Source organism: Stenotrophomonas sp. 05N37 (genome assembly GCF_056397365.1).
In genome coordinates this window covers 171,468-227,006 of the sequence record NZ_JBFTNG010000005.1, presented here as the reverse complement: position 1 = coordinate 227,006, position 55,539 = coordinate 171,468, and the positions used below count along the sequence as shown (strand labels likewise).

At 69.3% G+C, this 55,539-nt stretch carries 52 protein-coding genes and 3 pseudogenes (2 of these 55 running past the window's edge); 28 read left to right on the top strand and 27 right to left on the bottom strand.

Annotated features, from left to right (window positions below; genetic code table 11):
- Window positions 1–529: the 5' portion of a hypothetical protein gene (locus AC1DGC_RS15305; protein ID WP_478048277.1), read on the bottom strand. 14 nt of this gene lie to the left of the window's left edge; 529 of the gene's 543 nt are visible here — the first part of the coding sequence; the start codon lies at window positions 527–529; its stop codon lies beyond the left edge, outside the window.
- Window positions 530–599: 70 nt separating this feature from the next.
- Between AC1DGC_RS15305 and AC1DGC_RS15300 the strand changes: the two genes are divergently transcribed.
- Window positions 600–1,046, top strand: coding sequence for a hypothetical protein (locus tag AC1DGC_RS15300; protein WP_478048276.1), 447 nt, complete (start codon window positions 600–602; stop codon window positions 1,044–1,046).
- A gap of 192 nt (window positions 1,047–1,238) precedes the next feature.
- Here AC1DGC_RS15300 and AC1DGC_RS15295 read toward each other — a convergent pair.
- The 6 genes and pseudogenes from AC1DGC_RS15295 to AC1DGC_RS15270 form a co-directional block, all read right to left on the bottom strand.
- Window positions 1,239–1,385: pseudogene (locus AC1DGC_RS15295) on the bottom strand (gfo/Idh/MocA family oxidoreductase); the annotation flags it as partial.
- A 199-nt stretch (window positions 1,386–1,584) separates the two neighbouring features.
- Window positions 1,585–1,731 (bottom strand): annotated as a pseudogene (locus AC1DGC_RS15290) (gfo/Idh/MocA family oxidoreductase); the annotation flags it as partial.
- A 197-nt stretch (window positions 1,732–1,928) separates the two neighbouring features.
- Window positions 1,929–2,075 (bottom strand): annotated as a pseudogene (locus tag AC1DGC_RS15285) (gfo/Idh/MocA family oxidoreductase); the annotation flags it as partial.
- A 230-nt stretch (window positions 2,076–2,305) separates the two neighbouring features.
- Complete coding sequence (locus AC1DGC_RS15280) at window positions 2,306–3,661, bottom strand: Gfo/Idh/MocA family protein (protein WP_478048275.1); 1,356 nt, start codon at window positions 3,659–3,661, stop codon at window positions 2,306–2,308.
- Window positions 3,662–3,714: 53 nt separating this feature from the next.
- Entirely contained in the window at window positions 3,715–6,687 is a 2,973-nt protein-coding gene (locus AC1DGC_RS15275) for a TonB-dependent receptor domain-containing protein (RefSeq protein WP_449335740.1), read from the bottom strand.
- Window positions 6,688–6,820: 133 nt separating this feature from the next.
- Window positions 6,821–10,180: a TIM-barrel domain-containing protein gene (locus tag AC1DGC_RS15270; protein WP_478048274.1), complete on the bottom strand. Its 3,360-nt coding sequence runs from the start codon at window positions 10,178–10,180 to the stop codon at window positions 6,821–6,823.
- Window positions 10,181–10,503: 323 nt separating this feature from the next.
- Between AC1DGC_RS15270 and AC1DGC_RS15265 the strand changes: the two genes are divergently transcribed.
- Genes AC1DGC_RS15265 through AC1DGC_RS15240 form a run of 6 tightly spaced genes read left to right on the top strand, consistent with a single transcriptional unit; the run spans window position 10,504 to window position 17,737 of the window.
- Window positions 10,504–11,661, top strand: a complete 1,158-nt coding sequence (locus AC1DGC_RS15265; RefSeq protein ID WP_259208738.1) for an SIS domain-containing protein — start codon at window positions 10,504–10,506, stop codon at window positions 11,659–11,661.
- Between the two features lie 13 nt (window positions 11,662–11,674).
- Window positions 11,675–12,601, top strand: coding sequence for an ROK family protein (locus tag AC1DGC_RS15260; protein WP_478048273.1), 927 nt, complete (start codon window positions 11,675–11,677; stop codon window positions 12,599–12,601).
- Between the two features lie 26 nt (window positions 12,602–12,627).
- Complete coding sequence (locus AC1DGC_RS15255; RefSeq protein WP_478048272.1) at window positions 12,628–13,956, top strand: D-tagatose-bisphosphate aldolase, class II, non-catalytic subunit; 1,329 nt, start codon at window positions 12,628–12,630, stop codon at window positions 13,954–13,956.
- A gap of 33 nt (window positions 13,957–13,989) precedes the next feature.
- Window positions 13,990–14,766: a DeoR family transcriptional regulator gene (locus AC1DGC_RS15250; protein WP_259208732.1), complete on the top strand. Its 777-nt coding sequence runs from the start codon at window positions 13,990–13,992 to the stop codon at window positions 14,764–14,766.
- On the top strand, window positions 14,763–15,878 hold the full coding sequence (locus AC1DGC_RS15245) for an N-acetylglucosamine-6-phosphate deacetylase (protein ID WP_449335745.1): 1,116 nt from the start codon (window positions 14,763–14,765) through the stop codon (window positions 15,876–15,878). The genes AC1DGC_RS15250 and AC1DGC_RS15245 overlap by 4 nt, the downstream gene beginning before the upstream one ends.
- A gap of 53 nt (window positions 15,879–15,931) precedes the next feature.
- Complete coding sequence (locus AC1DGC_RS15240) at window positions 15,932–17,737, top strand: MFS transporter (protein WP_478048271.1); 1,806 nt, start codon at window positions 15,932–15,934, stop codon at window positions 17,735–17,737.
- 18 nt (window positions 17,738–17,755) lie between these two features.
- Here the strand turns inward: AC1DGC_RS15240 and AC1DGC_RS15235 are convergent, their stop codons facing one another.
- The 7 genes from AC1DGC_RS15235 to AC1DGC_RS15205 all read right to left on the bottom strand — a co-directional run bounded on the left by AC1DGC_RS15235 (window position 17,756) and on the right by AC1DGC_RS15205 (window position 23,068).
- Window positions 17,756–18,547 carry a hypothetical protein gene (locus tag AC1DGC_RS15235; RefSeq protein ID WP_478048270.1) on the bottom strand — a complete coding sequence of 264 codons (792 nt, stop codon included), beginning with the start codon at window positions 18,545–18,547 and terminating at the stop codon, window positions 17,756–17,758.
- A gap of 48 nt (window positions 18,548–18,595) precedes the next feature.
- A complete protein-coding gene (locus AC1DGC_RS15230) occupies window positions 18,596–19,036 on the bottom strand; it encodes a SecDF P1 head subdomain-containing protein (protein WP_478048269.1) in 441 nt (146 codons plus the stop codon).
- Between the two features lie 96 nt (window positions 19,037–19,132).
- Window positions 19,133–19,288 carry a hypothetical protein gene (locus AC1DGC_RS15225; protein ID WP_478048268.1) on the bottom strand — a complete coding sequence of 52 codons (156 nt, stop codon included), beginning with the start codon at window positions 19,286–19,288 and terminating at the stop codon, window positions 19,133–19,135.
- A 104-nt stretch (window positions 19,289–19,392) separates the two neighbouring features.
- Window positions 19,393–20,409, bottom strand: coding sequence for an SMI1/KNR4 family protein (locus AC1DGC_RS15220; protein WP_394163262.1), 1,017 nt, complete (start codon window positions 20,407–20,409; stop codon window positions 19,393–19,395).
- A gap of 44 nt (window positions 20,410–20,453) precedes the next feature.
- Window positions 20,454–21,152: a ComF family protein gene (locus AC1DGC_RS15215; RefSeq protein WP_259208721.1), complete on the bottom strand. Its 699-nt coding sequence runs from the start codon at window positions 21,150–21,152 to the stop codon at window positions 20,454–20,456.
- Window positions 21,153–21,257: 105 nt separating this feature from the next.
- Entirely contained in the window at window positions 21,258–22,529 is a 1,272-nt protein-coding gene (locus AC1DGC_RS15210) for a type II toxin-antitoxin system HipA family toxin (RefSeq protein ID WP_478048267.1), read from the bottom strand.
- Window positions 22,530–22,531: 2 nt separating this feature from the next.
- A complete protein-coding gene (locus tag AC1DGC_RS15205; protein WP_478048266.1) occupies window positions 22,532–23,068 on the bottom strand; it encodes a helix-turn-helix transcriptional regulator in 537 nt (178 codons plus the stop codon).
- Between the two features lie 246 nt (window positions 23,069–23,314).
- On the opposite strand from AC1DGC_RS15205, the gene bioB reads away from it, so the two are divergent.
- The 5 genes from bioB (at window position 23,315) to bioC (ending at window position 28,183) form a co-directional block, all read left to right on the top strand.
- Window positions 23,315–24,349 carry a biotin synthase BioB gene (gene bioB, locus AC1DGC_RS15200; protein ID WP_478048265.1) on the top strand — a complete coding sequence of 345 codons (1,035 nt, stop codon included), beginning with the start codon at window positions 23,315–23,317 and terminating at the stop codon, window positions 24,347–24,349.
- 85 nt (window positions 24,350–24,434) lie between these two features.
- Window positions 24,435–25,646 carry an 8-amino-7-oxononanoate synthase gene (gene bioF, locus AC1DGC_RS15195; RefSeq protein WP_478048264.1) on the top strand — a complete coding sequence of 404 codons (1,212 nt, stop codon included), beginning with the start codon at window positions 24,435–24,437 and terminating at the stop codon, window positions 25,644–25,646.
- Between the two features lie 16 nt (window positions 25,647–25,662).
- Window positions 25,663–26,424, top strand: coding sequence for a pimeloyl-ACP methyl ester esterase BioH (gene bioH, locus AC1DGC_RS15190; RefSeq protein WP_478048312.1), 762 nt, complete (start codon window positions 25,663–25,665; stop codon window positions 26,422–26,424).
- A 57-nt stretch (window positions 26,425–26,481) separates the two neighbouring features.
- Window positions 26,482–27,264, top strand: a complete 783-nt coding sequence (locus AC1DGC_RS15185; RefSeq protein WP_259208713.1) for an SDR family oxidoreductase — start codon at window positions 26,482–26,484, stop codon at window positions 27,262–27,264.
- 34 nt (window positions 27,265–27,298) lie between these two features.
- Entirely contained in the window at window positions 27,299–28,183 is an 885-nt protein-coding gene (gene bioC, locus AC1DGC_RS15180; RefSeq protein WP_259208711.1) for a malonyl-ACP O-methyltransferase BioC, read from the top strand.
- 311 nt (window positions 28,184–28,494) lie between these two features.
- On the opposite strand, the gene AC1DGC_RS15175 is transcribed toward bioC, so the two are convergent.
- A complete protein-coding gene (locus tag AC1DGC_RS15175) occupies window positions 28,495–29,106 on the bottom strand; it encodes a YdcF family protein (RefSeq protein WP_478048263.1) in 612 nt (203 codons plus the stop codon).
- Window positions 29,091–30,050 carry a pyridoxal-phosphate dependent enzyme gene (locus AC1DGC_RS15170; RefSeq protein ID WP_478048262.1) on the bottom strand — a complete coding sequence of 320 codons (960 nt, stop codon included), beginning with the start codon at window positions 30,048–30,050 and terminating at the stop codon, window positions 29,091–29,093. Before AC1DGC_RS15170 ends, AC1DGC_RS15175 begins: the two co-directional genes overlap by 16 nt.
- A 146-nt stretch (window positions 30,051–30,196) precedes the next feature.
- Between AC1DGC_RS15170 and AC1DGC_RS15165 the strand changes: the two genes are divergently transcribed.
- The 10 genes from AC1DGC_RS15165 to AC1DGC_RS15120 all read left to right on the top strand — a co-directional run bounded on the left by AC1DGC_RS15165 (window position 30,197) and on the right by AC1DGC_RS15120 (window position 41,837).
- Window positions 30,197–30,712 (top strand): hypothetical protein, encoded by a 516-nt coding sequence (locus AC1DGC_RS15165; RefSeq protein ID WP_478048261.1) that lies wholly within the window; start codon window positions 30,197–30,199, stop codon window positions 30,710–30,712.
- A gap of 481 nt (window positions 30,713–31,193) precedes the next feature.
- A complete protein-coding gene (mnmG, locus tag AC1DGC_RS15160) occupies window positions 31,194–33,083 on the top strand; it encodes a tRNA uridine-5-carboxymethylaminomethyl(34) synthesis enzyme MnmG (RefSeq protein ID WP_394163244.1) in 1,890 nt (629 codons plus the stop codon).
- An 87-nt stretch (window positions 33,084–33,170) separates the two neighbouring features.
- Window positions 33,171–33,989, top strand: coding sequence for a nucleotidyltransferase domain-containing protein (locus AC1DGC_RS15155; protein ID WP_478048260.1), 819 nt, complete (start codon window positions 33,171–33,173; stop codon window positions 33,987–33,989).
- A 213-nt stretch (window positions 33,990–34,202) separates the two neighbouring features.
- Complete coding sequence (locus AC1DGC_RS15150) at window positions 34,203–34,733, top strand: gamma carbonic anhydrase family protein (protein ID WP_259208700.1); 531 nt, start codon at window positions 34,203–34,205, stop codon at window positions 34,731–34,733.
- 172 nt (window positions 34,734–34,905) lie between these two features.
- Complete coding sequence (locus tag AC1DGC_RS15145; RefSeq protein ID WP_259208698.1) at window positions 34,906–35,592, top strand: RDD family protein; 687 nt, start codon at window positions 34,906–34,908, stop codon at window positions 35,590–35,592.
- A complete protein-coding gene (locus AC1DGC_RS15140) occupies window positions 35,589–36,581 on the top strand; it encodes a stage II sporulation protein M (RefSeq protein WP_478048259.1) in 993 nt (330 codons plus the stop codon). The genes AC1DGC_RS15145 and AC1DGC_RS15140 overlap by 4 nt, the downstream gene beginning before the upstream one ends.
- Entirely contained in the window at window positions 36,571–38,262 is a 1,692-nt protein-coding gene (locus tag AC1DGC_RS15135) for a DUF4129 domain-containing protein (protein ID WP_478048258.1), read from the top strand. Before AC1DGC_RS15140 ends, AC1DGC_RS15135 begins: the two co-directional genes overlap by 11 nt.
- Entirely contained in the window at window positions 38,259–39,482 is a 1,224-nt protein-coding gene (locus AC1DGC_RS15130) for a DUF4350 domain-containing protein (protein WP_478048257.1), read from the top strand. The genes AC1DGC_RS15135 and AC1DGC_RS15130 overlap by 4 nt, the downstream gene beginning before the upstream one ends.
- On the top strand, window positions 39,479–40,501 hold the full coding sequence (locus AC1DGC_RS15125) for an AAA family ATPase (protein ID WP_259208691.1): 1,023 nt from the start codon (window positions 39,479–39,481) through the stop codon (window positions 40,499–40,501). Before AC1DGC_RS15130 ends, AC1DGC_RS15125 begins: the two co-directional genes overlap by 4 nt.
- Window positions 40,502–40,538: 37 nt before the next feature.
- Complete coding sequence (locus tag AC1DGC_RS15120; RefSeq protein WP_478048256.1) at window positions 40,539–41,837, top strand: DUF58 domain-containing protein; 1,299 nt, start codon at window positions 40,539–40,541, stop codon at window positions 41,835–41,837.
- On the opposite strand, the gene AC1DGC_RS15115 is transcribed toward AC1DGC_RS15120, so the two are convergent.
- Genes AC1DGC_RS15115 through AC1DGC_RS15105 form a run of 3 tightly spaced genes read right to left on the bottom strand, consistent with a single transcriptional unit; the run spans window position 41,815 to window position 44,284 of the window.
- The gene (locus AC1DGC_RS15115; RefSeq protein ID WP_478048255.1) at window positions 41,815–42,537 is read right to left on the bottom strand and encodes a hypothetical protein; all 723 of its coding nucleotides are present in this window, start codon (window positions 42,535–42,537) and stop codon (window positions 41,815–41,817) included. The two genes, AC1DGC_RS15120 and AC1DGC_RS15115, sit on opposite strands and share 23 nt — an antisense overlap.
- 1 nt (window position 42,538) lies before the next feature.
- On the bottom strand, window positions 42,539–43,717 hold the full coding sequence (locus AC1DGC_RS15110) for a glutathionylspermidine synthase family protein (RefSeq protein WP_478048254.1): 1,179 nt from the start codon (window positions 43,715–43,717) through the stop codon (window positions 42,539–42,541).
- 3 nt (window positions 43,718–43,720) lie between these two features.
- On the bottom strand, window positions 43,721–44,284 hold the full coding sequence (locus AC1DGC_RS15105; protein ID WP_394163228.1) for a DUF1190 domain-containing protein: 564 nt from the start codon (window positions 44,282–44,284) through the stop codon (window positions 43,721–43,723).
- Between the two features lie 204 nt (window positions 44,285–44,488).
- Here AC1DGC_RS15105 and ilvD point away from each other — a divergent pair, with 204 nt between their 5' ends.
- Both ilvD and AC1DGC_RS15095 read left to right on the top strand, forming a co-directional pair.
- The gene (gene ilvD, locus AC1DGC_RS15100) at window positions 44,489–46,327 is read left to right on the top strand and encodes a dihydroxy-acid dehydratase (protein ID WP_259208682.1); all 1,839 of its coding nucleotides are present in this window, start codon (window positions 44,489–44,491) and stop codon (window positions 46,325–46,327) included.
- A 72-nt stretch (window positions 46,328–46,399) separates the two neighbouring features.
- Window positions 46,400–46,570: a hypothetical protein gene (locus tag AC1DGC_RS15095; protein WP_394163224.1), complete on the top strand. Its 171-nt coding sequence runs from the start codon at window positions 46,400–46,402 to the stop codon at window positions 46,568–46,570.
- On the opposite strand, the gene dinG is transcribed toward AC1DGC_RS15095, so the two are convergent.
- Window positions 46,551–48,611, bottom strand: a complete 2,061-nt coding sequence (gene dinG, locus AC1DGC_RS15090) for an ATP-dependent DNA helicase DinG (RefSeq protein ID WP_259208972.1) — start codon at window positions 48,609–48,611, stop codon at window positions 46,551–46,553. The genes AC1DGC_RS15095 and dinG overlap by 20 nt on opposite strands.
- A 273-nt stretch (window positions 48,612–48,884) precedes the next feature.
- On the opposite strand from dinG, the gene AC1DGC_RS15085 reads away from it, so the two are divergent.
- The gene (locus AC1DGC_RS15085; protein WP_478048253.1) at window positions 48,885–49,022 is read left to right on the top strand and encodes a hypothetical protein; all 138 of its coding nucleotides are present in this window, start codon (window positions 48,885–48,887) and stop codon (window positions 49,020–49,022) included.
- A 3-nt stretch (window positions 49,023–49,025) separates the two neighbouring features.
- Window positions 49,026–49,310, top strand: a complete 285-nt coding sequence (locus AC1DGC_RS15080; protein ID WP_478048252.1) for a hypothetical protein — start codon at window positions 49,026–49,028, stop codon at window positions 49,308–49,310.
- Window positions 49,311–49,334: 24 nt separating this feature from the next.
- Here the strand turns inward: AC1DGC_RS15080 and AC1DGC_RS15075 are convergent, their stop codons facing one another.
- Together AC1DGC_RS15075 and aroE are read right to left on the bottom strand one after the other, a co-directional pair.
- The gene (locus AC1DGC_RS15075) at window positions 49,335–49,688 is read right to left on the bottom strand and encodes a hypothetical protein (RefSeq protein WP_259208678.1); all 354 of its coding nucleotides are present in this window, start codon (window positions 49,686–49,688) and stop codon (window positions 49,335–49,337) included.
- 5 nt (window positions 49,689–49,693) lie between these two features.
- Complete coding sequence (gene aroE / locus AC1DGC_RS15070) at window positions 49,694–50,539, bottom strand: shikimate dehydrogenase (protein WP_259208676.1); 846 nt, start codon at window positions 50,537–50,539, stop codon at window positions 49,694–49,696.
- A gap of 54 nt (window positions 50,540–50,593) precedes the next feature.
- Here aroE and AC1DGC_RS15065 point away from each other — a divergent pair, with 54 nt between their 5' ends.
- Complete coding sequence (locus tag AC1DGC_RS15065) at window positions 50,594–51,472, top strand: TolB family protein (RefSeq protein ID WP_478048251.1); 879 nt, start codon at window positions 50,594–50,596, stop codon at window positions 51,470–51,472.
- A gap of 41 nt (window positions 51,473–51,513) precedes the next feature.
- On the opposite strand, the gene AC1DGC_RS15060 is transcribed toward AC1DGC_RS15065, so the two are convergent.
- The 4 genes from AC1DGC_RS15060 to AC1DGC_RS15045 all read right to left on the bottom strand — a co-directional run bounded on the left by AC1DGC_RS15060 (window position 51,514) and on the right by AC1DGC_RS15045 (window position 54,175).
- Entirely contained in the window at window positions 51,514–51,804 is a 291-nt protein-coding gene (locus AC1DGC_RS15060) for an SHOCT domain-containing protein (RefSeq protein ID WP_478048250.1), read from the bottom strand.
- A 34-nt stretch (window positions 51,805–51,838) separates the two neighbouring features.
- Window positions 51,839–52,828 (bottom strand): porphobilinogen synthase, encoded by a 990-nt coding sequence (gene hemB / locus AC1DGC_RS15055; protein ID WP_394163217.1) that lies wholly within the window; start codon window positions 52,826–52,828, stop codon window positions 51,839–51,841.
- Between the two features lie 40 nt (window positions 52,829–52,868).
- Complete coding sequence (locus tag AC1DGC_RS15050) at window positions 52,869–53,786, bottom strand: bestrophin family protein (RefSeq protein WP_259208665.1); 918 nt, start codon at window positions 53,784–53,786, stop codon at window positions 52,869–52,871.
- 140 nt (window positions 53,787–53,926) lie between these two features.
- Window positions 53,927–54,175, bottom strand: a complete 249-nt coding sequence (locus AC1DGC_RS15045) for a hypothetical protein (RefSeq protein ID WP_259208663.1) — start codon at window positions 54,173–54,175, stop codon at window positions 53,927–53,929.
- A gap of 212 nt (window positions 54,176–54,387) precedes the next feature.
- On the opposite strand from AC1DGC_RS15045, the gene AC1DGC_RS15040 reads away from it, so the two are divergent.
- Window positions 54,388–54,846 (top strand): hypothetical protein, encoded by a 459-nt coding sequence (locus AC1DGC_RS15040; protein ID WP_259208661.1) that lies wholly within the window; start codon window positions 54,388–54,390, stop codon window positions 54,844–54,846.
- A 238-nt stretch (window positions 54,847–55,084) separates the two neighbouring features.
- On the opposite strand, the gene AC1DGC_RS15035 is transcribed toward AC1DGC_RS15040, so the two are convergent.
- Window positions 55,085–55,539 carry the 3' end of a DUF885 domain-containing protein gene (locus AC1DGC_RS15035; protein WP_478048249.1) on the bottom strand. The gene runs 1,360 nt beyond the window's last position, so the window shows 455 of its 1,815 coding nt (coding positions 1,361–1,815); its start codon lies off the right edge, out of view — the gene reads right to left on this strand; the stop codon is at window positions 55,085–55,087.

Sequence of the window (55,539 nt, the reverse complement as noted above, 5' to 3'; positions counted from 1 at the left end):
GGTAGAGGCCGAACAGGCCGACCCAGGCCAATCCCAGCGCGCTCACCAGCATTGCACCGGCCACCCATCGGCCCGCGATCCGTCTCCTGTCCCACGATTCCTTGACCTGGGCGTACGAGCGCACCATCAGGTCGCCAACGGCAAGCTGGTTGACCGGCCGGTGCAGCTGCTGATCGCTGCCGCCGGCGGGCAGGTACAACACCGTGACCGTGCGCGTGCCGGCGCTGCGCAGGGCGCGATGCACGCGCTCCATGCGGTCATCGGCGTTGAGCGGGTAGCGGAAGGCAACGTCGCTGCCCTCCAGGCTGAAGTCGATCCCTTCATCATTCACGCGCACCGATTGCACGCGCCCGCTGGCCTCTGCCAAGGCGGCGCGTGGCGCCAGCCCCTCGTTACGTTGCGTTGCCACCATCGCTACCACGGCAATGCCCAAGGCGAGCAGGATGATGAAACCCAGCGGGTTCAGACGACGAATCGATTTGAATGACATGTGGCGCAGTCCGTTGCGAACGTAGGTCACGGCCATCATCGCCGATTCACTGGTCGGTTCGATACTCCCTCCGCTTGCAGGGCCACAGGGGCGGTCGCAGACTTGGGGCATGAAGCCTTCACACGCATGGCAGCAGCACGGCACGGTGTCGCTCTGGCGCTATCGCGACAACGCGCGCAATTTCCCGGGTTGGCAGCTGACCGCCGATGCAGAGGGGTGCGCGTCGCTGCTGACACTGCTGGACGCGTTGCACACCGAGGGAGCCGGGGCGAGCCGGACGCTGCGGCTGTCCGCGCCCGGCCCCGCGCAGCTGGCGGTGCCGAACAACCGCGATGCGCGCTGGGTCGCGCCGCAGAGGATGCAGCTGATCCTCGATGAAGACAGCGGTGCATGGCAGTGGCAGCCGCACGGCGACCGGCAGGTACTGCGATTGGGCGTGTCCGCCCTCGCCGGCCTGCGCCAGGGCGTGCTGGATATCGCTGCCGGGCGGGGCGATTACAGCCTGGGCCACGGCATGGATGCGCTGTGGTTCTGGTGGTGGAACGCGCAGCGGTAGCCCAGGCGCGGAGCGGCACCCCGTAGAGCCGACCGTTGGTCGGCTGCAGTGCGAGCCAGAGCCGACATTGGTCGGCTGCAGTGCCAGGCGCAGCCGACCAACGGTCGGCTCTACGAGGATCGGGGTGGCAGTCACGCCCCATGGTGGTGACCCGCCCCCGCAAGCACCGGCCGTGGGCCGGTGCGTTCGTGCTCAGTACGTCCCGTCGAACGCAAAAATCGGCTTGCGCTGCTTCCACAGCCCGGCGGTGAAGTCCGGGAATTCCAAGGTCTGGAAGCGGTTGGCGATGGATTGCTCCGACAACGGGGTGATCGCGCTCCACGTAATGGCGCCGTAGAGCCGACCGTTGGTCGGCTGCAGTGCGAGCCAGAGCCCACGGCTGGTCGGCTGCAGTGCGAGCCAGAGCCGACATTGGTCGGCTGCAGTGCCAGGCGCAGCCGACCAACGGTCGGCTCTACGAGGATTGGGGGGGGGCAGGCACGACCAAGGGTGGTGACCCGCCCCCGCAAGCAGCGGCCGTGGGCCGGTGCGTTCGTGCTCAGTACGTCCCGTCGAACGCGAAAATCGGCCTGCGCTGCTTCCACAGCCCGGCGGTGAAGTCCGGGAATTCCAAGGTCTGGACGCTGTTGGCGATGGATTGCTCCGACAACGGGGTGATCGCGCTCCAGGTAATGGCGCCGTAGAGCCGACCGTTGGTCGGCTGCAGTGCGAGCCAGAGCCGAGCGTTGGTCGGCTGCAGTCCGAGCCAGAGCCGACGGTTGGTCGGCTGCAGTGCCAGGCGCAGCCGACCAACGGTCGGCTCTACGAGGATCGGGGTGGCAGGCACGACCAAGGGTGGTGGCCTGCCCCTGCAAGCACCGGCCGTGGCCGGTGCGTTCGTCCTCAGTACGTCCCGTCGAACGCAAAAATCGGCTTGCGCTGCTTCCACAGCCCGGCGGTGAAGTCCGGGAATTCCAAGGTCTGGAAGCTGTTGGCGATGGATTGCTCCGGCAACGGGGTGATCGGGCTCCAGGTAATGGCGCCGTAGAGCCGACCGTTGGTCGGCTGCAGTGCGAGCCAGAGCCGAGCGTTGGTCGGCTGCAGTCCGAGCCAGAGCCGACGGTTGGTCGGCTGCAGTCCGAGCCAGAGCCGACGGTTGGTCGGCTGCAGTGCCAGGCGCAGCCGACCAACGGTCGGCTCTACGAGATCGGGGTGGCAGGCACGACCCATGGTGGTGACCCGCCCCTGTAAGCACCGGCCGTGGGCCGGTGCGTTCGTGCTCAGTACGTCCCGTCGAACGCGAAAATCGGCTTGCGCTGCTTCCACAGCCCGGCGGTGAAGTCCGGGAATTCCAAGGTCTGGAAGCTGTTGGCGATGGATTGCTCCGACAACGGAGTGATCGCGCTCCACGTAATGGCGTCGTAGATGTCGATCGGCATGGGCGCGCGCGCCTTCAGGGCCTCGACGAAGGCATGGATGACGAACCAGTCCATGCCGCCGTGGCCGGCGCTGGCGGCGGTGTCGGCGTGCTGCTTCCACAGCGGGTGCTCGTACTGGTCCTGATAGGCCTTGAAGTCTTCCCACTTGTGCGGCGGGCTACGCCCTTCGATGTGGATGGACTGGTTGACGTCCATCCACAGGCCCTTGGTGCCCTGCACGCGGAAGCCCATCGAATACGGGCGCGGCAGCGAGGTGTCGTGCTGCAGCAGGATGGTCTCGCCGTTCTCGCAGGCCAGCGTGGTGGTCACCACGTCGCCCAGCTTGAACGCCACCCTGGTGCTGGGGTGCGTGGTGCCTCCGCTCTTGGCCACGGTGTAGTCGTGCAGGCCACGCGCCTTGCTGGCGAACGCGTTGATGTGGGTGAAACGGTTGCCGCGGTTGATGCCGGTGTACATGGCGCAGGGGCCGATGCCGTGGCTGGGGTACAGCTCGCCGTTGCGCTTGACCGAGTGCTCGGTGCGCCAGCGCGCTTCGGACCAGCCCTTGGGGCCGAACTCCACGCCGCTGTCGTAAGGCTGGTTGGGGTCACCGGAGTTGAACTTCACCCCGCGCAGGTCGTGCTGGTAGCCGGCCTGCAGGTGCACCAGCTCGCCGAACAGCCCCTGGCGCACCATCTGCAGCGCGGCCATCACATCGCGGCGGTAGCAGACGTTTTCCAGCAGCATGTACGGGGTGCCGGTGCTCAGCTGGGTCTTGAGCACATCCCAATGGTCCTGCAGGGTGATGCCGGCGACGACTTCACAGCCGACCGCGACCTTGGCCTGCATGGCGGCGATGGCCATCGGCGCGTGGTACTCCCACGGCGTGGCAATGACCACGCCATCCAGGCCGCGCTGCTCCAGCAGGCGCTTCCAGGCATTGACGTCGCGGTCCTGGCCGTAGGTCTTCGGCGCCGGCTTGCCGGCCTTGGCCACCTTTTCCAGGGCGCGGCCCAGCATGATCGGTTCGATGTCGCACAGCGCCACCACCTCGACGTCGTCGCGGCGCACCAGTTCGGTCAGCAGCACCTGGCCGCGCATGCCGGTGCCGATCAGGCCCAGCCGTACCTTGCGCCCGCGCGCCCAGGCCGGCGTCTGCGGCAGCAGGCTGCTGGCGGCAACGGCCGCGCTGGCGGCGATGAATTCCCTACGTTTCATGGACAGTACCTCGTTTGAAGATCGCGCCAGCCGGAACCGGCGCGGGATAGGCATCAGAACTTGTAACCGACGGTCAGACTGTACCCACGACCGTAGATGGTGGCGTAATCGCTGGAATCGCCCAGGAAGCTGTTCGGATCGTAGAACGGCAGGCGGTCGAACAGGTTCTTGATGGTGAAGCCGACGTTCCAGTGCTCATCCGGGCGCCAGCCCACGCTGAGGTTGGCCGTCCACCACGAGGGGGCACCATCGCACTTGCTCTGCTCCAGCGGCAGGTAGCCGGCGGTGCAGGTCTGCGGGTTGTTGTCCTGCTCGTCGATCTGCTGCAGCGCCCACTTGGTGCCGCCTACGTAGTTGATGAAGAAGCTGGTGGTGACCTGCTTGTAGTTCCAGTCGGCATTGAGCGTGGCACGCAGGCGCGGGTTGTTGTAGTAGCCGACCAGGTCGCCGTAGTACCAGCCACTTTCCGCATCGGTGTAGGAGCGGTTGCGGTTGGCGATGGTGGCGGCCAGGCCGATGTTGAGGTTGCCCCAGTCGCCCAGCGTGAAGCGGCTGCGCGCGTCGATGTCGAAGCCGTCGATCAGGGTCTTGCCGCGGTTCTTGTACTGGCCCACCACGCTGGCCACGTTGCCCACGCTGTAGCCGGGCAGCGTGCCCGGGCAGGCGACGCCGCTGGCCGGGTCGGCGCACATCGCCGCCAGTGCGGCCAGGTTGGCGCGGTCGCTGTCGGTGATCGGCGAGCGGGTGGAGGCGATGATGTCTTCATCGCGGGTGAAGTCCGGGGCGACGATCTCGTTGCTGCGGTAGATGAACCAGTAATCGGCCGACACCGACAGCCACTGGGTGGGCTCGTAGACGAAGCCCAGCGTGGTGATCTTGGCCTTTTCCGGCTTCAGGTCCGGGTTGGGCTGGGTCATGCGCGCCACGGTGCGGCTGCAGTCGCTGTTGAGCAGGGTCTTGCCCAGGTCCACATCGCCGCCACGGCCGGATTTCAGCAGCAGATTGGCAATCGCGTTGGTCTCGTTGCAGCGCACGTCGTCGCGGTAGCCACCGAGCTGGGCGAACACGCCGCCGTTGCCGGACTCGGCCAGGCTGGGCGCGCGGAAGCCGGTGGAATAGGTGCCGCGCAGCATCAGCTGGTCGAACATCTGGTACTTCAGGCCAATCTTCGGGGCCAGGTTGGCGCTGAAGTCGGGGTACTTGTCCACGCGCAGCGCCGCGTCCAGTTCCAGTTTTTCGGTGATCGGGGCGACGGTCTCGGCGAACAGCGCATAGGTGTTGCGCTTGCCGTCGAACCACGACCCACCCTGCTGGGTGATCAGGCCGTTGGCCGCGTCCGGATTGCCGGGGGTGTAGAACGTTTCGCGGCTGGCGTTGAAGCCGAACGCCGCGCGTACTTCACCGGCGGGCAGGTTGAACAGCGGGCCTTCGATCTTGCCGTCCAGGGTGTGCAGCCGCGTCCAGGACTGGATGTCGAAGGTCGGGAAGGCTTCGCGGATCAGCGCGGCGTTGGCTTCGCTGAGCTCGCCGAACGTGTACGCCGGATGGTCGGAGATGATCACCCGCCCGGTGCCCGGGTCGATGGTGTACGGCCCGAAGGCCTTCTCGAAGCCGGCCAGGTTGACGTTGGTGGTCTGGTAGGTGACCGAGTGGCTGCCGGCGGTGGCGAAGGCGGTTTCCCAATTCCAGTCGCCCACGTCGCCGCGCAGGCCGGCCACCACGCGGTAGCTCTGGTCGGTGTTGCGCTGGCCGAAGTGGTTGGCGCCCACGTCCTGCAGCAGGTACTGCAGGCCGACCACGCCCCCCATCAGGGCGCGCAGTTCGGGCGAGGCGTGGTTGTACGCGTTGTTGGGGCCCAGGTACGGGTACAGGAACTGGTTGACCGTGGTGCCGGTGTTGCGCGAGAACCAGCTGGTCGGGTTGCCGGTGGTGGTGCCGTAGGCACGCGGGGTGCCGCCGTTGGCGGTGAGATCGATGTCGGTATACGTGGCCTCGGCGAAGGCTTCGGTGCTGTCGCCGATCAGGAAATGCGCGTTGACGTAGGCGGTGTTGCGCTCGGATTTGGCGCCGGCATCGATCTCGTTGTTCATCCACGTCTCCCAGATACAGCGCGGGCCGGCCGCTTCCGTGGTGAGCACGTTGTTGCAGCCCGGTGCGGCCTCCTGCACGCGGCGACCGGTGACCGGGTCGAAGGCGAAGTAGCTGCCGGGGTTGAACTCACCCGGCTTGCTGCCGGTGCCCAGGCGCAGGTTGGGCAGGTAGTTGGGGTTGTTGACGTAGTACTGGCTGGGGCGCTTGTCGTAGAAATCGCTCAGCGGAATCGCATCGCGCCGGTACAGGTTGACCGAGGCATAGACGTTGTAGCGGTCTTCATCCAGGTCGCCGAAACCGGCGGTGATGCTGCCCTGGTGCTCGCCGTAGGAGCTGATCCGCGAGGATTTGTCGGTGGTGAGGCTGATCTCGGCGCCCTGGTAGGAACGCTTGGTGATCACGTTGATCACGCCGGCCACCGCATCGGTGCCGTACACCGCCGAGGCGCCGTCGGTGAGCACTTCCATGCGTTCGATGGCCGCGGCCGGGATCGCGTCGATGTTGACGAACTGGGTCTGGAAGCCGGCGGGCGCGCCGTAGTACGACAGGCGGCGGCCATTGAGCAGCACCAGCGTGCCCTGTGCGCCGAGGCCGCGCAGGTTGGCCTGCGAGGCGCCGTCGGAGCCGGTGAACAGCGAACGCGAATCCTGCTGGCCCGGCCGTGCCGCGGGCAGGTTGTCGAGCACCTGCAGCAGGGTGCGCGCGCCCATGTTTTCGATGTCCTGCTTGCTGATCACCTGCACCGGCGAGGCGGTTTCCACGTCGGTGCGGCGGATGTTGGAGCCGGTCACTTCGATGCGCGACAGCTCGGTGGCCTTGGCATCGGGGGTGGCGTCCTGCGCGCTGGCACTGCCGACCACGGCAACGGCCAGGCCGAGTGCGATGGACAAGGGGGTAGCGGTGATGCGGCGATGGCGATGGCGTTCGGTCAACATCTTTGTCTCCTTGTTCGATCCGCAGCGTGGGGCTGGCGGTGGATGGGTGTTTTCGGGCAAACGTCCCCCGTGCCGCGGCCCAAAGGCCGCAGACGGGAAACGGAGAGCTGTTTTTCTGGAAGCGGTGGTGCGGTTACGGCGACACGATGCTGGCGGTATCGCCCTCCTGTCCGATCAGCGCGGCGTTGGCCCAGTTGCCGCAGACCTGCGCGGGGCGGTCGCCCTGCGCGCCGAGGGTGCGCAGGCTGAGGCGCCGCAGGCCACGCACGTCCAGTTCCGGCTTGACCACGCCCGGCGCCTTGACCAGGCCGCTGTCGTACAGCAGGCGGTCGTCGCCCCAGACCTGGAACTGCATGCCGCCCGCGGCGCGACACTGGTCGTCGATACCGAGGTCGGCGCGCAGCAGGTGCCAGTTGCCGCCCAACTGCAGGTCGATGCGGCTGCTGGCGTTGACGCCGAGGCCGCGACGGAAATGCAGGCCGTTCATGCGCAGCTCCGCCTGGCCGCCGAAGGCGTGGTCGCTGGCCACGCGGGCCTGCAACGAGGCCGGTAGCGGCAATGCGGACAGGTACAGCTGCTGCGCCGGCTTTTCAGGCGGCTGGTGTTCCAGCACGTGGAAGCTGGACAGCACGATCGGGCCGACGTCGCGCGGCTGCAGCGCATCCACCGCGCGCGCCACGCTGCCTTGGGCGGCGCTGACCATCGGGTCGGCGGCGCTGGCACCATCGCCCTCGGGGTTCTGCGTGCTGAGCACGCGGAAGCGCAGCAGGCGGCCGGCGTGGGCGGGGAAGTCGATCTGCTGCATGCCCTGCTGGAGGGAGAGGCGGCCGCGCTTGACCGGTTCGCCCCACTCGCCGTTGCTGTCGGCCAGGTAGATTTCGTAGTCGCGGATCTGGCCGTTCTTCCAGTGCGCGTCGTTGCGCGGGGCCAGTTCAATGCCGTCGATGAGCTTGCGCTCGCCGAAGCCGATCACCCACTCGTGGGCGCCGGTCTTGACCGCCTGGTTGCGCACGGTGCGGAACCAGGTGGCCGGGTCGTCATCGAAGGCTTTTTCCAGTTCGTAGCCCTGCTCCTGGGCCGGGCGGTTGACCACCAGCAGGCTGTCCGACGGCAGCGCGCGACCGAGTTCCGGTGCGGCCGGGTAGGCATCGTCGGCGGCTGCGGCAGCCACCGGCACGGCCAGGGTGACGCTGAGCGGCTGGCGGATGTCGGTGGGTGCGCTGCGCACGTGCACGGTGCCGCGGCGTTCGCCGGCGTCGAAATACCAGCCTTCGCTGGCCGCCTGCCAGGCCGCCTTGTCGGCGAGCATCGGCAGCGTGCGTTCGCCGAGCGTCACCGCGCTCGGGCGCTGGCGGCTGAGCACGCGCAGCGCATAGCGGCGCTTCGGCAGCTGGCCGGCGTACTGGCCCTGCACCGCATCAATGCGCACCTGCACCGGGCCACTGCCCTGCGCCGGTGCCTGCACGTGGATCTGCTGCGTGCTGGATTCGCCCTTCTCGTAGCGGCGGGTGGCGCCGTCGTCCTCGTACAGGGTGTAGTGCGACTCGCCCTGCGGGTAGAGATCGAAGGTCACTTCATCCAACGGCTTCTCGCCGTCGTAGAGCATGTCCGGGTACATCGGGATGATGGCGCCGGCGCGCACGAACACCGGGATCGTGGCCAGGTCCACGGCGCGGTCGAGGTCACGCCCGGTCGCGCCGGCCTGCAGCTGGCGGCCATCCCAATAGTCGATCCAGCGCCCCTGCGGCAGGTGGATGTCGCGGCGCCACCCGCGGCTGGCGGCCTGGCTGCGGTACACCGGCGCGATCAGCAGGTCGCGGCCGAGGAGGAACTGGTACTTGTGCGCTTCGGTGTAGGCCTGCGGGTCCTGCGGGTAGTCCCACATCAGCGCGCGCAGCAGCGGCGCGCCGGTGGTGGCCGCCTCGTGCGCCAGCCCGTACATGTACGGGGTCATGCGCATCTTCAGCTTGAGGTAGTCGCGATTGACGCTGCGGTAGGGCTCGTCGAACCACCAAGGGTGCTTGCGCGCGTTGGCCGACCAGCCGGACATGCCCATCAGCACCGGGGTGAAGCTCTTCCATTGCAGGTCGCGGGTGAAGGTCTCGGCGCTGCCGCCGAAGATCGCATCCACGTCGCCGCTGGCATAGGCCATGCCCGACAGCCCCGAGCCGACCAAGGTGGGAATGTGCCAGCGGATGTAATCCCAGCTGCTGCTCTGGTCGCCGGTCCAGGCCACCGCGTAGCGCTGGATGCCGGCCCAGCCCATCACCGTCCACAGGAACGGGCGCGAGTCGGCGTTGTGCAGAATGCCGTTGAACGCGGACTGGTTGGCGTCCATCGCGAACTGGTAACCCTTGCCCGTCCAGGCCACGTCCAGCTTCTGCACGCGGCTGCCGGCGGTGCCCACTTCCCAGGCGATCTTGTCCACGCCGTTCTCGGTCCAGAGCCCGGTCTTGAAGCCGTATTTCGCCAAGCCCTGCACGGTCTCGGGCAGCGCCCTGTAACCGCAGCCGTAGCCGTCGTTGGGCAGGATCCAGCCGCCGGGCATGTCATGCGCGCGGTACTGCCTGGCCACGCTGTCGACCACGTCCAAGGTGGTGCCGGTGGGGCCATCGCTCCAGCCCTCGGGCACGCTGCCGGGCTTCTTGATGTTGTCGCCGTCGTTGTAGCAGTCGGCATCACCGTAGGAGAACGCCCAGCGCGGCAGCAGGCCGGCGCGCCCGGTCAGGGCGGTGTAGCGGTCCAGCAAGGCGTGCAGGTCCGGGCCGACGAAGTAGTACGCATCGAAGCGGTCTTCGCGATGCAGCAGGGTGGCCTGGTCGGCCTGGCGCAGGTCGTAGGTGCCATCGCTCCAGGTGTTGCGCAGCATGCCCCAGCCGCGCGAGCTGAGCAGCATCGGCGCCGGGTTGGGGCGGTCGCCCTCTTCCCAGCCACCGGAGTAGGACACCTCCAGTTCGCGGCCCTTGAACGCGAAGCGGCCGTTCTGCTGGCCACCGCCGAAGAAGTGCTCGTCGCTATCGCTGGACAGCACCTGCAGGCTCTGCTGCGTGTCCAGGTCCAGCGGCTGCAGTTCGCGCCACAGCGCGACATCGGCGCCGTCCTGGCGGCGGTCCAGTGCCAGCCGCAGCGGTTGGCGCTGGATATGCAGGACCAGCGCATCGGTGCGGATGCGCACTTCCCTGGCATCTTCTTCCAGCTGGAAGGCGACCGTGGCCGCCGGCTGCGGCAGCACGATCGGCGCGGCCTTGTCGCCGGCGGGGGTGAGCGTGCCCTTGCGGCCGGCCTGCACGCGCAGCAGGTCGGCGCGCAGCAGATCCACGCGCAGACGTGCGCCGCTGTCGGTGCGGAGCTCCCAACCGGGGCGGCCATCCTGGCCGGGGGCGGCGCTGATGCTGCGCAGGTTGCCCACCGGCTCGGCGACGGCGGGCGCGGCCAGGGCCAGCGCGGACAGCAGTGCGATCGTCAGACCAGTGCGTCGAAACCGGGATTCCACCTTGCCCCCAAGCCCGCGGTTGGCGGGTATCTGAAACCAGTGCGGCCGACTCTAGGGCACGGTCTCGAAAGATGTCAATAAATTGCAAAGAAAAAGGAAGGATATTTTCTTATAAACGAAAGATGTGCTGATGTAGCACTTTCTATATGGCGGCTGAATGCGCGCTTTGGTACGCCGTGAAACCTTGCTGCACTGCGGCGACCGCGGATCAGAGCAAACGACAGAGAGCAAAAACTGTGATCGATCCAGCTTTTCTTTATCTTTCGATATTTGACATTTCGAAAGAAAACGAAGAAGGTGCGGTCGCCCAACAGGAATTGCGAATGGACGCTTCTCTGCTCCCTGATTTGCCCACGTGGCAGCGCCTCGGCGGCGCCTATACCGCCGAAGAAATCGCCCAGCAGCCGCGCATGTGGACCGCGCTGGCGCAGGGGCTGGACGCCGCCCAGGCGCGCATCGACGCCTTCCTCGGCGAGGCGCTGCGCCAGCCCGGCCAGCGGGTGATCTTCACCGGTGCCGGCAGCTCGGGGTTCATCGCCGAGATGGTGGCCGACCAGATCAATGCGCAGTGGCCGGCCGAGGTGCGCGCCATCCACACCACCAGCCTGCTGACCCACCCCGCGCTGTACCTGCAGCGCGACCGCCCGACCCTGCTGGTGTCGTTCGGCCGCAGCGGCTCCAGTCCGGAAAGCGTGGCCGCGGTGGACCTGGTGCGAGCGCAGGTGGACCACGCGCGCTTCCTGGACATCACCTGCAATGCCGACGGCGAACTGGCCCGGCGTGGCCAGGGCCGCAGCGACACCCTGTCGCTGCTGATGCCGCCGGCCAGCTGCGACCGTGCCTTCGCCATGACCAGCAGCCTGAGCAGCATGCTGCTGGCGGCGTTGAGCGTGTTCGACACCGCGCCGTGGCCGCAGCGCGTGCAGCGCCTGCACGACCTGGCCGCGCATGCCGACCGTGCCCTGCAGGCATGGGACGCGGCAGTGGGGGCGTTGGCCCAGGCCGCCTATTCGCGGGTGATCTACCTGGGCAGCGGCCCGCTGGAGGCGCTGGCCCGCGAGGCCGCGCTGAAGGTGCTCGAGCTCACCGGCGGGCGCGTGCTGGCGCTGGCCAACACGCCGCTTGGCTTCCGCCACGGGCCCAAATCCACGCTCGACAACGATACGCTGGTGGTGATGCTGCGCAGCGCACAGCCGCTGTCGCGCCGGTACGAGCAGGACCTGCTGGACGAACTGCGCGGGGACGGGATCGCCGCCCGGGTGATTTCGGTCGGCCCGGACGGTGATGACCGCGGCGACGGCGACTTCGTCAGCGCCGCCCCTGACCTGGCCGACCCGTGGCTGGCGCCGCTGTGGCTGCTGATGCCGCAGTGCTACGCGCTGCAACGCTCGGCCGCGCTCGGCATGACCCCGGACAACCCCTTCCCCGACGGCACCGTCAACCGGGTCGTGCAGGGCGTCACCATCCATCCCCATGGCTGAGCAGGGCCTTCCCATGCAGTGCTGGTACGGCATCGATATCGGTGGGACCAAGATCGAGCTCGTGGCCTACGACGCCACCCTGGTCGAGCAGCATCGCCAGCGGGTGACCACGCCCACCCAGGACTACGATGCGTTCCTGGAGGCGATCGGCGGTCTGGTGCGCGATGCCGACGCCGCGCTCGGTTCGAGCGCCCATGCGATCGGCATCGGCCTGCCCGGGGTGCGTGACCGCCGCAGCGGCCGCCAGCTCAGCGCGAACGTGCCCAGCCTGACCGGCCGTCTGGTCGGGGAGGACCTGCAGGCCCGGTTGCAACGCCCGCTGGCGTTCGGCAACGACCTGCAGTGTTTCGCCCTGAGCGAAGCCCAGGGCGGTGCCGGCGCGGGCTACCCGAGCATGTTCGGCGCCATCCTCGGCACCGGTGCCGGCGGCGGCTTCTGCGTGGACGGGCAGCTGGTGGCCGGTGCCAACGGCATTGCCGGCGAGTGGGGCCACTGGAGCATCCCGGCCACGCTGCTGCAGCGCCACGCGCTGCCGGTGCTGGGCTGCGCATGCGGCCTGCGCGGTTGCCTGGAGCGCTACGTCTCCGGCAACGGCCTGGCGCTGATCCACGAAGGCCGCGGCGGCGATGCGCTCGATGCTGGCGCGGTGGTGGCCCTGGCCCAGGCCGGCGATGCGCTCGCCGAGCAGGCGCTGGCCATCCATCGCGACTTGCTGGGCTACAGCTTCGCCAACCTGATCCTGGCCGTGGACCCGCACGTGATCGTGCTGGGCGGCGGCCTGTCCAAGCTGGAACAGCTCTACCGCGACCTGCCCGCCGCGATCGCCCCCTACCTGTTCCAGGGCGTGCGCGTGCCGCCGATCCTGCCGCCTGCCTTCGGCGACGCCGGCGGCGCACGCGGCGCGGCGCTGCTGGCCCGCCAGCACCACCCTTCCTGCTGATTCCCCGCTGTTACGGAGTGCCATCCATGTCCGCCATCCAATCGCTGATCGCCGCCCATCGCCAAGGCCAGCCCGTCGGCCTGTACAGCGTGTGCTGCAGCAACGAACAGGTGCTGCTGGCGGCGATGCAGGTGGCCCTGCGCTACGACACGCTGCTGTTGATCGAGGCCACCTCCAACCAGGTGGACCAGTTTGGCGGCTACACCGGCATGACCCCGCCGCAGTACCGCGACTACGTGCTGCAACTGGCGCGCGATGCCGGTTTCCCGGTCGAGCGGCTGGTGCTGGGGGGTGACCACCTGGGCCCCAACGCGTGGCAGAAGGGCCCGGCCGAGGTGGCGATGGCCAATGCGCGCGTGCTTATCGAGGCCTACGTGGCCGCCGGCTTCCACAAGATCCACCTGGATTGCAGCATGTCCTGCGCCGACGATCCCACCCCGCTTCCCGATGCCGTCGTGGCCGCGCGCTCGGCCGAACTGGCCCGTATCGCCGAGCGTACCGCCGCTGCCAACGGGCTGCCGCCGCCGGTGTACGTGATCGGCACCGAAGTGCCGATTCCCGGCGGCGAGGCCTCGCTGGCCGGTGGCCTGCAGGTGACCACGCCGGCGGCGGCAGCCACCACGCTGGCGATCCACCGCGAGGCATTCTCCGCGCCGGACCTGCTGCCGGCCTGGGAACGCGTGATCGCGATGGTGGTGCAGCCCGGCGTGGATTTCGACCACAGCAGCGTGCATTACTACGACCCCGCCGCCGCCGCGGACCTCTCGGCCTTCGTCGAGCAGCAGCCGCGCATCGTGTTCGAAGCACACTCCACCGATTACCAGACCGAAGCCGGCCTGCACGCGCTGGTCCGCGACCACTTCGCCATCCTCAAGGTCGGCCCTGCGGCGACCTACGCCTTCCGCGAAGCCGTGTTCGCCCTGGCCATGATCGAAGCCGCGCTGCTGCCGGCCGCGCAATGCTCGAACGTGATCGAGGTGCTGGACCGCTGCATGGTGCAAAAACCGGCCAACTGGCAAAGCTACTACCACGGCGACGCCCACGAACTGCGCCTGCTGCGCGCGTATTCGCTGAGCGACCGCAGCCGCTACTACTGGGGCGAACCGGCGGTGCAGGCGGCGCTGGACACGCTGGTGGCCAACCTGCGCACGCACGTGCCGCCGCAGATCCTGCTCAGCCAGTTCCTGCCCCACCAGCAGCGGGCAATCGAGGCCGGCCAACTCGCCGTAGAGCCGCTGGCACTGATCCAGCACAAGGTGGCCGAGCGCCTGGGCGAGTACGCCCGTGCCTGCAATCGCAACCGTGCACGTGCCGATATCGAAACTTACCGGCCCACGGAGCTTTCGGAACGGTAAGCTTTGGCTTTCCTTCCGAACGGAATCGCCCCCATGCGCAATACACGGCAGCGCCGCCAGCAGATCCTGCAACTGCTGGTGGACCACGGCAACGTGCAGGTCAGCGAACTGGTCGAACGCTTTGGCGTCTCGGCGGTGACCATCCGTGCCGACCTGACCCACATCGAGTCGCAGGGCATGGCCACCCGGACCCATGGCGGCGCCACGCTGGTGCGCACCCCGCCGCAGGAACAGGACATCCACGAGAAAGACGCGCTGAACCTGCCGATCAAGGACAGCATCGGCGCGTACGCGGCCAGCCTGGTCAAGCCCGGCGACAACATCATCATCGATTCCGGCTCGACCACGATGACCCTGGCGCGCCACCTGCGCCGGCATCGCGAGGTGACGGTGATGACCAACGGCCTGAACATCGCCTGGGAGCTGGCCAACGCGCCCGGCGTGGAGCTGCTGCTCACCGGCGGGCTGCTGCGCAAGCAGTCGCTGTCGTTGCAGGGCAGCCAGGCCGAGGCCAGCCTCAACACCTACAGCTTCGACACCCTGTTCCTGGGCGTGGACGGCCTGGACCTGCAGTTCGGCCTGACCACCCACCACGAGGCCGAAGCCAGCCTCAACCACCGCATGGTCGAGCGCGCGCGCCGGATCGTGGTGCTGACCGATGCCTCCAAGTTCGGCCGGGTCAGCCTGCACCGCATCGCCCGGCTGGAGCAGGTGCATACGGTCATCACCGACGCCAGCATCGATGCCGAGTACCTGGAAGGGCTGCAGCGGCTGGGGATCGAAGTGATCATCGCCGAGACCCCACCATGACCCCGACCCGCTCCCTGCATGGCCGCCTTCTCACCGCTACTGGTTGGGTGCGCGGCGACATCCACTTCGACCGGCGCATCACCGCCATCGACACCGCGCACGATGACCCGCGCGAAGACCATGAGGTGCCGCTGATCCTGCCGGGCTTCATCGACCTGCACGTGCATGGCGGCGCCGGGGTGGACATCATGCAGGGCGGCGATGCGGCCGCGACCGTGGCGCGCACCCATGCCCGGCATGGCACCACCGCGCTGCTGGGCACCACGATGACCGCGCACGAGGACGACATCGTGCGCGCGCTGCAGGGCCTGGCCGGCGCGATCGGCACGCGCGGCCCCGGCATGGCGCGGGTGCTGGGCGTGCACCTGGAAGGACCGTTCATCAGCATCGAGCGGCTGGGCGCGCAACCGCCGCTGGTGGTGGAAGCCACCATGGAGGACGTGCGTCGACTGCATGCCATCGCCCCGATCAAGGTGCTGACCCTCGCCCCCGAAATCGGCCAGCACCAGGCGCTGATTCCCGCGCTGAGTGCCCTCGGCATCCGCGTACAGCTCGGCCACAGCGCCGGCAGCTACGCGGACGGCGTGGCTGCGCTGCAGGCCGGTGCGGCTGGCTTCACCCACCTGTTCAACGGCATGACCGGCGTGGACCACTACCACCCCGGCATCGCCACCGCTGCCCTGGCGCACGCCGAGTACGCCGAGCTGATTCCCGACCTGCAGCACGTGCATGCCGGTGCGATCCGCACCGCGCTGCGTGCGATTCCGAAGCTCTACTGCGTCACCGATGCCACCGCCGCCACCGGCATGCCCGATGGCGAGTACGCGCTCGGCGTGCAGCGCGTGCACAAGTGCCTGGGCTGCGTGCGCCTGGCCACCGGCTCGCTGGCCGGCAGCGCGCTGACCATGGACCAGGCGCTGCGCAACCTGGTGTCGCTGGGCCTGGACGTGGCCGATGCCTCCAACCGGCTGTCGCGCTACCCCGCCGACTACCTCGGCATCGACGACCGCGGCCGCATCGCCGTGGATGCCTGGGCCGACCTGGTGGTGCTGGATACCGAGCTGCGCGTGCGCGGCGTGGTGGTGGAAGGCGACGACATCGCGCTCGATTAAGCGTTGAATCCCGCGCCGATGCGGCGCATGCAGTTGCAGACAGGACCGGCTCGATGAATCAGGTTTCCGCCGCTACGCCCATGCATGCCCACGCCGACGCCCCGCGCTGGCCGGTGCGCTATCTGTTGTTCATCGGCGGCATGGGCGGCCTGCTCTACGGCATCGACATCGGCATCATCGCCGGCGCCCTGCCCTACCTGGAGGCCACGTCCACCGCCAGCTGGCACCTCACCAGCCAGCAGCTCGGCTTCGTGGTGGCGGCAGTGCTGCTGGGCAGCGTGCTGTCCTCGTTGTTCGCCGGCATGGTCGCCGACCTGATCGGTCGGCGGGGCGCGATGCTGCTGGCCGGGGTGCTGTTCACCGCCAGCATCCCGGTGATGGCGCTGTCCAACGGCTACGCCGCGCTGCTGATGGGGCGGCTGCTGCAGGGCATCAGCGGCGGCCTGATCGGCGTGGTGGTGCCGCTGTACCTGGCCGAAGTGCTCAGCCCCGAGCGCCGGGGCCGGGGCGCGGCGATGTTCCAGCTGCTGCTCACCATCGGCCTGGTGCTGGCCGCGCTGATCGGGCTGTACCACGCGCATGCGGTGGATGCCGCCACCGAGGCGGTGCGCCACCTGCCGGCCGCCGAACAGCAGCATCTGTTGTTCGCGGTCAAGGACCATGCGTGGCGCACGATCTTCTGGAGCTGCCTGCTCCCCGGCCTGGTGTTCACCGCCGGGGTGATGTTGATCAGTGAATCGCCACGCTGGCTGGTACGGCGTGGTCGCATCGATACCGCCCGCGCCGCCCTGCAGCGCACCGTCGCCGCCAGCGAGGTGGAGCCGACCCTGCAGCGCATGCAGGCGCCCGACGACCTGCCGTCCCATGCCGGCGGCAAGCGCGACCCGCTGTTGAGCCGCCGCTACGTGTGGCCGTTCGTGCTGGCCTGCCTGGTGCTGGCCTTCACCCAGGCCACCGGCATCAACTCGGTGCTGGCCTATGCGGTCAACATCCTCAACCAGGCCGGGCTGCCCGGCTCGGTCGCCAACGGCGCGGACGTGGCGATCAAGCTGCTCAACGCGGTGATGACGGTGGTGGCACTGGTGCTGGTGGACCGCAAGGGCCGCAAGTTCCTGCTGATGCTGGGCAGCGGCGGCATTACCGTGGCGTTGCTGGCGGCCGCGCTGCTGTTCGTCAAAAGCGAGCACGGCCGCCTGGACGTGCACGCGCAACTGCAGCAGCAGGTGGCCGGCAGCACGCTGTCGTTGCCGCTGGATGCGGCGCAGTGGCAGCGGCTGGACCGCAACGCCGGCGAGGCCGCGCAGCAGCTCACGGTGTCCTACGCGTATGGCGGCTTCAGCAACGTGCGCGCGCTGCGCAGCGACAACCCCATCGACGCGACGCTGGAGATCCGCCGCGAGGACGCGGTGTCGGCCGACAGCGTGATCGGCGCGTTCTTCCGCCGATTGCACCTCAACCCCTTCCCCGATCCCGACCACGCCGCGCAGGCGCCGCTGGTGATCGAACGCGCGATAATCGGCCCGGTGCCCTCGCCCACCCATGGCTGGCTGGTGGCAGGCTGCATCCTGCTGTTCGTGGCGTTCTTCGCCGTGGGCCCGGGTGTGTGCGTGTGGCTGGCGCTGTCCGAACTGATGCCCACCCGGATCCGCTCCAACGGGATGAGCATCGCACTGCTGATCAACCAGTTCGTCTCCACCGTGATCGCGGCGATCTTCCTGCCCACCGTCGGCCACCACGGCTATGCCAGCATGTTCTTCTTCTGGGCCGGCTGCACCTTGCTGTACTTCCTGATCGCCGCGTTCTGGCTGCCGGAGACCAAGGGCAAGTCGCTGGAGCAGATCGAGGCCAACTTCCGCTGAGCCGGCGGCACGTGGCGCTCAGGGCGTCTGCACCGGTGGCGAGGCGGTCAAGGCCGGGAGCATGTAGACGCCGTCGTAACCGGGGCGTGTGGCGATGGGTGCGTAGCCCGCGGCAATCGGTGCCGCTGCGCTGGAACGCGCGCCGAACGCCAGCACGCCACAGGTCGGCGCACACACCCACGCGCTGCCACGCGGTGCGTCTACCCGCACGCTGAGCGGTTGCAGGTCCGCCAGCAGGTAGCCGGCCGGCACGTACCCGGGATCATCCTGGACGCCCTTGTGCCCACTCGCATGGCGGTTGCCCAACAGGGCAATCACGCGCGCGCCCTCACGCCGTGTCTCGCGCCGGATGTTGGCGGCCATCTCCGCATCGCGATCCGCATGGCGCAGGGTGTCCACCGCCACCGCCTGGATGGCATGGCCCTCGCTACGCAGACTGCGCAGGCGCTCGATCAGCGCCGCCATCGCCACGCTGGAGCGCCCGTCCTGCATCGTGCGGGTCCAGAACCGTCCTGCCAGCAATGCGCTGCGATCCGCCGCCGTACCGGCCGACGCCAGGTACGCATCGATCCGCGCCTGCTCGGTCGGGTCCATCTCCAGCGCCACCGTCACCGGCGTGGCGTCCGCGGCGGCGGCGCAGGCCAGCTCGCCGACCAGTGCCGGCGTTTCCACGGTGCCGTGCAGTTCGCCCACCAATACCAGTGGGCGTATCGGCATCGCCTCCGGCCAGGTGCAGCGTTCGCGTGCACCGCTGGTGCCTGCCAGCGCCAGGCCCAGCATCATCAACCCCGTCATCCATCCCTGGGTCATGCCGCACAGACTCCTGTCCTGGTGGTTGGCCCCGCATGCCGGAAGGGCTCAGGGTTGCTTGCCGGTGATTTCGGTGAAGAGGCGCGCAGCCTCGGCCTGGTCACCCACTCCTGCCACCTGCATCGCCTTGCCGAACGGCCCGCTGATGGTGGCCACCGAGAGCACCTTGTCACCGATGCTGAAGGCCACGCGGCGGCCGATGCGTGCTTCGGTGGCGGCCTGGATCCGCGGCGCGGCCGCGTCGGTCATGGTCACGTTGAGCACCGGCTCCTGCCCCTGGGCCGCCTGGGCGAGGGTGATCGATGCGATATCGGCGGTGGTGATGAAGGCCGGCTCCAGGACCGCCATCGGCCTGCCGTCCGCATCCTTGAGCACTGTGGCGCCGGCGCTGCCCTGCTCGTCCACCTCGCGCATGAGGATGCGCGACTGTGCAAGGGGGGCGGCCGAGGTGTCCGGGTTGAACAGCCGTGTTGCCGGCTCGCATCCCATCAAGCCCGCCGTGCTTGCCAACAACAGTGCTGCAAGAAGATACCTGCGCATACGCCCTCCTCCATGTCGGTGGCACCGTGCATCGCCCGGCGCCGTTCAGCGCAGGCGGCGGAGGCGGGATGCCACCGGCACCTGCAGCATTCCAAAGATGAGGTTGCCGATGCCGATCCACAAGGTGGGGACGGCAATGTCCGGCAATGTGTCGGCCACCATCATCGCGCCGGGCGCGATGGCCCGCAGGCCGCTGGGCATCCGCGCCCGCTGCAGCCCATCAGGGAAGAGACACGGGCGCGGGGCGCGGGCCGCAGGTGGGCCCATGCCAACGCCGGGCCATGGTGCGCGGGTTACGCCGTGGCTCAGGTCGGTTCGGTGGCGGCGGTATGCAGCAGCCGCTGCTCGGCCTCGGCGCTGAAACGATAGCCGCCCGCCACCGGCACGATGGCACCTTCGGCCACGCGCGCGTTCCACCAGTCCTCGACGAACCCGGGCGCGAAGCCGCCGGTCTTGAAGCCGAACGGCGCCGCGACGAGGTCGAAGGGCAGCATCAGTTCGTAGCACGGTGTTGCGTAGTCGTTCTGCTCGGCGGGCAGCTTCACGAAATGCGTGAACGAGGTGGCCGTGGCCAACTGCGAGTACAGCCAGAACATCCAGTCGTACATGCGATGCGAGTCTGCGTCGGCATGCAGGGCGAAGAAGCCCTTCTCTTCGGTGATCTTCCTGGCCAGCGCGCGCAGGTGGCGCTCGCCGTGGGGGAGCACGGTGGCCGAGGCATCCAGCGCGCGTCGAACGATCGGTGACAAGGTGCCCCGGTCCACCGTGACCAGATCGATCTCCAGCGTTTCGGCGGCGTCATCGAAGGCCTCCTCGTCCACCAACCCATGGATGAACGCAGCGAAGTCCGGCGCGACCACGGTGATCGCGTAGTCCGCCTCCTGGTCCACGTGCACGACCTGCGGTTCGCCCTGCGGCCCGCAGTGGCGATAGTCGAGCATGAGCACGTCATGTCCGGCGCTGGGGCAGTCGGCGAACACGATGCCGATGTCCGGATAGCCCCACTGCTCCTGCATGAAACGCGAGCCGAACTCGCCCCCCAGCGAGTACGGCTTCTGCCGCCCCAGCGCATACAGGCCGCAGACCTGGACGTGGTCCTCGGCCCAGCTGGTGGCCTCGTCCATCGGGTGGCAGCTGCGCCGCAGCAGGCCGCCGTTGTGGCGCCGTGCGAGGGCGACATACGCATCGGGGATGCGGTAGCCCAGCTCGGCCTGCAGTTCGGCGATCACCGCGTCGCCGGGGGGTGGCTCCTGGTAGTTCTGCTGCGCGTAGTCGCAGTCGTCCCAGAAGTCGTCGAAGTCGAAGGTGGCGAACGGATCCATCGGGTGCGGTCCTGGTGGGACAGCACGGGAGTATAGCGCCGCCGTCATGGCACCCGCGCGCACACCCACAACGCGACATCGGGCAGGCCGGCACGCTGCACGGCATGCACCACCGCATCCAGCGTGGCGCCGGTGGTCATCACATCATCGACCACGGTCAGCCGCGCCGGTGGCGGCGCAGTCACCGCGAACGCATCGCGCAGGTTGTCGCGCCTCGCGTCGGCATCCAGGCGTGACTGCGCCGCGGTCAGGCGATCACGCTGCAACCCGCGCCACAGCGGTTGCCGCAGCGCGCGCGCCAGCGGCCGGGTCAGTTCCAGCGCCTGGTCGTAGCCGCGCGAACGCAGCCGCCGCCAGTGCAGCGGCACTGGCGCCAGTGGCCCGGCGACGAACGTGGGCACGCGCTGCAGCATGAGCTGGGACAGCAGGCGTCCGGCGGCCAGGTCCTGGTGGAACTTGAAACGGATCAGCAACTGGTCCACCGGCGCGGCATACAGGAACACCGCAGCGGCGGCGGATTGGCGGGGTGGCTCGTGCAGGCAGCTGCCGCAGCGCTCGGCAGGTTCGTGGGCTGGCAGTGGCAGCGCACACAGCGGGCAGGCGTGGTCATTCCATGGCAATGCGGCATGGCAGGCCAGGCACAGGTCGCGCCCGTCGGCCCCGGGTTCGTCGCAGACCAGGCAGCGCAGCGGCAGGGCTTGTCGAGCAAGCCACGCCAGCGAATGGAACCAGTGAAAAGGCAACGTATCACCGCAGCGCGTGGAGTGCGACAAGGCTGCCGCCTCGGTCGGCGAGTGTCTGTCAGTGCGTTCCCTTCGAGAGCGTCGGCGATTTGCCTTGCAGGTGCCTCATCGGTCGGCGTCGATCACCGACGCCATCAGCTCGATTTCGGCGCGTTTGGCACCGTGCGCCTTGGCGACCGCCTGCCATTTGCGCACCGCGTGCCGCACCTGCCTTTCAATGACAGCAGCATCGGCCGGCGTCAGCTGGTAATACGCGGCCGTCGCCAGAACATGCACGGTCGTTGGCGTGGGATCGGCATCGTCCAGCGCCAGCACGTGCGTGTCGCTGGCCGTATTGGGGTTTACATCGAACGCGGGAGAAAGCGACCAGCCCGTTCGGGTACGCAGGAAGCCATGGTTGCGCAGGTGGTCATCGCGGTTGCCGACCAGCACGTTGAACAGGGCCCTGCGGAAAAGCTGGTTGAGATCGTCTGCGATGCCCCCCTGCGTGCCGACGTTTTCGATCACCTGGGCCAGATCCAGGTAGCTATGGCCTTCGCTGTGCGTCGCGTCGAGCAGTGTGAACGCCGACGCGTAGTGGCGCCGCCCATCAGGACTACGATCAAAGCGCTGGACGGCGAACGTGTGCCCGCGCGCGGACAGCGGCAGCAGCGCGGCCGGCGGCATCAGTACGCCAGCATCCGTGGCGAGGCGGTAGGTGATGTATTCCCAGAGCCCGACGTCATGACGGTCTTCGTTGCCGGGAAACTTCGCCAACCACAGCGCACCGTTCGAATCCCGATACCCTGCCTTGGGGCGGGCCCCGCCCAATGACGCCCCAGGTGCGACGAGCTGGATCAGGCAGCGTGTTTCTTCGTCGCGGGTGAGTCTGGCACCGGCCTCCACCTTTCCCGCGATGCTCTCCAATCGGCGCAGGTCGGTGACCGGCGGCGCGGCCGGACTGTCCGAAGCGATCCACGTCTGCGTGTGCGGATCACGCAGACGCAGCGCCCCCATGCGGGTGGTGTCATCCACACCCATCAGGTAGTCCCACGGCCGCAGGGAGCGGCGAGCCCCGCCATCGCGATTGGCGCGCACCGCATCGCGCCGGTCCATCAGCATCCGCCCCCAGCGATCGGGCGAGCAGTCCTGGAACGCAGCCGTTACCTCGCCGGCGCCTGTGCGGGCGAACTGGTGGCCCTCCACCAGCGGCAGGCCGGGGTCGAGTGCGAAAGGAGCGATACCCATGGCGCCACGCAGCCAGACATCGGCGTAGGCAAAGGCGACGGTGTCGCCGGTGCGACCGGCGTGCCGGCTGATCCATCCCACCTGCACCGGCGGGCAGAGTTCCGGTGCGTCGAACCAGACTTCACGGTCGATCTGCTCCCGGCCAGCCATGTTCAGCGGCTCCCGGGGGCACGGGATCGACGCCGCGTCGGCGTTGCAACCGGAGCATCGAGACGTGGCGCGCGATGGCCTGCAACCAATGCGTATCGGTCGCCGGTTGCGTCCTGCGATGGCCCGGGGGGATCGGTCGAATAGGGGGGGCGCGTGTCAGCCCCCCCTGGCTCCCGGACCTGCAGCGTGGCGGGCGCACCTTGCGGGCGCGCTGCCCTGCTGGTTGTGGCGGGCACGCGGCGCGGTGGCGGTCGCTTCAGGCTGCTTGCGGCCAGCTGCGCGCCCAGCGCGTCGTCCGCTGCAATCAGCTCGATGTCCCGCTCCAGGCCCAATGCGGAAAGCACGCGCAGGACGGTGGACAGGCTGGTGCCCGCGTCGCCGGCTTCCAGCTTGCCTATGGTGGTGCGATCCACGCCGACGCGCTCGGCAAGGTTTGCCTGGCTCATGCGACGCGCGAGCCGTGCGGTACGCAGGCGCTCGCCGAGCGCGGCAATGCGCCTGGCATCTCCTGGTCTTACCGGTGGCGTTCGCTTGGCCATGCTGAATTAAACCATCACTTTGACGTTGGATGTAATTTTTATCTCACATTGTATACGACCTCAGGACATCGCCAGGCGCACATGGTCCATAAAACCAACATTCGCTGGAGTTGTGATGGATTTATTCAACATAACGTCGCTCGAGCAGACGACCCGCTGTAAACCCTGTCTTTACTTAAAACGTTGACAGCCTTCGCCGCACTCACCAGACTGCCGCCCTTTCGCCTCTCTCCGTCAGGACACCCCATGGCTGCCGCCCTCCGCCACGACTGGCACCGCGAAGAACTGCTGGCGCTGTTCGCGCTGCCGTTCCCGGACCTGCTGCACCGCGCCGCCGGCATCCACCGCGAGCACTTCGATCCGGCGGAAGTGCAGGTCTCCACGCTGTTGTCGGTCAAGACCGGCGGTTGCCCCGAGGACTGCGCGTATTGCCCGCAGGCCCAGCGTTACAGCACCGGGGTGGCGGCGCAGAAGTTGATGGACACCGACGCGGTGGTGGCCAAGGCCCGCCAGGCCAAGGCGGCCGGCGCCTCGCGGTTCTGCATGGGCGCGGCCTGGCGCTCGCCCAAGGATCGCGACATCCCCAAGGTGGCGGCGATGATCCGCGAGGTGAAGGCGCTCGGCCTGGAAACCTGCGCCACGCTGGGCATGCTCAGCGGATCGCAGGCCGAGGCGCTGCGCGCGGCCGGGTTGGATTACTACAACCACAACCTGGATACCGCGCCGGACTACTACGACGCGATCATCCACACCCGCCAGTACCAGGACCGGCTGGACACGCTCGCCCACGTCCGCGATGCCGGGCTGAAGACCTGCTGCGGCGGGATCGTCGGCATGGGCGAGACCCGCGAGCAGCGCGCCGGCCTGCTGCTGGCCCTGGCCACCCTGCCCGCCCATCCCGACTCGGTGCCGATCAACCGGCTGGTGCAGGTGGCCGGCACCCCCCTGCATGGCACCACCGCGCTGGACCCGTTCGAGTTCGTGCGGATGATCGCGGTGGCCCGCATCGTGATGCCGCGGTCGATGGTGCGGCTGTCGGCCGGGCGCGAGGCGATGAGCGATGAGCTGCAGGCGCTGTGCTTCCTGGCCGGGGCCAACTCGATCTTCCATGGCGAAAAGCTGCTGACCACCGGCAACCCGGACACCGCGCACGACCGGGCCCTGTTCGAGCGGCTGGGGCTGCGCCCGATGGCGGTCCAGGTGGACGCGGCCGACCACGACCACCCGGGCACCGTGCACGCGGACATCACCGCCGGCCACGGCTGTGGCCGGGCGGCCTGAGGCCGGCGCCCCGGCCGCCCGGCCGGGGCAGCGCGGCGCCCGCCAACCGGGTACGCTAACTGCCCATCCATGCCAGCCGACGACCATGGCCCGCCCCGACCTGCACGACCGCATCCAGGCCCAGCGCAAGCTCCGCGACGCGCAGGGGCGTCTTCGCGTGCGCCGCACGGTGACCCGTCGCGATGGCGTGCGGCTGGAGATCGACGGCCAATGGCTCACCGGCTTCTGCAGCAACGACTACCTGGGCCTGTCGCAGCAGTTCGGCGTGGTCAGCGCGCTGCAGGACGCGGCCGCGCGCGAAGGCGCCGGCGCCACCGCCTCGCACCTGATCTGCGGCCACCATGCCCTGCATGACGCGCTGGAGCGCGAAATGGCCGACTGGCTGGGCTATCCGCGCGCGCTGCTGTTCGGCAGCGGCTTTGCCGCCAACCTGGCCGTGCAGCAGGCACTGCTCAGCGAAGAAGACGACGTGTGCGTGCAGGACCGGCTCAACCACGCCAGCCTGCTCGATGCCACCCGCCTGGCCGGCTGCCGCCTGCGCCGCTACCCGCACCTGGATACCGAAGGCGCGCTGCGCCAGTTGAAGCACGCGCCGGACGGCGCGGCGATGCTGTCTACCGATGGCGTCTTCAGCATGGACGGCGACATCGCCCCGCTGCGTTCGCTGTCGCTGGTGGCGCGCATGCAGGAAGCCCTGCTGTACGTGGACGACGCGCACGGTATCGGCGTGGTCGGCGAACACGGCCGCGGCTGCGTGGCCGATGCCGGCCTGGGCGTGGCCGACGTGCCACTGCAACTGGCCACGCTGGGCAAGGCGCTTGGTGGCAGTGGTGCGGTGGTGCTGGGCGATGACGCCCTCATCCAGCACCTGGCCGAAACCGCCCGCCCCTACATCTACACCACGGCGGTGTCGCCGGCGCAGGCCGCCGCGTCGTTGGCCGCGGTCAAGCTGGCCCGGCGCGACGACTGGCGCCGCGAAAAACTGGGCGAGCTGATTGCCGTGTTCCGTGCCGGTGCACGCCAGCACGGGCTGGAACTGATGCCCTCCGATACGCCCATCCAGCCGCTGCTGTGCGGTGCCGAATCGACCGTGATGGCGCTGTCGGCCGCGCTGGAAGCGTCCGGCTTCCTGGTCAGCGCGATCCGCCCGCCGACCGTGCCCGAAGGCAAGGCGCGCCTGCGCGTGACCCTGTCGGCACTGCATACCCCGGCCCAGGTGCGTGCGCTGACCGATGCGATCGGGCATGCCCGCGACACCGTGCTGCGCCAGCAGTCGCTGGATGCATTGAGCGCGTGAGCCGGTCGCTGTGAGCCTGCATATCGAGGTGCTCGGCCAGGGGCCGGCGCTGGTCCTGATCCATGGCTGGGCCCTGCACGGCGGGGTGTTCGCGCCGCTGGTCGACCGCCTGTCCGCGCAGTACCAGCTGCATCTGGTCGACCTGCCGGGGCACGGTCACAGCCGCGAAGACACCACCCCGCTGCGCCTGCCGCACGTGGTCAACGCCATCGCCGCCGCCACGCCGCCGGCGGTGTGGTGCGGCTGGTCACTGGGCGGCCTGTTCGCGCTGCATGCCGCCGCCATGCTGCCGCAGGTCCGCGCGCTGGCGATGATCGCCGCGACCCCGCGCTTCGTGCGCGCCGACGACTGGCGGCATGCGGTCGAGCCGGCGGTGTTCGAGCAGTTCGGGCAGGACCTGGCGCAGGACTACCGCGGCACCCTGGAGCGCTTCCTGGCGCTGGATGCGATGGGCTCCGAACATGCCCGGCAGGAACTACGCAGCCTGCGCGAGATGCTGGTGGCGCGCGGCGAGCCGGCCCCGCGCGCGCTGCAGGAAGGTCTGCGGCTGCTGGAGACCACCGATCTGCGTGGCGCCCTGCCCGGGCTGGGCAAGCCCAGCCTGTGGCTGGCCGGCCAGCGCGACCGGCTGGTGTCGGCAACGGGCATGCAGGCGGCCGCCGCGCTGGCACCGGCGGCGCGCGCGCACGTGGTTGCCCACGGTGGCCATGCCCCGTTCCTGGGCCACGCCGACGAGGTCGCCACGCAGCTGCAACACTTCGTTGCCGGCCTGTCCTGACCCCATCACCGCGCATCGCCGATCATGTACGCCCGTCTCTCACCACAGGATTGACCCATGGACCTTGGAATCGCCGGGCGCTGGGCCCTGGTCTGCGCCGCCAGCAAAGGCCTCGGCCTGGGCTGCGCGCGTGCGCTGGTGCGCGAAGGCGTCAACGTGGTCATCGCCGCGCGCGGCGAAGACGCGCTGGACCGCGCCGTACGCGAACTGCAGGCGCTGCCGGGCGCGCGCAAGGTGATCGGGGTGGTCGCCGACATCACCACCGTCGACGGCCGGCAGGCCGCGCTGGCGGCATGCCCGCAGGTCGACATCCTGGTCAACAACGCCGGCGGCCCGCCGGCCGGCGACTTCCGCCAGTTCACCCGCGACGACTGGATCGCCGCACTGGACGCCAACATGCTGGCCCCGATCGAGCTGATCCGCGCCACCGTGGACGGCATGATCGAGCGCGGCTTCGGCCGCGTGGTCAACATCACCTCCTCCTCGGTGAAGGCGCCGATCGACATCCTCGGCCTGTCCAATGGTGCGCGCTCAGGGCTGACCGGCTTCGTCGCCGGGCTGGCGCGCAAGACCGTCGCGCACAACGTCACCCTCAACAACCTGTTGCCCGGGCAGTTCGACACCGACCGCCTGCGCGGCAACTTCGCCTATCTGGCCCAGCAGCAGGGCATCGACGCCGGCCAGCTCGCCGAGCGCAAGCGCACCCACATCCCGGCCGGCCGCTTCGGCACCGCCGACGAGTTCGGCGCCGCCTGCGCGTTCCTGTGCAGCGCGCACGCCGGCTACATCACCGGGCAGAACCTGCTGATCGACGGCGGCGCCTACCCGGGTACGTTCTGATCCTTGCACCCTTGTTTTCCGCAGTGAGCCTTCCATGACGTCCAGCTTCGACCCCCGCCACGTCCGCCGCGCGTTCTCGCGCGCCGCCAGCAGCTACGATGCCGCCGCCGCGCTGCAGCGCGAGGTGGAAAAGCGCCTGCTGGAATCGCTGGACTACCTGGAAGACCGGCAGCCGCAGGTGGTGCTGGACATCGGCAGCGGCACCGGCCATGCCAGTGCGGCGATGAAGAAGCGCTGGCCCAAGGCGCAGGTGATCGCGCTCGACCTGGCCGAGCCGATGCTGCGCGAAGCGAAGAAGCAGGCCGGCTGGTGGAAGCCGTTCTCGCGTGTCTGCGCCGATGCACAGGCCCTGCCGCTGCTGGACCAGAGCGTGGATGTGATCTACAGCAACCTGTGCCTGCAGTGGGTGGACGACCTCCCGGCGGTGTTCGCCGGCTTCCGTCGCGCGCTCAAGCCTGGCGGCCTGCTGCTGTGCTCCACGTTCGGCCCGGATACGCTGATCGAACTGCGCGAGGCCTTCGCGCAGGCCGACGCGGTGCCGCATGTCAGCCGCTTCGCGCCCATCGCCCAGTTTGGCGATGCATTGATGATGTCCGGCTTCCGCGACCCGGTGCTGGACCGCGACCTGTTCACCCTCACCTACGACGACCTGACCGCACTGATGCGCGAACTGCAGGCCATCGGTGCCACCAACGCCCGCCACGACCGCCGCCATACCTTGACCGGACGCGGCCGCTTCGCCGCCGCGCGCGCGGCCTACGAGCCACTGCGGCGCGACGATGGCCGGCTGCCCAGCAGCTGGGAGGTCATCTACGCCCACGCCTGGGCGCCCGAAGCGGGCGCACCGATCCGCGAACACGGCCACGACGTCGCCAGCGTACCGGTCTCGGCGATCCCGATCCGGCGCAGGACGCCCTGAGCCAAAAGCGCGCATCGCGTAGAGCCGACCGTTGGTCGGCTACCCGGCCGCCAGGTCGGCGGCCCAGCCGACCAACGGTCGGCTCTACGTGGGCTACGCCGGGAAGAGGTCGCGATGGAAGAAAGAGATTTCCTGCACCAGTAACATCCAGCTGGTGTGGAATCGGCGATCCCGATCCGGCGCAGGACGCACTGAGCCAACCGCGCTGATCGCGTAGAGCCGACCGTTGGTCGGCTACCCGTATGCCTGGTCGGTGGCCCAGCCGACCAACGGTCGGCTGGGCCACCGACCAACGGTCGGCTCTACGCGGCCTATGCCGGGAACAGGTCGCGGTGGAAGAAATAGATTTCCTGCACCAGGAACTTCCAGCTGGTGTGGAAGCTGCGGAAGCGCGTGCTCGGCGTGGAGGACGCCAACGCGTCGATGCCCAGCTCGCGCGCCAACCGCAGCGCGCGCGCCATGTGCAGCGGATCGCTGACGATGATCACCCGGTGCAGCTTGCGCTGCTGCATCAGCCGCCGTGCCTCGATCAGGTTCTGGCGGGTGGTGCGCGAGGCGGTCTCGATCAGGATCGCGTCATCGGGGATGCCCTGCTTGAGCGCATAACGGCGCGCCACCTGCGATTCGGAAAAGCGTGCACCGCTGCCGCCGTAGCCACCGGTGAAGATCAACAGCGGCGCATAGCCCTGCTCGTACAGGTCCAGCCCGTGGCGGATGCGCTCTTCGAACACCGGTGACGGCTTGGCATCGTAGGCGGCCGCGCCCAGCACGATGATCGCGTCGGCCTTGGCCGCCTGGTCGCGTTCACCCACCCACACGATCCAGGCGGTCACGCCCAGCAGCCAGGCCGCCAGCACGATGCACAGCCGCCACATCCAGCCCAGCACGCCCACCCGTGCGCGCCGGCTCATGCGCGCGCCCACGGCAGTGCGTCCAGGTCGACGTTGCCGCCGGACAGCACCACCCCGACCCGTTGCCGGGCAAACCGCGCCGGGTCGGACAGGATGGCCGCCAGGGCGATCGCCGAGGACGGTTCCACCACCTGCTTGAGCACCTGCCAGAGCAGGCGCATCGCCGCCACGGTGGCGGCATCGGGCACGGTGACCACCTCGGCCTTGCCCAGCAGCAGCGTGAAATTGGGCGCGCCCAGCGTGGTGCGCAGGCCGTCGCAGACCGTGTCCGGGGTGAAATCGATGCGACGTTCGCCAGCGGCCAGCGAGCGTGCGGTGTCGGCGGCTCCCTCCGGCTCGGCCAGCACCAGCCGCGCCTGCGGTGCCAGCGCCTGCAGCGCCAGCCGGGTTCCCGCGGCCAGCCCGCCTCCCCCCACCGGCACCACCAGCACGTCCAGCGGGCCGTGGCTGTGCAACAGTTCCAGCGCCGCGGTGCCCTGCCCGGCGATCACCCGCGGGTCGGCATAGGGATGCACCAGGGCGGCGCCGGTCTGCGCCTGGACCTGCGCGCACATCGCTTCACGCGCCTGGATGCTGGGCGCACAGCGCCAGATGGTGGCGCCATGGCGGACGATGTTGGCCAGCTTGGCCGCCACCGCGCCCTCGGGCACCACCACGTTGCAGGCAATGCCCCGGGTGCGTGCCGCCAGCGCCAGGGCGGCGCCATGGTTGCCCGAGGAGTGGGTGACCACTCCGCGCGCGGCCTGGTCCGGGTCCAGCGACCAGACGGCGTTGCACGCGCCCCGGAACTTGAACGCGCCGCCGCGTTGCAGGTGCTCGGCCTTGAACGCCAGCGCAGCGCCCGCCAGCCCGTCGAGTACGTGCGACTGCAGCACCGGGGTCACGCTGGCATGCGGGGCGATACGTGCGGCGGCCGCCAGGAGGTCGTCGACACAGGGCAAGGGTGAATCGCTCATGACGCAAGATTAACGTATGGCCACGGTTCGCAACGCGCCGCCCGGGCGTGACACCATGGCAATCATTCATCGGATCGGGGCCGAGTTAAGGGCCGATTCAACGCGGCGGGCTGAAGCTGGCTCCATACCCTCGGGGGGACCCCATCATGAAAATGCGCCTGATCTTCGCCGGTGGCCTGCTGTTGGCCCTGTCCGGCTGCGCCACGTACGACTATGTCGGCGGCGGCGGTGGCAGCGGCTACTACCACGGCGCCCCGTCGGTGGAATACCGCTACCCCTACGGTTACCCCTATGGCTACGGCAATGGCAATGGCTACGGCAGTGGCTATTACGGTGGCGGTTACTACGGGGGTGGCTACGGCTACCCCAACTACCGCCCGTATCCCAACTATCGCCCGCCGCAGCACAACCACAACCATCGTCCGCCGCCGCGCCCGGGCAACGGCGGCAACCCGCCGGTGCGTCCGGACCGTCCGCGTCCGCCCAACAATGGCGGCTCGCCGTGGCGGAACATGGACTCGCTGGCGCGGCCACCGCAGCAGCAGCAACGCCCGCCGCAGCCGCAGGCGCGTCCGGCCCAGGCTCCGCGCCCGGCCCAGCGCTCCAACGGTTCACCCTGGCGGACTATGAACAAGTTGAACCAGCGCACAGTTGAGCCCTGATCCATCTTGATTTTCACCACCCACCCGGTTCAATCTAGGCGGGTGGTGACGGGCTCGGTCGTAAAGTGACAAAAACGACACAGCGCGTCACATCCAGTTCTATGTCGATATCCGCCGGGAAACTCTGGATCCCCCCTGTTCCGGCCCCGACGGATGTCGGCACCTACAACGCAGAAGGCCCCGCCATGGCGGGGCCTTCTGTTTTCAGGTCGCGGCGGAGCACGCAAAAAAACAGGGCCGACAGTCCCCCGACTGTCGGCCCTTCTGCTTCCCCGGGATGCGCATGGACCGGCCCCTGTTCCAATTCCGGTCCGTAGCGCCATGGGCGCCTGCCATCCTGGGTGCTATTGGGTTATCTGCAGAAAACGTGCCAACTTGAGGGCTGTTTTCGGCGATCGCCCCGTTTGGCGCTAAAATCACCACCCGCGGCCTGGTTCCAGGGCCGATCCCGGGCCACGCGCGCCCCCCGAGCCCCAAGCCAATGACCGACTCCTTCTACCGTTACGACGTCATCGTCATCGGCGGCGGCCACGCCGGCACCGAAGCCGCGCTGGCGTCCGCGCGCAGCGGCGCGCGCACCCTGCTGCTGACCCACAACGTCGAAACCATCGGCGCGATGAGCTGCAACCCGGCCATCGGCGGCATCGGCAAGGGCCACCTGGTCAAGGAGATCGACGCCCTGGGCGGGGCGATGGCGCATGCCGCCGACCGCGCCGGCATCCAGTGGCGCACCCTCAATGCCTCCAAGGGCCCGGCCGTGCGCGCCACCCGTTGCCAGGCCGACCGCAATCTCTACCGCATGGCCATCCGCCAGATCGTGGAGGCCCAGCCCAACCTGACCGTGTTCCAGGCGGCGGTGGACGACCTGCTGATCGACGGCGACACCGTGCGCGGCGCGGTGACCCAGACCGGGCTGACCTTCCACGCACCGGCAGTGGTGCTGACCGCCGGCACCTTCCTGGCCGGCAAGATCCACGTCGGCCAGACCCAGTACGCCGCCGGGCGCATGGGCGACCCGCCGGCCACCACGCTGGCCGCACGCCTGCGCGAGCGCCCGTTCGTGATCGACCGCCTGAAAACCGGCACCCCGCCGCGTATCGATGGCCGCTCGCTGAATTACAGCGTGATGGACGAGCAACCCGGCGACGATCCGCGCCCGGTGATGTCCTACCTGGGCGATGTGTCCGAGCATCCGGCCCAGGTCAGCTGCTGGATCACCCACACCAGCGAGCGTACCCACGAGATCATCCGTGCCGCGCTGCACCGCTCGCCGCTGTACAGCGGCCAGATCGAGGGCATCGGCCCGCGCTACTGCCCGTCGATCGAAGACAAGGTGGTGCGCTTCGCCGAGAAGGCCAGCCACCAGATCTTCGTCGAGCCCGAAGGTCTGGACGTGGTGGAGATCTATCCCAACGGCATCTCCACCTCGTTGCCGTTCGACGTGCAGCTGGCCCTGGTGCGCAGCATCGGCGGCTTCGAGAACGCCCACATCACCCGCCCCGGCTATGCGATCGAGTACGACTTCTTCGACCCGCGCGGGCTGGACAACACCCTGCAGACCAAGAGCGTGGCCGGCCTGTTCTTCGCCGGCCAGATCAACGGCACCACCGGCTATGAAGAAGCCGCCGCGCAGGGGCTGCTGGCCGGCCTCAACGCCGCGCGCCACGTGCGCGGGGACGCTGGCTGGTGCCCGCGGCGCGACGAGGCGTACCTGGGCGTGCTGGTCGATGACCTGATCACCCACGGCACCACCGAGCCGTACCGCATGTTCACCAGCCGCGCCGAGTACCGGCTGCAGCTGCGCGAAGACAATGCCGACGTGCGCCTGACCGGACTGGGTCGCGCGCTGGGCCTGGTCGACGAGCGCCGCTGGGCGGCCTTCCAGACCAAGCAGGAGGCGGTCGCGCGCGAATCGGCACGCCTGCGCGCGTTGTGGGCCACCCCGGGCAATGCGCTCGGCCGCGAAGTGGAAGCCACTCTGGGCGTAGCGGTGAGCCGCGAAACCAACGTGCTGGATCTGATCAAGCGCCCCGAGCTGGACTACGCCCAGCTCATGCAGGTGCCGTCGCTGGGCCCGGCCGTGGCCGACCCGAAGGTGGCCGAACAGGTGGAGATCGGGGTGAAGTACGCCGGCTACCTGGACCGCCAGCGCGAGGAAATCGAGCGTCAGCAGCGCCACGAGAACACCGCCATCGCCAGCGATTTCGACTATGCCAGCGTGCGCGGCCTGTCGGCCGAAGTGCAGCAGAAACTCGAACGCGTGCGCCCGCAGACCATCGGCCAGGCCCAGCGCATCCCCGGCATGACCCCGGCGGCGATCTCGCTGCTGCTGGTGCACCTGGAACGCGCACGCCGCATCCGCGCCGCGTGAGGCGACCCCCACCCCGCCAGCGCCGACCCTCGGTCGGCCCATAGGTTCCACCGCCCACACAGCGCTGCAGGACGCAGGAGAGCAGACATGGATATCCACCCGATCGCGCCGGACAAGCGCGCCGCCATCATGGTCGAACTGGAGCGCATCGAACGCGTACATGACGTGCGCGTGCTGATGGCCTGCGAGTCGGGCAGTCGCGGCTGGGGCTTTTCCTCGCCCGACAGCGATTACGATGCGCGCTTCATCTACGTGCATCGCCAACCGTGGTACCTCAGCGTCAACGAGGCCACCGGGCCCGGCCAGGCGCAGCGGGACGTCATCGAATTGCCGATCGACGACGAACTGGACGTGAGCGGCTGGGACCTGCGCAAGGCACTGCGGCTGGTGTCCAAATCCAACCCGACCCTGTCCGAATGGCTGCGCTCGCCGATCGTGTACCGCCAGGACGACGCGGCGGTGGCCGCGCTGCTGGATGCAGTGCAGCAGTTCCATTCGCCGTTGGGCAGCTGGTGGCATTACCTCAACATGGCCCGCACCAACTTCCGCGGCTATCTGCGCGGCGAGCGGGTGCGCACCAAGAAGTACCTGTATGTGCTTCGCCCGCTGCTGGCCTGCCGCTGGATCGAGTGCGAGCCCGATCCGCCGCCGATGGCCTTCGAGCTGCTGCTGGATCGCCTGCTGCCCCACGGCCCGGTGCGCGCGGCGATCGACCAGTTGCTGGTGGTCAAGCGGGCCAGCGCCGAGGTTGCCGATGGCCCACGGAACGGGGTGATCAGCGCGTACATCGAGGCAGAACTGGCGGCGATGGAGCATGCCGCGCCGCCGCTCGCGTCGGGCAGTGGCGACAGCGGGGCGTTGGACGCGCTGTTCCGCCAGATGCTGGCCACGCACGCCCCACGGTAGAGCCGACCGTTGGTCGGCTGCGCAACATTCCCGGTGAAGCCGACCGTTGGTCGGCTGCGCAACATTCGCCGTCGGGGACGGGCAGCCGACCAACGGTCGGCTCTACCGGGGGGCATGCACGCCATCGGCGGGCGTCGGCGCCCCCGCGTTATCATCGGGGGCCGGGACAACGCTGCATGCGGCGTCCCTGCCCCTGCGTTGCCGGAGTTCCACATGTCCCCGATCCGTCCCTTCCTCGACAAGCTTCCCGTCCTGGGCCAGCGCTGCTACATCGATCCGGCCTGCACCCTCATCGGTGACGTGGTGCTGGGCGATGACGTGTCGGTGTGGCCGGGCACGGTGATCCGCGGCGACGTCAACCACGTGCGGATCGGCGCGCGCAGCAATATCCAGGACGGCACCATCATCCATGTCAGCCACCACAGCCCGTACAACCTGGAAGGCTTCCCCACGCTGATCGGCGAGGGGGTGACGGTCGGCCACGGCACCATCATCCATGCCTGCACCATCGGCGATTACAGCCTGATCGGGATGGGCGCGTGCATCCTCGACGGTGCGCGGGTGGAGCGGCATGGCTTCGTCGGGGCCGGCGCAGTGGTCGGTCCGGGCAAGGTGGTCGGCGAAGGCGAGCTGTGGGTCGGCAACCCGGCGCGGAGGGTGCGCACCCTGACCGACAAGCAGATCGAATCACTGCATTACTCGGCCGACCACTACGTGCGGCTCAAGGACAAGTACCTGGGCTGATCGCCGTAGCCGCGGTCGCCTGCCCCGGCCCCGGCCCGCGCACCGGCGCTGGGCATCGGCGCGGCTGCACGGTAAAGTCCACAGCCGACCAGGAAGCAGTCGAGAACCGCATGCCCCCGCTGGCAGCAGACCGGAGAGGATTCCGGCCATCCCTTTCCCGCCGCGTGCGCGCATGAGCGCGACGATGCTGGACACCTACCGTGAAGTGATCACGCCCGAAGGCGTGCCGCTGCACCTGCCGGCCGCCGGCCCGGTGCCGCGTGCGCTGGCCTGGCTGATCGACTTCGTCATCCGCGTGGGCTCGCTGATGCTGCTGGGCATACCGCTCACCTTCCTCGGCGGGTTCGGGCAGGGCCTGTACCTGGCGCTGATGTTCCTGTTGATGTGGGCCTACACCATCGTGCAGGAAGCCCTGTGGGGGCGCACCGTGGGCAAGCGCGCGCTGGGCCTGCGCGTGGTCGCGCACGACGGTGCGCCGATCGGCTGGATGGCCGCGATCACCCGCAACCTGTTGCGCACGGTGGACATGCTGCCGTTCGCCTACGCACTGGGCCTGCTGTCGAGCCTGTTCGATGCGCACGGGCGCCGCCTGGGCGACCTGGTCGCCGGCACCGTGGTGATCCACGACAGCCTGCAGCCCCCCCCGGGCAGCCTGGCCATCGACACCGTGATGGCGCCGCCGCAGCCGTTGCAGCCGGCCGAGCAGGCGGCGGTGGTGGCCTTCGCCGAACGCGCACCGCGGCTGTCCTCGCCGCGCCAGCAGGAACTGGCCACGATCGTCGCCCCGCTCAGTGGCGGCGGCCAGGTCGGCGTGCTGCGCCTGTATGCCATGGCCAACTGGCTGCTGGGGCGTCGATGAGGCAGGAACAGTTCGTCGCCCGTTACCAGCACGAATGGCAGGCCCTGGAACGCTGGCTGGCGCTGCGCGGGGAAAGTGCGCGCCGCGCGCGTCGCCAGGTGGCCGACAACGCCCTCAACGACGAAGACATCCCGCAGCACTATCGCCGTCTGTGCCAGCAGCTGGCGCTGGCGCGCAAGCGCGGCTACAGCCCGCAGCTGGTGGCGCGCCTGCAGGTGCTGATGCAACAGGGCCACGGCCTGCTCTACCGCACCCCGTCGCCGCACTGGCAGCGCGCGCTGGAGTTCCTGTTCGCCGACTTCCCGCAACTGGTGCGCAGCCAGGCCCGCAGCATGTGGGCCGCCACCGCGCTGTTCGCAGTGCCGCTGCTGGGCAGCTTCCTGCTGGTGCAGTGGTACCCCGATTTCATCCACCTGTTGATGGACAACCGCGAGATCGCGGCGATGGAGAGCATGTACGACCCCTCCTCGCCGCAGCTGGGCCGTGACAGCGGCACCGACTGGATGATGTTCGGCCACTACATCATGAACAACATCAGCATCGGCCTGCGCACCTTCGCCAGCGGCCTGCTGGCCGGGGTAGGCACGGTGCTGGTGCTGCTGTTCAACGGGCTCACCATCGGTGCGGTGGCCGGCCATCTGCAGCATATCGGTCATGGCGCTCCGTTCTGGCGGTTCGTGGCCGGGCATGGTGCGTTCGAGCTGACCGCGATCGTCATCGCCGGTGGCGCGGGCCTGCAGCTGGGCATGAAGCTGCTGGCCCCCGGTCGCCGACGGCGCATCGATGCGCTGGTGGACGGCGGGGTGATCGGAGCACGGTTGTGCCTGGGCGTGGCCGCGATGCTGCTGGTGGCGGCGTTCATCGAAGCATTCTGGTCCTCGATCGCCGAGGTCCCGGCATGGGGCAAGTTCAGCGTGGCCGGGGTGCTGTGGAGCGTGGTGCTGCTGTGGCTGTGGCGCGGTGGACGCGGGAGCACGCATGCGGATTGACCAGCTCGATGTGGTGCTGCGTGCGCGCAGCGGCTGGGAAGCCGTGGAGCTGGGCACCGCGCTGGTCCGCCGGCACGCGCGCGCGATCTGGCTGCCCTGGGTGCTGCTGGGGCTGCCGGTGTTCGCCGTGGTCAATGCGCTTGCATGGTGGGCGGACGCCTTCGGGCTGGCCTGGCTGCTGATGTGGTGGCTCAAGCCGCTCTTCGAACGGCTGGCCCTGTACGTGATCTCGCGCGGGGTCTTCGGCGATGCACCCACGCCCTGGCAGGCGCTGCGCGCGCAGCGCCACTGGGGCTGGAGCGGCTTCTGGGGCTACCTGGGCTGGCGCCGGTTCAGCCCCCTGCGTGCGCTGATGCTGCCGGTGAACCTGCTGGAAGGGAGCTCGCCCGAACTGCGTGGCGCGCGCCGGCGCGCGATCGCTGGCGGTGCCTTCGGCCATGCCGTCCTGCTCACCCTGACCTGCATGATGTTCGAGCTGGTGCTGGTGGTCGGCTGCATCGCGACGATCTTCATGTTCATTCCGTTCGAGCTGCTGTCTGATTCCTGGCGAGCGGCATGGGCGATGGTCCGCACCGATACCCCGGCGTGGGCGAAGCTCGGCTTCAACCTGGCGTGCTGGCTGGCAGCGGCACTGATCGGCCCGTTCCATGTCGGCGCCGGGTTCGGCCTGTACCTCAACCGGCGCACCGAGATGGAAGCGTGGGACGTGGAAATCGCGTTCCGCCGCCTGCGCGATCGCCTGCAGCAGGCGGCACCGCTGCTGGTGCTGGCGCTGGTCCTGGGCTGGCCCGGCAGCACCCTGCACGCGCAGCAGGCGCACGGCGTGGACGAGCTGGCCGCGCAGGATGCGCATGCCGATACTGATCCCAATGCCGATGCCAATGCGGATGCCAATGCGGATGCGGATGCGGATGCGGATGCGGAGGACGAGGATGCCGAGGCCGAGGACGCGGCAGACGAACCCGCGCTGACCTACGACAACGATCCAGCCAATCGGCCGGAGAGCGTGTTCGGCACCGCCAGCGTGGATACCGCCGGCTTCCGCCAGGCCGTGCAGCGCGCCTACGAGGACCCGCTGCAGAGCCCGACGCGTACCGTGGTGCGCTGGGAACCGTCGCGGAAGGACGCGGCCGACAAGGACAAGAAGAAGGCGGGCGACGCGGACGCCGACAAGGGCAATGCCCGGCCCAAGGGGCCGGTGCTGCCGGCGCAGATCGCCGAATGGGTGTTGTGGGGCCTGGTCGGCCTGCTGTTGCTGGCATTGGTGGCGACCGCGCCACGTTGGCTGCGCTGGCTGCGTGGCACCGGCACGCGACGCCGCGCCCCGCCCACGGCGGTGGTGGAAGATGACATCCGCGTACCCGACGAGGTACCCCCGGATGCCGCCGCGCGCGCGCGCACGCTGTGGCAGCAGGGGCGCCCACGGCAGGCGCTGGCGCTGCTGTACCGGGCCAGCGTGGAGTCGATGACCGAGCGCACCCAGACCGCGTTGCCGCCAGGCGCCACCGAAGCGCAGTGCCTGCGCGCGTCGCGACGCATGCCCGACGAGGCCGACCGCACCCTGTTCGCGCGGATCGTCCGGGTCTGGCAGTACGCCGCCTATGCGGGGCGGCTGCCCGACGATGCCGAGTTCGATGCCTTGGCCAGCACGCTGCAGCAGCAGTTCCGGTGGCGCGCATGAGTACGCGCCTGCGCTGGCTGCTGGTGGTGCTGGGCGTGCTCGCCTTGGGCGTGCCGCTGACGATCGCCTTCCTGCGCACCCACGAGCGGGTGACCCGCACCGAGCAGCTGCCGCCGCAGGGCGAGGCAAGCTACAACCCGCTGTACGCGCTTGGCCAGGCGTTGCGTGCCGATGGCATCACGGTGCATGCGCGCCCACGCGTGGACCTGGCGACGATGCCGCTGCAGCCACGCGACACGCTGGTGCTGCTGCAGGACAGCGCGACGCTGCCGGCGTCCACCGCACGCGAGCTGCTGGCCTGGGTCGCACGCGGCGGTCATCTGGTGATGCGTACGCCGCCGGCCGAACAGGCCGAGGTCGAGCCGGCCGAGGTGGAGCCGGCCGAGATCTCGCGCAATGGACCCCTGCTGGACGCGTTGGGCGTGGACAGCATCGGTTACGGCACTGGCTGCCAGCCGTTCCATGTACGCGATGACCCGCAGCACGTGGAGTTCTGCGGGGGCCGCCGTTTCGCCGTGGCACCGCCGCAGGGCATGCGCCTGGAGCGCAGCTGGGGCGAGGACAGCGACGAGTACGGGCAGGTGTTCGCGCGCCTGCGTCATGGCCAGGGCAGCGTGGACGTGCTGGCCGACCTGGAGTTCATGAAGGGCCTCGGCCGCCCCGCCCCTGACGACGCCCCCAACGCCAAGCCGGGCGACTACATCGACGGCCTGCACGACAAGGCGCACCGCGACCTCACCCGCTACCTGCTGGCGCCGCGCTATGGCGAGGGCAGCATGTGGCTGGTGTACGGGTCGCGCCCACCGTCGTTGTGGAACCGGCTGTTCTACCAGGGCTGGCCGGTGTGGGTGCCGCTGCTGCTGGCCCTGCTGGGCTGGTTGTGGCACCGCACGCAGCGCATGGGCAGCCTGCTGCCTTCGCCGGCCGTGGAACGGCGCTCGCTGCTCGAACACGTGCGTGCCAGCGGCGAGCACCTGCTGCGCTATGGCAAGGCGCCCCTGTTGTACGACGCGGTGCGACGGGCCTTCCTCGGCCGCCTGCGGCGACGCGCGCCCACCGCGGCCGTGCTCGTCGGCGACGCGCAGGTGCAGGCCGTCGCCGCCCTGCTGCAATGGCCGCACGCCCGTGTCCACACCGCCCTGACCGCTCCGGCCTCGCACGACCTGCCCGGTCTGCGCGAGCGCATCCGCCTGCTGATCCAGATGAGAAACCTGCTATGACCGAGCCGACCCTGCCGCCGCTGCCCTCCTTCGAACCTGCACCGGCCCCGTCCCCGGCCGTCGCCGGTCCCAGCCTGGTCGACCGCGTGGATGCCGTGCGCGAAGCGGTCGGGCGTGCCTTCATCGGCCAGCCCGAGGTGCTCGACCAGATCCTGATCGCGCTGCTGGCCGGCGGCCACGTGCTGATCGAAGGCGTGCCCGGGCTGGGCAAGACCCTGCTGGTGCGCGCCCTCGCCCAGGCGCTGGAGCTGGACTACGGCCGCGTGCAGTTCACCCCGGACCTGATGCCCAGCGATGTCAGCGGGCATGCGGTGTACGACCCCAAGTCGGAGAGCTTCAAGATCCGCCGCGGCCCGGTGTTCACCAACCTGCTGCTGGCGGACGAAATCAACCGCGCCCCGGCCAAGACCCAGTCGGCCCTGCTGGAAGTGATGCAGGAAGGCCAGGTCACCATCGAAGGCAAGGCGTTCGCGCTGACCCCGCCGTTCCTGGCGCTGGCCACGCAGAACCCGGTGGAACAGGAAGGTACGTACCCGCTGCCCGAAGCGCAGTTGGACCGTTTCCTGCTCAAGGTGCTGATCGACTACCCGCAACTGGACGACGAGAAGCGCATGGTCGATGCGATCACCACCGGCCGCAGCGCCGCCGACTTCGACCTGTCGCAGGTGCCGCGCGTGCTGACCGCCGCCGAGGTGGTGGCGCTGCAGCAGGCCACCGCCGCGATCGCGGTCGACCCGGAAGTGATCGACTATGCGGTGCGGATCGTGGCCGCCACCCGCCGCTGGCCGGGCATCGCCCTCGGTGCCGGCCCGCGTGGCAGCATCGCGCTGGTGCGTGCCGCGCGTGCGCAGGCGGTGCTGTCCGGGCGCGACTTCGTCACCCCCGATGACATTCGCGACATCGCCAAGCCGGCACTGCGCCACCGTATCGCGCTGGCCCCGGAACTGCAGATCGAGGGACAGAGCGCCGACGACGCGCTGGACGCCCTGCTGGCCAAGGTGGAAGCACCGCGCAAATGAGCCTGCGGCGTACTGCTGACCACGCCGGGCCGCGCGCATGAGGCCGGCCCCGCTGCTGCTGGCACTGATCGTGGCCTGGGGCCTGCTCGGGCTGCCGGTGGTGTTCGAGGCGTGGCCACGCTGGACGTGGGCCGCCTGCGCTGCGGCGATCGCGCTGCTGGCGCTGGTGGACCTGCTGCGGCTGTGGCGGCAACCCTCGCCGAGCATCCAGCGCGAGCTGCCCGAAGCCCTGGCCCTGAACGTGGAACGGCCGGTGACGCTGCGCCTGGAATCCAGCCTGCGCCAGCGCGTGGAGGTGTTCGACCTGGTCCCGGGTGAGTGGTCGCTGCAGGGCCTGCCGCGGCAGCTGGCGCTCAAGCCGATGGTGGCCAGCAGCGTGCAGTACCGGCTGACCCCGACCGCTCGCGGGCGCTTCACCTTCGAGGGCGTGCACCTGCGCGTGCATGCGCCGTGGCGGCTGTGGCGGCAGCGCCGCACCCTGCCGCCGGCGTTGACCGTGCGCGTGTACCCGAACTTCGCCCCGCTCACCCGGTTTGCGTTGTTCAGTGCCGAACAGGCCTCGCGGCTGGTGGGCGCGCACCTCAAGCGCCGGCGCGGCGAAGGCACCGATTTCCACCAGATGCGCGAGTACCGCATCGGCGACAGCCTGCGCCAGATCGACTGGAAGGCCACCTCGCGCGCGCGCAAGTTGATCTCGCGCGAGTACCAGGACGAAAAGAACCAGCAGCTGCTGCTGATGATCGACACCGGGCGGCGGATGATGGCCAGCGAAGACGGCCTGTCGCACTTCGACCATGTGCTCAACGCCGCCCTGGTGGTGTCCTACCTGGCCCTGCGCCAGGGCGATGGCGTGGGCCTGTTCGCCAGCGGCGGCGACAGCCGCTGGGTGGCGCCGCAACGCGGCATGGGCGCCATCGACGGGTTGCTGCGCGCCAGCTACGACCTGCAGGCGCAGCCGGTGGCCACCGACTACCTGGCCGCCGCCACCGAACTGAGCCTGCGCCAGCGCCGGCGCTCGCTGGTGATGCTGGTCACCAACGTGCGCGATGAAGACATCGAAGACCTGCTGGCCGCGGTGCGCCTGCTGCAGCGTCAGCACCTGGTCTGCGTGGCCAGCCTGCGCGAACGGGAACTGGACGAGGCCCTGGGCAAGGAGGTGGAGACCCTGCAGGACGCCACCCAGGCCGGCGCGATCGCCCGTTACCTGCAGCAGCGCAGCGACGCGCACGACGCGTTGCGCAGCCATCGGGTGATGGTGCTGGACGTCACCGCCGATGCGTTGCCCGGTGCGCTGGTGGAGCGGTATCTGGCGGTCAAGCGGGACGGGTTGCTGTAGGGGGCGAGGCCTGCCGGCCGACGGTCGGCACCTGTCGGACGGCGTTGGCCTGGGCGATCAGGCGCGCGGTGGCTTTCTGCAGCAGCGCGCGGTTGCGCGCGAGCTTCATCCACTGCGGCAGGCGCGAGAACATCGAGCCATTGGCCACGCCGGCGCGTTTGCGCAGCGGTGCGGCGGCGTAGTCGTGCAGCGCCTGCAGGTGTGCCTGGTTGTAGGCCCACAGCAGCCCGGCCCGGGTACGCGTGACCAGCAGCAGCGGCAGGCCGAAGTACGGGTCGTTGGATTCGGCATCGCGCAGCGGCGACCCGCTCACGCTGACCTCGCTGCTGCGGCCGCACTGCGCGCAGTGGGCGGCGAGTGTCGTCAACGGCGGCGATGCCGCCGCGCGATGCGCCTGCGCGCGCACCCACTGGTGCCCGCAGTACCCGCAGGGCCGCTGCCCGCTGTAGCGCACCGGCCCCACCCACGTGCCGGGACCGCATACCGCGCACCCGCAGTTGTTTCCGTCCTGCAACGCGACGCTGCACGACAGGCAGCGGAAGCGTGCCGTCCTGGAGGACCTGACCACCCAGCCCGGCGCAGCACAGCGATGGCAGCGCACCGCGATGCGATCGGCGTACCGCCACAGGCCATGCCCATCATCCAGGTGGCGTCCGGCCACCGGCGCGGGACGCAGGCTGCGGTTGCGCTGCATCGCCATCTCAGACGTAGATGCGGGTGGGCGCCTGATCGATGATCGCGTGTGGCACGAAGCGGGCGCTGTCGCGGGTGATCCGGCTGTTGTCTTCGCGGATGCCCATGCCACACGCCTGGTCGCCCACCACCCAGCTGCCGACCAGCGGGTAGCCGCCATCGAACGCGGTGAGCGGGTGCGCGGCCTGGCGGATGGCCGGCCCGGTGTACGGGCCTTCGCTTTCCTGCCAGCTGCCGTCGGCCAGGTGCATGGCCACGTTGGCGCCCTCGCGGGAGAACAGCGGCTTGCGTACCCAACCGCGCGGCAGTTCGCTGCCATCGTCGAACTCGGCCGCCAACAGGTTCGGGTGGCCACGGTGGCGCTGCCACAGCAGGGGCACCACGCCCTTGTTGCTGAGGATCGCCTTCCACGCCGGTTCCAGCAGCTGCACGCCCGAGCCCGGCAAGGCCTGGCCGAAGGACTCGGTCATCAGGTCTTCCAGCGGGTACAGCTTGAACAGGCTGCCGATCACGGTGTCGTCCAGCGCGGTGAACCGCCCGTCCTCGGACAGGCCGATGTCTTCGATGGCGATCGCCTCGCCGCGCAGGCCGGCCTGGGCCGCGCAGTCGCGCAGGTAGGCCACCGTGCCCTGGTCTTCCTCGGAGTTGCCCACCGCACTGAAATACAGCGGCGGCGGCAACTGCGCCGACAACTGCGCGAAGCGCTCGACCAGCGCTTCATGGATCGCGTTGAACTGGTCGGCGTGTGCCGGCAGGCGGTTCTGGTTGCGCTGGTCTTCCAGCCATTGCCACTGGAAGAACGACGCCTCGAACAGCGAGGTCGGGGTGTCGTAATTGAGCTCGTAGAGCTTGGCCGGGCCGTTGCCGTCGTAGGCGAAATCCAGCCGCCCATACAGGTGCGGCTCGCGACGGCGCCAGCTGTCGGCGATCCAGTCGCGGAACTGCGGCGGGATCGCCAACTGGTCCATCAACTGCTGGCTGCCCACCACCTCCTCGACCAGGTCCATGGCCATCGCATGCAGCTCGGCGCTGGGGTCTTCGATGTCCTGCTCGATCTGGCGCAGGGTGAACGCGTAGTACGCGGTCTCATCCCAGTACGGCAGGCCATCGATGGTGTGGAAACGGAATCCCGACTCCTCTGCCCGGGCGCGCCACTGGCTGCGCTCGGCGATCCGCACGCGCTGCATCGATCAACCGCCCACGCTGCTGCGGCCGCTGCTGGAGCTGCCGAAGCCACCGCGGCTGGCGGTGACCGCACGGTTCGGGGTGGCGTTGACCGGGGCCAGCCCGGCCTTGCCCGCGCCGATCCCGCTGGCGGTGTTCAGGCCGCCGCTGCCGCCCGGGGTCGGACGCGCCCAGCCGTTGGCCTTGTCCTGGTACGCCGGGCTGGCGGCCGGCGCCTGCGCCAGGCCCGCGCCGCGGTTGCTGAGCATCTGCGACATGAAGAAGCCCATCATCATCGGCCCGATGAACGAGTGGCCGGTCGAGGTCTTCTGCTCCACGCACTGCTCGGCGCTGTAATCGGCCTGGCAGGCCTCGCGCGAGGCGTACTTGGGGGCGGCATCGGCCGACTGCTTCTGCGCCTCGGCAAAGGCGGTGCGGCAGCTGGACGGATCGCCGGTGGCCTCGGTACAGGCCTGCACCGAGGTGTACAACCCTTCCTGCACCCGGACGGCTTCTTCCTTCTGGCAGGCGGTGAACAACAGCGGCGCGGCGCTCATCAACAGCAGCGCGGTGGTCCTGGAACGTTTCATGGCGTCATGCCCCCTAATGCGGTTATCCCCTCAATCATGCCTCATCGCCGCGAACAACCAAAACCGGCACAGCCAAGAAGATGAACGGCGTTTCAGCATTCCGGACGACCGGCGGCGCCCGCTTGGTTGCAAACGCAACCGCAATTTTTCGGCAGAATCAAGGCGAAACGCGCCCCCACGGCCCGCCCGATCCTGCCAGCCACCATGCCTGAATACCGCTCCCGCACCTCCACCGCCGGCCGCAACATGGCCGGTGCCCGCGCCCTGTGGCGCGCCACCGGCATGACCGATGGCGACTTCCACAAGCCGATCATCGCCATCGCCAATTCGTTCACCCAGTTCGTGCCCGGCCACGTCCACCTCAAGGACCTCGGCCAGCTGGTGGCGCGCGAGATCGAGCAGGTGGGCGGGGTCGCCAAGGAGTTCAACACCATCGCGGTGGATGACGGCATCGCCATGGGCCACGACGGCATGCTGTATTCGCTGCCGAGCCGCGAGATCATCGCCGACTCGGTGGAGTACATGGTCAACGCGCACTGCGCCGATGCGCTGGTGTGCATCTCCAACTGCGACAAGATCACCCCCGGCATGCTGATGGCCGCGCTGCGCCTGAACATCCCGGTGGTGTTCGTCTCCGGCGGGCCGATGGAGGCCGGCAAGACACGGCTGTCCGAGCACAAGCTGGACCTGGTGGATGCGATGGTGATCGCCGCCGATGAAAGCGCCAGCGACGAGAAGGTCGCCGAATACGAACGCAGCGCCTGTCCTACCTGCGGTTCGTGCTCGGGCATGTTCACCGCCAACTCGATGAACTGCCTGACCGAAGCGCTGGGCTTGTCGCTGCCCGGCAACGGCTCGACCCTGGCCACCCATGCCGACCGCGAGCAGCTGTTCCGCCGCGCCGGGCGCGTGGTGGTGGAGCTGTGCCATCGCTGGTATGGCGGCGAGGATGCCAGTGCGCTGCCGCGCGGCATCGCCACCCACGCCGCGTTCGAGAATGCGATGACCCTGGACATCGCGATGGGCGGTTCGACCAACACCATCCTGCACCTGCTCGCCGCTGCGCAGGAGGCGGGCGTGGACTTCGACCTGCACGCCATCGACGCGTTGTCGCGGCGCGTACCGCAGTTGTGCAAGGTCGCCCCCAACACGCCCAAGTACCACATGGAAGACGTGCACCGCGCCGGCGGCGTGTTCGGCATCCTTGGCGAGCTGGCACGCGGTGGGCTGCTGCACACCGACGTGCCGACCGTGCACAGCCGCACGCTGGCCGATGCCCTGGCGCGCTGGGACGTGGCGGTGAGCAACGATGCCACGGTGCACGACTTCTTCCGCGCCGGCCCGGCCGGCATCCCCACCCAGGTCGCCTTCAGCCAGGCCACGCGCTGGCCGACGCTGGACGTGGATCGTGCGGAAGGCTGCATCCGCGCGGTCGCCCATGCCTACTCGGCCGAAGGCGGGCTGGCCGTGCTGCGCGGCAACCTCGCACCGGACGGCTGCGTGGTGAAGACCGCCGGCGTGGATGAATCCATCCATGTGTTCGAGGGCAACGCGCGCGTGTTCGAAAGCCAGGACGCGGCCGTGGCCGGCATCCTCGCCGACACGGTGGTGGCAGGTGACGTGGTGGTGATCCGCTACGAAGGCCCGCGTGGTGGCCCGGGCATGCAGGAGATGCTGTACCCCACCAGCTACCTGAAATCCAAGGGCCTGGGCAAGCAGTGCGCGCTGCTCACCGATGGCCGTTTCTCCGGCGGCACCTCGGGGCTGTCGATCGGCCACGCCTCGCCGGAAGCGGCCGCGGGCGGGATGATCGGGCTGGTCCGCGACGGCGACCGCATCCGCATCGACATTCCCGCACGCCGCATCGATCTGCTGCTGGACGACGCCACGCTGGCGGCACGCCGCGCCGAACAGGATGCACTGGGCTGGAAGCCGCGCGAGGCACGCCCGCGCAAGGTCACCGGTGCGTTGAAGGCCTATGCGCTGCTGGCCACCAGTGCCGACAAGGGCGCGGTGCGCGACCTCTCCAAGCTGGAAGGGTGACGCGGCCGCCCTGCATGCAGCCGCGTGCCACCTGCGCCAAGGTGCCGGTGGCGTACGGACACGGCGTTTGCGATGGCCGCGTTTTCCCTGCTGTTGGCGGTGGCAGTGAACGCGGCGACGGCGATGCTGGCCGTGCCAGCCGAGGCGTTCGACCAGGACCTGGACGGCAGCTGGCGCACGCTGGTTGCCCGCGCGTGGCCGGCGTCGTCGACGGTCCTGCGCGTCAGCCGATCACCCGCTTGAACGGCGGTAGCGCATCGATGATGCGCTTGCCGTAACGACGCGTCAGCAGGCGCGAGTCGAGGATGATCACCCGACCGGTGTCGGTGGAGGTGCGGATCAGGCGACCGGAGAACTGGGTCAGCGTGCGCAGCGCGTGCGGGATCGCGATCAGGTTGAAGGCGTTCAACCCACGGCTTTCGAACCACTCGCTCAACGTGGAGGTCTGCGGGTCGGTCGGCACCGCGAACGGCACCTGGGTGATCACCACCGTGGTGCAGGCCTCGCCAGGCAGGTCCAGGCCTTCGCCGAATGAATTGAGCCCGAACAGCACCGAGCCCTCGCCGGCGGCGGTACGGCGCAGGTGTTCGTCCACCATTTTCTGCTTGGCGCCCTCGCCCTGCACCAGCATCCGCTTGCGCTGTTCGGCCGGCATCAGCCCGGCCACTTTTTCCATCTTCCAGCGCGAGGTGAACAGCACGATGCTGCCCTTGTCCCAGTCCAGTTCCTTGACCAGGTACTTGGCCACTTCCCTGGGATGCCCTTCCTTGTCGTCCGGCGTGACCGGGAACGCCGGCACGATCAGCTGGGCCTGGTTGGGCAGGTCGAACGGCGAGGCCAGCGAGACCATCTCGGCCTCGGCGGGAATGCCGTTGTCGATCGCCAGCGACTGGAAATCGCCGCCGCCGGTGAGCGTGGCCGAGGTCATCACCACCGAATCCACTTCGTCCCACAGCAGCTTGCGCAGCACGTGCGCGGCCGAGACCGGCGAGCCGTGCAGGATGAAATCCCCCTCGCGCGACATCGTGACCCAGCGCGCCATCGGCGGCTGGCCTTCCTTGTCTTCGCGGCGCCAGGCCGTCCACAGGTTGTGCTGCTGCTCGATCATCTCCAGCGCCATGCCCAGGTTGCGCTGCAGGCGCTCGCGCGCGGCGTCCTCGGGCTTGCCCTTGGCCACCTGGCCCAGCGCGGCATGGGCCCAGTTGAACAGGCTGCGGGTGTCATCGGCGATGGCCTCGATGTCGGCCATCCAGATCTCCGGCAGGCGGCCGTTGGGCGCGCGCCACATCGGCTCCTGCGCGGCCGGGTCCGGGCGCCAGCTGCGGTCGATGACATCGCGGAAGGCCTTGAGCTGCTTGCTGACCTTGGCCGCCGCCTCGATGGCCTCGTTGGGCAGCAGGTTGCCCAGCTTGTCCTTGTCCACCGCGCGGTAGGACGCGGCGATCAGCACCTGCAGGCGGCCGGTGCGCTTGGCCATCTCGTCCAGGGCCAGGCTGGCCGCCCCCTGGTCGATGGCCACGCTGCCGATGTGGTGGCCTTCGTCGAGCACCAGCAGCATGTCCGAGGGCGGAGCGATCAACGGCTGGCCATTGTCGCTTTCGCCGATGGACAGCGCCGACAGCAGCAGCGCATGGTTGGTGACCACGATCTGCGCCTCGCGCACGGTGTTGCGCGAGCGCAGTACCGCGCACTGCGCCGAGTAGGCGCACTTGCGCCCGGCACAGCCGGAGGCGGGCGTGGTGATGCGCGAGCGCAGCGTGTTGCTGATGGTTTCCGGGGCGTTGTCGAGGTCGCCGTTCCAGCGCCCCTCCAGGAACGCCTTGCTCAGCGTCTGCGCCTGGTCCATCTCGATCGGCGCCAGTGGCCGGTCGAACAGCGGCTGCTCGTCGTCGAACATGCCTTCCTGGGCACCGTCGCCATGCGCTTCGGCGGCGTTGCGGGTGCACAGGTAGCGGGTGCGGCCCTTGGCCAGCGCCACGGTGGCCTCGATGCCGGTGGCCTTGAGGAAATTGGGGATGTCGCGCTCGACCAGCTGCGACTGCAATGCCACGGTGCCGGTGCTGATCACCAGCTTCTTCTTCGTGGCCAGCGCGATCGGCACGCCGGCGGTGAGGTAGCCCAGCGACTTGCCCACCCCGGTAGGCGCCTCGACCACGCCCACGCCCCCGCTGTGCGAGAGCGCACGCGAGACCACGCCGATCATCTGGCTCTGCGAACGCCGGGTACTGAAGCCGGGGGTATTGGCCTGCAGCTTGGCGTAGGCATCGCGGATGGCGGCCTTCATGTCGTCGTTCAGCGCCCGCGGGGCTTCAACTTTTTCGGTCACGCCAAGAGCTACCTGCCTGGATCACGGCGGGTATTTTCTCACGAGCGGGAGGCGGGAACCGGCGCGGATTTCCGCGCCGGTTCAGATCCGCGATAGTCCCGGTCTGCGCGGCACTGTCCACGCGCCGGACAGCGGCCGGCGTTATCATCCCGCCGGCATGGCCCATTCGGGAAGGGCGGGCGATCACGCTACCGCCCCCGCCCGCCTGCACCCCATCAAGGAGAGATCGTCATGGATACGCCCGCTGCGCTGCCCCTGGACCTGGCAGCCATCGCGCTGCTGCGCGCACCGCTGCACCAGGTGTCCATCGCTGCAAACGTCCTGCGCCTGATCGGGCACCCCGGCACGCTGCCCACGTCACCCGATTAGGTGGTGGCGGCAAGCCCGGACCACCGCGTGGTGTTTACCCAGCTCATCAGCACGTCGGCGGCCATGCGCGATGGCGCCTACGAGTACCTGCTGCTGATCGACGGACGACCGATCATCATTGCCTTCCAGCTCGGTGCCCGCGACACCCCCGGGCATGCGTGGATCCTCCCGACCGGTGCATGGCGGGCGTTTCCGTTGCCTTTGCTGCAGTCACTGGCCGATCGGGCCGCCATCATCTCCACCAACGACAGGCAGCCCTTCGTGTGGCGACCGTCGCCCGGGCAGTGAGCGCGGCGGCCCGTGCGCTGTCGCTCAGCCCGCCGGCGCCGGGGCGCGGCCGCGCAGCGCGCGGGTCATCGCCCACACCAGCAGCACGATCGCCAGCGCATCCACCAGGCCGAGCACGAAGCGCGCGCCGCCCAGCCACATCACCATGCCCTGCATGGACGCGTAATCGCCCTGCTGCACCAGCCACTGCGGCACGATGTTCACCAGCAGCCCGGCCAGCGTGGTCAGGGCCAGCAGGCCCAGCGCCCACAGCGCCACGCTGCGTACCGCCCCACGCGGGCTGTCGGCCACCCACACCACCGATACCGCCAGGGCGATCAGGATCGGCAAGCGCATGGCCACCGTGCCCAGCACCGCCATCAGCAATTCCAGGTTCATCGCGCTCAGTCCTCGCCGGCCAGCGCGTGTTCGGCGCGCAGCTCGGCGTACACCGCGTCGGTCTGCGGGCGCACCGCATGCCACTGCAGGAAGCTCTCGGCAGCCTGCTCGACCAGCATCCCCAGCCCGTCGACCACGTTGCGGCAGCCGGCCGAGCGCGCCCAGGCGCTGAAGGCGATCGCCGCCTCGCCGTAGTTGAGGTCCACCGCGGTGGTCATGCTGTTGACCAGGCCCAGCGGCAGCGTGAATTCATTGGCGCGGTCGCGGCCGGCCGAGGTGGCGTTGATGATCAGCTCGAAGTCGCCCAGCTCGCGGATGTCTTCCCAGTAGCGGGTGATCGCGCGGCCCGGCTCGCCCATGGCGTCGATCAGCGCATCGGCACGCTCGGGCGTGCGGTTGACCACCACCAGCTCCAGGATGCCGGCATCCAGCAGTGCCGGGGCCACGCTGCGCGCCGAACCGCCGGCCCCGATCAGCAGCGTGCGGCGGCCGCGCAGGTCCAGGCCGTGGCGATCGGTGAGGTCGCGGACCAGGCCGATGCCATCGGTGGTATCACCGTGCCAGCGCTCGCCCTTGCGCAGCAGCGTGTTGACCGCGCCGGCGCGGCGCGCGCGCGAGGTCAGCGTGGTGCACAGCGCGAAGGCGGCCTCCTTGTGCGGGGCGGTGACGTTGGCGCCGACACCGCCCTCGGCGGCAAAGGCCTCCAGCGCTGCGGCGAACTCGGCCGGGCTGGCCTCGATGGCGCGGTACTCCACCGCGATGCCTTCCTGGCGGCCGAACGCGGCGTGGATGCGCGGCGACTGCGAGTGCGCGATGGGCTGGCCAAATACGGCGTAATGGTCGGCGGTCATGGGTGTGTCTGCTCCGGGCCTAGAATGGAACGCAAACCCCCAACGGAAGCGGCTATGCGCACTCCATTGTCACTGCTCGCGCTGAGCGTCAGTTTACTCTCCACACCGCAGGCGATGGCGCTTTCCGAGTTCGGCATCGAGGGCATGGGCGTGGTCTCGACCAAGGCCAACGAGGGCCAGGCCACGATCTCGCCCGACGGCCAGCGCATCGTCTGGGCCTCCGACCGCGCCGGCGGCGCCGGTGGCTGGGACCTGTGGCAGGCGGTGCAGCGCGACGGCCGCTGGCAGGACCCCACGCCGCTGGCGTTCAACAGCGCCGCCGATGACCTCGATCCGTACTTCAGCCATGACGGTGCCTGGCTGTACTTCGCCTCCAACCGCAACGGCGGGCGCGGCGGCTTCGACCTGTACAGCGTGATGCTGCACGAGGACGGCAGCGTGGGGCCGGTGATGTCGATGCCGGTGACCATCAACACTGCCGCCGACGAGCGGTACCCGGCCGTGCGCCCGGATGGCCAGGCGCTGCTGTTCGCCCGCAACGGCACGGGCAAGGCCACCCACGGTGGTTTCGACCTGTACGTGGCAACCGCGCAGGGCCGGGGCTTCAACCCGCCAACGGCGCTGCCGGCGCCGCTCAACAGCGCGGCCGACGAACTGGGCGGCGAGTGGCTGGGCAACGACGGTGCACTGGTCATCACCCGGGGCGCGGGCGCCCGCACACAGGTGTGGCGGGTGGGCTGCGACTACCGGCAGCCGGCCACGCCGCTGGTGCTGTCCTTCAACACGGCCGACGGGCAGACCAGCGCGCCGGTGGTGGACGCGTCCAAGCCGTCCGAACTGGTGCTGGCAGGCGTGGCCCGCGCACCGCGTGCCGGCGGGCTGGACCTGTACCGGATGAAGGCGCCCGCGGCGCCCGACGGGGCCTGCCGCTGAGGACCTGGCCGGTTGCCGGCGCAGCCACGCGTGGCCTGGCGCTACGCGCCGGTTGCGGTGCCCTGGCCGGGGCGCAGCAGCGCGGCGCGCTGCTGTTCGTACTGCGCTTCGCTGATCTCGCCGTTGTCCTTGCGCTGGTTCAACGCGGCCAGCTGCGCCTGCAGTGCAGGGGCCAACTGGCTGTCACGCGCCACCCGCGCGGCCGCGGACGGCTGCTCCGGCGGTCGCTTGGCCGCGCGCAGCACGCCGCGGATGACCAGCCCGATCACCCCCGCGAAGGCCAGCACCCCGGTGCCCCAGGTCAGCCACTGCACCCATCCCATTGTCTGCATCGTCGTCGTCCTGTGTGCGTGTGGGCGCGTATTGTCAGCGCTCGCGCAGCCAACGCGCCACCTGCGGGGCGAAATAGGTCAGCACGCCATCGGCGCCGGCACGCTTGAAGCCGATCAGCGATTCCAGCACGCAGGCGCGTTCGTCCAGCCAGCCGTTGGCGAAGGCGGCCTTCATCATCGCGTACTCGCCACTGACCTGATAGGCGAAGGTGGGCACGCCGAACTGCTGTTTCACCCGGCGCACCAGGTCCAGGTAGGGCATGCCCGGCTTGACCATCACCATGTCCGCGCCCTCTTCCAGGTCCAGCGCGATCTCGCGCATCGCCTCGTCGCCGTTGGCCGGGTCCATCTGGTAGGTCTTCTTGTCGGCCTTGCCGAGGCTGGCCGAGCTGCCCACCGCATCGCGGAACGGGCCGTAGAAGGCCGAGGCGTACTTGGCCGAGTAGGCCATGATGCGCACGTTGACGTGCTCGTCGGCATCCAGCGCGCGGCGGATCGCGCCGATGCGACCATCCATCATGTCCGACGGCGAGATGATGTCCACGCCGGCCTGCGCATGCGACAGCGACTGTTTGACCAGCGCGGCGACGGTGATGTCGTTGAGCACGTAGCCCTTGTCGTCGATGATCCCGTCCTGGCCATGGGTGGTGTACGGGTCCAGCGCCACGTCGGTCATCACCCCCAGCTCGGGGAAGCGCGACTTCAGCGCGCGGATCGCGCGCTGCGCCAGGCCGTTCTCGTCCCAGGCCGCGGCCGCATCCAGCGACTTGCCGGCCGGGTCGATCACCGGGAACAGATCGATCACCGGGATGCCAAGTTCCAGCGCCTCTTCGGCCACCTTGAGCAGTTCGTCGATGGACAGCCGCTCCACGCCCGGCATCGAGGCCACCGGCGCGCGGCCGGCCAGGTCGTGCACGAATACCGGATAGATCAGGTCATCGGTGGTGAGCGTGTTTTCGCGCATCAGGCGGCGCGAAAACTCATCGTGGCGCATGCGGCGGGGGCGATAGTCGGGGTGGGCCATGGGAATGCTCCGTAACGGTATGCGGGGGGCGCGGCAGGTGTTACTGCAGCAGGTAGCGATGCGGCTGCAGCGGCGCGGGCAGGGGCGCCACGCCGAGGCTGTCGAGCAGGTCGATTTCGATGGTGCGCACCAGCGCATCCAGCGGCAGGTCGTTGGGCTCCAGGCCGAACGGCTCTTCCATCTCTTCGCCCAACTGGTCCAGGCCGAAGAAGGCATATGCCAGCACCGCCGACACCACCGGGGTGGCCCAGCCCAGCGAACTGGCCAGGCCGAACGGCAGCAGCACGCAGAACATCCACGCGCAGCGGTGCAGCAGCAGGGTGTAGGCGAACGGCAGCGGCGTGGAAAGAATGCGTTCGCAGCCGGCCTGGATGCTGGACATCGCATGCAGGCGCGTTTCGAACTGGCTGTACAGGATCGGGTCCAGGCGCCCGGCGCGCAGCGGCTCGGCCAGGTCGGCGGCGATCATCGCCAGCAGCTGGTCCGGGGCGTTGAGGCGTGCGCCGAAACGCGCGTGGTCCTCATCGCCCACCCAGGGCAGCGCGGCGAGCACGGCATCGCGGCCGCGCAGCTTGGCCGCCAGCGCATGGGCGAAGCCGATCCCGAGCCGGCAGATGCGCGTGCGGCGCGGCGCGTCGTCGGCCAGCAGCGCCGTGCACAGCCGTGCCAGGCTGCGCGATTCGTACACCAGTTGGCCCCACAGCTTGCGCCCTTCCCACCAGCGCTCGAAGCAGGCGTTGTTGCGGAAACTGAGGAAGATCGACAGCACCAGGCCCAGCAGGGTGAACGGCGCAACCGAGACGCGCTCGATGCCCGGCGGGTGCCAGACCTCGGCGAAGGCGGCCACGGCGATGGCCAGCAGCAGGATCGCCAGCACCTTGGGGGCCACCGCCGGGACGATGGAGCCGCGCAGGATGTACAGCAGTTGCCAGCCGTGGGGACGAGGACGAATGATCATCGAAAGCGGATGTGGCGCCCGGACGGGCGTGGGCCAGTGGCGGACGCGCCCCGACAGCCGAAGATTGTACGCCCCTGCGCGCCGGTGCCCGGCCACWGCGACCGATGGTCGCAGTGGCCGGGCACGACAGGCGGACCGGCTCAGACGATGCCGCCACCCAGGCTGAGCCGGACGATGCCCACCACCACCACGATGCCGTTGAGCACCAGGCCGGCCCAGGCCCGGCCACGCTTGCTCGGATGGGTGAACAGGATGCCGAGGGCGGCGATCACCGCGCCCACCGCCGCGAACGGGATCAGGAACCAGTTGCCCCAGCCCAGCAGCGGGATCAGGGCCAGGACCATCCACAGCAGCGCCAGGATGCCCCACAACAGACTGATCAACCCCATGCCAGGCTCCTTCGGTGATGTTGGCGCCACCATAGCCTAAATCCGGGGCCTGGCTGACGCGTTCATCGGCGCCCGGCGCCGGCCAGCCGGACCACGGCACGCCGCTCACCTGGACAGTGCTAGCGTGAAGATCACGAGGTTGGCACCGATTCAGTGGTCGCCACCGATGATCGCGCCACGGGCCGATGGTCCCTACCGAACAGGGGTGATGCATGAACATCCGAATGACTGCCGTACTGGGCGCACTGCTGGCCGTCGCCGGCTGCGCCAGTACCTCCAAGGTGATGCTGGGCCAGGCGCGGGCGCCGGTGGACCCGGCCAGCGTGCAGATCTATTCCACGCCGCCGGCCGGCTCGGTGGAAATCGCGCAACTGGAGTCGTCCAGCGCGGTCGGTTTCGGCACGCAGGGCCAGACCGATGCGGCCGTCATGCGGCTCAAGCGCGAGGCCGCCGCCCTCGGCGCCAATGGCGTGATCCTGATGGGCGTGGGCTCCAGCGGTTCGCCGGTGGGCATGTCCGTCGGCGCCGGCAGCTACGGCTCGCACGTGGGCGGTGGCGTCGGCATCGGCATCCCGACCACGCAGAAGCGCGCGGCCGGCGTGGCCATCTGGGTCCCGAACCCGCCGCCCGCGCCGCGCCTGCCGACGCAGACGATCACGCCGACGCGGTAACCAGCGCCGCGGTGGGCCACGACCCTGCGAGGCGGTGTGGCGCATCACACTATCAATGGAATCATCAGCGGGCGTCGAATGCATTGCCGACGCCTTGTGCCTCGCCTGCGCCGTTGCGCAGCACGCATGTTCATGGCTGCTGCGTACAAAGGAATGCCGCAAGGAGACACGCCACGACCCTGGGTCGTGGCGTGCGTGACGGCGCACCGACCCACGGTCGGCGCCTGCCGGCGAGGTGTCAGCGCTTGGTGGCGTTTTTGTAGGTCGGCACGAAGACGTCATTGACCGCCTTGGCCAACTGGTCCGGCGGCAACAGGCCCTGGTCGAGCAGGAAGTTGTTGAAGGCCAGGCGGTCGAAGCGATCGCCCAGCGCCAGCTCGGTCTGCATGCGCAGTTCCAGGATGCGGGTGTAACCGTAGAAGTAGCTGCCGGCCTGGCCGGGCATGCGCACCATGTAGCGGTCCAGTTCCTGGGTGGCCATCGCCTTGGACAGGCCGACCTCGTCGATCAGCACGCGCTCGGCGCTGGCGCGGTCGATCAGGCCCAGGTTGAGCATCGGGTCGAGCATGGCGCGTGCGGCGCGCAGCAGGCGGAACTGCAGCGCGATCAGCTGCCCGTCCAGCGGTTCGTAGGGCACCATCTCCGCCTCGGCATACAACGCCCAGCCTTCGACGTTGACCGAGTTGAACGCGA

Excerpts from the sequence above, each read along its gene's own strand:
- AC1DGC_RS15300 (WP_478048276.1), top strand. The coding sequence starts at position 600 with ATGAAGCCTTCACACGCATGGCAGCAGCACGGCACGGTGTCGCTCTGG.
- AC1DGC_RS15280 (WP_478048275.1), bottom strand. The coding sequence starts at position 3,661 with ATGAAACGTAGGGAATTCATCGCCGCCAGCGCGGCCGTTGCCGCCAGC.
- AC1DGC_RS15275 (WP_449335740.1), bottom strand. The coding sequence starts at position 6,687 with ATGTTGACCGAACGCCATCGCCATCGCCGCATCACCGCTACCCCCTTG.
- AC1DGC_RS15265 (WP_259208738.1), top strand. The coding sequence starts at position 10,504 with ATGGACGCTTCTCTGCTCCCTGATTTGCCCACGTGGCAGCGCCTCGGC.
- AC1DGC_RS15260 (WP_478048273.1), top strand. The coding sequence starts at position 11,675 with ATGCAGTGCTGGTACGGCATCGATATCGGTGGGACCAAGATCGAGCTC.
- AC1DGC_RS15255 (WP_478048272.1), top strand. The coding sequence starts at position 12,628 with ATGTCCGCCATCCAATCGCTGATCGCCGCCCATCGCCAAGGCCAGCCC.
- AC1DGC_RS15250 (WP_259208732.1), top strand. The coding sequence starts at position 13,990 with ATGCGCAATACACGGCAGCGCCGCCAGCAGATCCTGCAACTGCTGGTG.
- AC1DGC_RS15245 (WP_449335745.1), top strand. The coding sequence starts at position 14,763 with ATGACCCCGACCCGCTCCCTGCATGGCCGCCTTCTCACCGCTACTGGT.
- AC1DGC_RS15240 (WP_478048271.1), top strand. The coding sequence starts at position 15,932 with ATGAATCAGGTTTCCGCCGCTACGCCCATGCATGCCCACGCCGACGCC.
- AC1DGC_RS15235 (WP_478048270.1), bottom strand. The coding sequence starts at position 18,547 with ATGACCCAGGGATGGATGACGGGGTTGATGATGCTGGGCCTGGCGCTG.
- AC1DGC_RS15230 (WP_478048269.1), bottom strand. The coding sequence starts at position 19,036 with ATGGGATGCGAGCCGGCAACACGGCTGTTCAACCCGGACACCTCGGCC.
- AC1DGC_RS15225 (WP_478048268.1), bottom strand. The coding sequence starts at position 19,288 with ATGCCCAGCGGCCTGCGGGCCATCGCGCCCGGCGCGATGATGGTGGCC.
- AC1DGC_RS15220 (WP_394163262.1), bottom strand. The coding sequence starts at position 20,409 with ATGGATCCGTTCGCCACCTTCGACTTCGACGACTTCTGGGACGACTGC.
- AC1DGC_RS15210 (WP_478048267.1), bottom strand. The coding sequence starts at position 22,529 with ATGGCTGGCCGGGAGCAGATCGACCGTGAAGTCTGGTTCGACGCACCG.
- AC1DGC_RS15205 (WP_478048266.1), bottom strand. The coding sequence starts at position 23,068 with ATGGCCAAGCGAACGCCACCGGTAAGACCAGGAGATGCCAGGCGCATT.
- bioB (WP_478048265.1), top strand. The coding sequence starts at position 23,315 with ATGGCTGCCGCCCTCCGCCACGACTGGCACCGCGAAGAACTGCTGGCG.
- bioF (WP_478048264.1), top strand. The coding sequence starts at position 24,435 with ATGGCCCGCCCCGACCTGCACGACCGCATCCAGGCCCAGCGCAAGCTC.
- AC1DGC_RS15185 (WP_259208713.1), top strand. The coding sequence starts at position 26,482 with ATGGACCTTGGAATCGCCGGGCGCTGGGCCCTGGTCTGCGCCGCCAGC.
- bioC (WP_259208711.1), top strand. The coding sequence starts at position 27,299 with ATGACGTCCAGCTTCGACCCCCGCCACGTCCGCCGCGCGTTCTCGCGC.
- AC1DGC_RS15170 (WP_478048262.1), bottom strand. The coding sequence starts at position 30,050 with ATGAGCGATTCACCCTTGCCCTGTGTCGACGACCTCCTGGCGGCCGCC.
- AC1DGC_RS15165 (WP_478048261.1), top strand. The coding sequence starts at position 30,197 with ATGAAAATGCGCCTGATCTTCGCCGGTGGCCTGCTGTTGGCCCTGTCC.
- mnmG (WP_394163244.1), top strand. The coding sequence starts at position 31,194 with ATGACCGACTCCTTCTACCGTTACGACGTCATCGTCATCGGCGGCGGC.
- AC1DGC_RS15155 (WP_478048260.1), top strand. The coding sequence starts at position 33,171 with ATGGATATCCACCCGATCGCGCCGGACAAGCGCGCCGCCATCATGGTC.
- AC1DGC_RS15150 (WP_259208700.1), top strand. The coding sequence starts at position 34,203 with ATGTCCCCGATCCGTCCCTTCCTCGACAAGCTTCCCGTCCTGGGCCAG.
- AC1DGC_RS15145 (WP_259208698.1), top strand. The coding sequence starts at position 34,906 with ATGAGCGCGACGATGCTGGACACCTACCGTGAAGTGATCACGCCCGAA.
- AC1DGC_RS15140 (WP_478048259.1), top strand. The coding sequence starts at position 35,589 with ATGAGGCAGGAACAGTTCGTCGCCCGTTACCAGCACGAATGGCAGGCC.
- AC1DGC_RS15135 (WP_478048258.1), top strand. The coding sequence starts at position 36,571 with ATGCGGATTGACCAGCTCGATGTGGTGCTGCGTGCGCGCAGCGGCTGG.
- AC1DGC_RS15130 (WP_478048257.1), top strand. The coding sequence starts at position 38,259 with ATGAGTACGCGCCTGCGCTGGCTGCTGGTGGTGCTGGGCGTGCTCGCC.
- AC1DGC_RS15125 (WP_259208691.1), top strand. The coding sequence starts at position 39,479 with ATGACCGAGCCGACCCTGCCGCCGCTGCCCTCCTTCGAACCTGCACCG.
- AC1DGC_RS15120 (WP_478048256.1), top strand. The coding sequence starts at position 40,539 with ATGAGGCCGGCCCCGCTGCTGCTGGCACTGATCGTGGCCTGGGGCCTG.
- AC1DGC_RS15115 (WP_478048255.1), bottom strand. The coding sequence starts at position 42,537 with ATGGCGATGCAGCGCAACCGCAGCCTGCGTCCCGCGCCGGTGGCCGGA.
- AC1DGC_RS15110 (WP_478048254.1), bottom strand. The coding sequence starts at position 43,717 with ATGCAGCGCGTGCGGATCGCCGAGCGCAGCCAGTGGCGCGCCCGGGCA.
- AC1DGC_RS15105 (WP_394163228.1), bottom strand. The coding sequence starts at position 44,284 with ATGAAACGTTCCAGGACCACCGCGCTGCTGTTGATGAGCGCCGCGCCG.
- ilvD (WP_259208682.1), top strand. The coding sequence starts at position 44,489 with ATGCCTGAATACCGCTCCCGCACCTCCACCGCCGGCCGCAACATGGCC.
- AC1DGC_RS15095 (WP_394163224.1), top strand. The coding sequence starts at position 46,400 with ATGGCCGCGTTTTCCCTGCTGTTGGCGGTGGCAGTGAACGCGGCGACG.
- dinG (WP_259208972.1), bottom strand. The coding sequence starts at position 48,611 with ATGAAGGCCGCCATCCGCGATGCCTACGCCAAGCTGCAGGCCAATACC.
- AC1DGC_RS15085 (WP_478048253.1), top strand. The coding sequence starts at position 48,885 with ATGGATACGCCCGCTGCGCTGCCCCTGGACCTGGCAGCCATCGCGCTG.
- AC1DGC_RS15075 (WP_259208678.1), bottom strand. The coding sequence starts at position 49,688 with ATGAACCTGGAATTGCTGATGGCGGTGCTGGGCACGGTGGCCATGCGC.
- aroE (WP_259208676.1), bottom strand. The coding sequence starts at position 50,539 with ATGACCGCCGACCATTACGCCGTATTTGGCCAGCCCATCGCGCACTCG.
- AC1DGC_RS15065 (WP_478048251.1), top strand. The coding sequence starts at position 50,594 with ATGCGCACTCCATTGTCACTGCTCGCGCTGAGCGTCAGTTTACTCTCC.
- AC1DGC_RS15060 (WP_478048250.1), bottom strand. The coding sequence starts at position 51,804 with ATGCAGACAATGGGATGGGTGCAGTGGCTGACCTGGGGCACCGGGGTG.
- hemB (WP_394163217.1), bottom strand. The coding sequence starts at position 52,828 with ATGGCCCACCCCGACTATCGCCCCCGCCGCATGCGCCACGATGAGTTT.
- AC1DGC_RS15050 (WP_259208665.1), bottom strand. The coding sequence starts at position 53,786 with ATGATCATTCGTCCTCGTCCCCACGGCTGGCAACTGCTGTACATCCTG.
- AC1DGC_RS15045 (WP_259208663.1), bottom strand. The coding sequence starts at position 54,175 with ATGGGGTTGATCAGTCTGTTGTGGGGCATCCTGGCGCTGCTGTGGATG.
- AC1DGC_RS15040 (WP_259208661.1), top strand. The coding sequence starts at position 54,388 with ATGAACATCCGAATGACTGCCGTACTGGGCGCACTGCTGGCCGTCGCC.